The sequence below is a fragment of the Paenibacillus sp. CFBP13512 genome (genome assembly GCF_005233705.1).
Taxonomy (GTDB): Bacteria; Bacillota; Bacilli; order Paenibacillales; family Paenibacillaceae; genus Saccharibacillus; species Saccharibacillus nuruki.
The window spans coordinates 115,343-173,013 of record NZ_QGAD01000002.1; the positions used below are offsets into that span (position 1 = coordinate 115,343).

Here is a 57,671-nt window from a genome sequence, read left to right on the forward strand (position 1 = left end):
TAAGATCAGAATTCTTCTCAATATCTCGATGTATTTTTTGTTTCAATAAAGCAGCTACTTGAGCTTCAATTTGTTCAGTATTCATAATTGTCTACTCTCCTTTATTCTGATATAACTTTCCGATTTAAAAACAACTGAGATGCGTGCATAACCTCTCCTTTATCAATAATCAATTCAATTGGCATGTCTCTACTCAAAAATCCAATTAAACTCGCCGTTATCCCATAAGCTCCTACATTTGGAATATATACTTGATCTTCTAACTCTAAAGAGGGCACGCTTCCTTTTTTGTTAAAAAAATCAAGTGGCGTACAAAGAGGCCCTACAATTTGAACCGACATAGCGTTCACATTAGTTTTCTCTACTACAGGTAAGATGTCGTACTTAACGCGAGGAATACGACCAAGACCTGCCATTCCTCCCAAATGATTAATGCCACTATCAAGAATAATAAAATGATTTCCTTTGCTCTCTTTCATATCTATCACTGTACTCACTAAAGCTCCACTTGCAGCAGTCAGATACCTACCTGACTCAAAAGCCACTTCAGGTTCTCCATTTCTCCAGTTGGCAATATGTTCATCTAGAGCAGTTTCTAATATAGTCTTCAACTCTTTGAAATCTGGAGCACTGCCATTAATAGCATATGGATGTCCAAAACCTCCTCCTAAATCTATAAATTTAAGTGGAATACCCAGTTTCTTTGACAATTTTGCAATAACTTGAATAGAAGATAGAAATGACTTGGAGAGTACCCCAATATCGAGAGTATTAGTACCATTAAATATATGGAATCCTACAATTTGAACTTGATTAGTTTGTTGGAGTTCGTTTAACTCTCTTAAAATAATTTCTTCATCCATTCCAAACTGGGAAGAAGTTCCTGTCATAAATAATCCTGCATCTGTCAAACCTTCCTTTGGATTTATTCGTATAATTACTTGAATTGTTGGACTATCAGAGGTCAGGAGTGATTGTAACGTTCTCAATTCATTCAAAGATTCTATTGAGAACCATCTTACTCCTATTTCTATAGCCGTTTTCAATTCTGTAGAGTTCTTTCCAGGTCCTGTATATAAAACACCTTCTATATCTCCACCTGCTTCTAAAACAGAATTCAACTCACCAAGTGACGACACTTCTGCCCTACAACCCAGATCAATTAATTGCTTAACAACCAAAGGGTGCGGATTAGCCTTCAAAGAATAAAATAATATGGAAGATTCAGGTAACGACTGTTTTAAACGACGATACGACTGACGTAAAATCCCCAAATCATATATATATAGCGGACTACCATATTTTTTACGCAGTTCTTTAAGGTTCAAATTTCTCCCTCCTTTGTAATTTCCATTTGTAATTTATTTTTATCTATTTTTCCATTAATTGTAAAAGGTAGGTCATTTTTAATATATATATATTCAGGTATTTTATAATCTTCTAAACGTACTTTTAATTCTTCTCGTATATTTTCCGAATTAAGTATTGAACTTACTACTAGACTGGGTATCTTAGCAGTCCCTACTAGAATAAGCACTGCTTGTTCAACACCACTAATATCAATAGCAGCAAGCTCTATTTCTGTAGGACTTATTCGAAATCCATTTTGTTTATACATATCATCCTTTCTTGCATAAAAATATAGAAAACCCTCATTATCCATCCAAAAATAGTCGCCGGTACATAGACTACGTGTAGCAGTGTTCATATTTTGAAAAACTTGGTTTGTTCGCTTTTGATCGTTCCAATATCCCATCATCACATGAGGACCATGAACAATTAATTCTCCTACTTGATAAGGCGGTAACTCAATTCCTTTTTCATCGACGATAGTGCAGTGTGTACCCGGCAACGGCCTTCCGACTGAATGCGGTTTCACATCTAAATATTCAGGTTGAAGAATAGAAACTCGCTTACATTCTGTCAGTCCGTACATTAAATATAAATTTGCGTTTGGGAAAGAAATTTTAAATTTTTGTATATATATTTCTGGGAACGTAGCTCCAGTGTTGGTAATAAGACGCACTTTTGGTAATTGCAACTGCTGCCTATGCATTAATTTAATTAATGCTTCTCCTATACTCGGAACAATTGGCAATACTGTTACATTCCATTGCTTTAATTTACGAACCATAAACGGGCCTATATCTGTTCGCTGACCTAATGCTAAAGTTGCACTTTTATAAAAAGCTAAAAAAATCTGATACATTCCGTAATCAAAAGATAAAGGTAAGAAACTTCCAATCACATCATTTTTTTTGATTTCCAAGCATGTTTGAATACTTTTTAATACGAATATTATATTAGAATAATAAGATATAATTGCTTTTGGTCGTCCGGTACTGCCAGATGTATACAAAAGACATGCAATTTCAGCGACTGAATTATCTTGCTCTTGTGAAAAAACATTTTTCTCAGCATTCTTTATAAAATCTTCCAATATTACATAAAGTCCAAGATCAGATGACAAATTCATTTTTTTAAAAAAATTACTATTTGTTAATAAATAAGAAGCTTGTGAATCTTTGATAATATAGTCTAATTGATACTTAGTCATGCTTTCATGCAACAGAATAAAGGTGAGACCTAATTTGGATGCTGCAAAAATAGATGTGACAAGAAATTTACAATGAGGCAAAAGTAAAATAATACGATCACCTGCACGAGCACCACAAGTCTGCATATACGCCGCTATCTGGTCTCTTTCTTCAACTAATTGCTTATAAGTGAAATTGCCTTCGTTAGTAATTAATGCTGCTTTGTATGGATCTCTTTCTGCTGAATTTTCTAACAATGTACATAATCTTTTCAATTTAGACCCTCATTTCAAAAAGTCTTATTCAAGCTTAAATAGCTTTGTATGGTAAGATTATTTTTATACTAACCCATTAACTTTTATTTTTAAGCATAGTCAAAGATGAAACTATATTTTCTCTGCTGTTTTCAATTCAATTTTTTTTAATGTGGAAAAATTTTCATAAATAAGATCATCATCATCGAATGTAATTTTAAATTCTTCTTCTAAGGCAACAATTAACTTAATATATTTTATTGAGTTAAACCCAATGCTGTCTAATTTTTGATGATTAGAAATTTCTAATCTATATCCGAGGATACTTTGTATAATTTGAACAATTTTATTCGTAATCATTAGATTACAATTTTGATTCATTTGTTTATTTCTCCTCTTTCTTTATGTATAGTTCTCTTCGGAAGTCTCTTGGAGACACACCATAATACTTTTTATAATAATTAGAAAATTGAGAGTTTGAAATATATCCAACATGTCTAGAAATCTCATTAATCGTTAGAGTAGTTTCTACTAACAACTCTTGTCCCTTTCGCATTCGAACCTTTTGAAGGTGTTTAATGGGGGAACAGCCGAATACTTTTTTATAAGTATTACTTAAATAGACAGCGTTACAATTAATTCTAGTTGCCATATCTTCTAACGTAAGTGGATCAGAATATTGAGTTCTTATCATGCGATTAATAATAATTAATCTACTGTCAATTTTACTTTCAAGCTTCATTACGTTTTGCTCTAAACTTAAACGATGATTGAGAAAATTCGAAATTCGAAGCGATAATTGGTGAATTTTGTAATTTTCATAAAAAGGTTGATTAACTACTTTTTTCAAAAAATTCATAAATGTACTTATGCCTTCATCGTTTTCTAAAAATATTCTCGGAGAGATCATTCGAAAGTTATTAGAACACTCTAATATCAAGATATTTAACATGACAGGTGCTAACGAGCGATTTAATAAGCTAATATTGTTTCCTACAAACAGACTGTCAGATGAAAGTATATACTTTTTATCATAAAAAGATACTTCAAAATTATCTTTTGCGAACGCTATCAAAATTTTATTTGATTCACTACAAAACTCTTCACAGTATCCTGGAGCAATTAGCATATCAGAAATTATACTTTTTAAATTCCAATTCATTAAAACCTCACTCCAATTTAAAAATTGAATGATATTAAATGATAATGTATTAAATTATAGATAATCTTGAGTTAGGAATCAACAAAATTATACAAATATGTGAAATTAGATATAATATATACAATTTAACTTTTTGAAATCAAAACATAAAGTTCTTTAATAATTTTTCTATTCAGTTTTATTATTCATATATTTTCTCAGTACCACGATTCGTTTTGAAACGATTCTTCTGTTGACTTTCATAAGACATTTGCGTGACCGATCGATTATTTGTAAAGCGAGAGCTTGTTCGAGTTCCGTATCGATGACTTGAGCAAATCATATCCTTTGGAAAAAATTCTCATCTAAGGGCATGTTCATTAGAATTTCGCTATTAGGTGGAATATGGATCAATGAAATACAATTCTGCACCATCCAGACCTTCCACCGCTTTGTGACAAGCAAACGTACAAAGCCTTTGGATTTACTTAATTTGCTCAGGTGAATATATCTTTTCAAGATCAGACTAGATTTTCTAGGCCAGCTACGGATTCCACTTTCTATGCAGTTTAGAAGTTTAAGTTTTGGATATATGTATTTTGAGTCTTCAGCTTACTACTCTAACTGACTTTTATAACCTCTGTTCCATCTTCCAAATCCTTGCTTCTAGATTGCTCAAAAATTCTAGTTTACTATGTTCAATTATACTAAAATGGTGTGATTTATGGCGAGTTCCTATTGTAGGAGTAGTATAGCAACTGTCTCCTAAAGGAATATAGATATAGACTTCTTTTACATTCAGTTCGAGGTGTTGTACTTCATTGTAAAATTTGTTTTAGGTTAATTCTTTTATTCATGATATATGCTAAAAGAAATTTTTTCAGGGAGCTTGGAAGTAATCTTATAAAAAAGCTATTTAGTGGTAATATCCTCTTATATTTATTCTATTATCTATGTTGAATATACAGTTTAACATTTCTTCTATAGCTGCATATTAGATATGCCACTCATATGAGAGTTAATTTCATTCATTATCAAAAATAAAAAATTTTTCATGTGATTATTGATAACAATTCTAATGATAAAAATGTAGTTCATGTTTCTATTTTATTCAAAATTATTCATCCTTCTTAATAAGCACTGCTTTTGTGTTTTAAATTGAATTCATTTTTCAACATACTATGCGTTGTTACTCGTAATAATATTAATTTCATTGATATATATGTAAAAGCTGAACGATGTCATTCAATCCGATCGTTCGACTTTTTTGATTATTTTGTGCTATCGATAAAGCTTTTCAAATCATCTGCCATGACTTTGGATTGAGTGTAATGCAGATAATGAGTACCATCTAATAGAACGATTTTGCCATGTAGTGAATTTTTGATTTGTTCTTCGTGCTGAGTTGTCCAGTTTTTAATATCAGGATCATCTTTGACTAGAAAGAAAATCACAGGTAGATTTTTAGGGAATTGTAAGCCTTGTACAGCTTTGAAATTCGTCGGCAATAACTGTGCTTCACTCACAATATCTGGATTCATCATATTTTTGAGTGTAATCATTTTGATCTGTTCTTTGGTTGCCTCATCTACATCAGGTGTCATAATCTGACTCGGATTAAGCTTGACTAGCAAGCGGTAAAAGCCTGATTTTTTCAGGATGCTTATCGATTCGGTATCCATCACTTCTGTCGGCTGTGTAGGGAAGCTTGTATCTATACCTGCAAAAGCAGTCACTTCATTAGGATATTTATTCACATAATCTAATCCATAAATACCTGAGATCGAGTGACCCATCAGAATGTATTTATTGATCTTCAATTGTTGCAAAGCTTCATGAATCTCATTCGTAATATTGTCGACTGTACGAGGTTTATCGGTGACATCACTTAATCCATAACCAAATGGTTCAACAACAACGACTTTGTAATGCGGTGATAGTTGATCAATCAATGGTTTGAAATCTAGAGCTGGCGATGCTGTACCAAAACCGGGAATCAATACAATCGTTTCTTTACCTTCTCCTTGAATCATTACATTCATGTTTTTACCATCTACAGCAACCGATTGTCCGTATGGTTGTATTTTGCTTTGTTCAGACTTACTGGCGAAGACATTAACGGTATACACCGTTCCTAAAAAAATAACGATTAATACAACAACAACTGCAATAGCTTTGAGCATAAACTTGAGTAATCTTTTCATGAATTCATTCCTTTAATATTGACTTGATGAATAAGTAACTTCTTTCAATTATAAAGTATTTTATTTATATAAGCTAACTTCGTGTTATATGAATCCATTCCTATTCAAAAAAGGGATTACCTGTGTAGGTAACCCCTTTGATTCTTGCTATAGTCGTTGTTGCTATTTCACATCAATACTTACTTCTTCTGGACGATAGACGGTGCTAATTGCACCTTCTGTATCGGTAGCAAACATCACTGTACGTTCGGCATCCAATTGGAAGCTGTACATTTTGTGACTGATCGGGTCTTGTACTTGAATTTGAGCATTCGCTCCATACTCGGATACAAAGATATACAGATTACCTTGATCGAAAGACAATTTACGTCCATAGACACCGGATAATTCATCGCCTTGCAACCATTCCAGTTCAGAAGACACTTCTGCTTCTGCTAGCGCATATTCATACAGTGCAATTTGAGTTTCGGTACGATCGCTTAATTCTACAGGCAATGGGCTCCAGATGATTTTACCTTTACCTATCGCTACATTTTTCACCTGAGCAACACCGGTCAGTGGAGCTTGTTTGACCAGTTCAGCAATACGTTTGCCACTAAATGATACCGGTAACACTTCTTCGCCTAACTGTAATGCCTCTTCGCGGCGGACATTTGATAATGGAGCACTCTCTGTCACTTCGCTTAGACGATCTGTAGGCTGCCAGTATTCATCTAATGATAACGGCCCTGTAAATAATAAAGTACTGCCATGCTCTTCTACATAATCGACCAGTTGCTTGAGCGCTGCTGTCTGGAAATTATGAGGACTTGATACAATGATTAATTTCGGCGCATCACCTGTCGTTAATTCATGTAAATGATATTCCCCAAAAGCACGTGCATGTACATTCAGTTCATAGGATAAGGTACGAATCAATTTGGTTGTTGCATCATGTGCTAGTTTGCGATTCGACAAATCATTGGAATATGGGAAAACAACAGCTACTTCTTCCAATTGACGATTTTCAAATAAATCACGAGTTGCATTCATAAAGCGTCCAAAGTCATAAGATACGTCTGCTTCTGGCTTTTCTGTTCCATCTGCTCGTACAGCACCGATATGAGATTCATTGACATTGTGCATATAGAAATTGATATTCCAGATCCACTGCACCGCCCCTGCTCCACCTGTTGAAAAAGCATAGGCATATTTGCGCTCTAAAATATACTTCAATTCATTTTCTGTACGCTTGGCTTTGCCTTCTGGTGTCTCAATATACATAATCCCTGTTTCTTGGATAAGGTTCGGCTTCTGTGGTGTTTTGGTGAAAATACCATCCCACACGAGATCATCCATTTCCCACCAAGAGTGTACTGTCGTATAATCGACAGTCTCTGCATACAACAATGGAGATGGACGTTGCCCTGCTAATCCTTCATCTTGTCCAACCGTCACTAACTGCTTCGGTTGAATACTTTGGATCATACGAGTGAGGTCTGTCGCCCAGCGATTGTGCATATCCATCGTAAACAGATTATAGTCGAGCCAACGAGTTCCTTTTTTCGGATGAATCGAGGTTGGATTATAACTGATATCATCGACATGCACTGGATATACCGCATCAAAATTAGGCAACTCTTCAGGTGTCATATTCCAGCGTTCTTGTACTCGGGTAATATCGCTATCGTAACGCTTTTCTACCCATTCTTTGTAAGCCGCAATCTCAAATTCATCGTACACTGGTTGCGGACCTGAAAATGGACGGTCTGGATTGAACATAGACGGTTCATTGATCAGATCCCAATGAATATTGGATGTATGACGATGACGGGTTACAATCGCTGAGATAAAACGCTTTTGCGCTTCTACACTACGTGGATCAAGATACGGGTTAACCCCTTCCCAAGCTTCCGGTGTAAATGCAAAAAAGTTAAATGTTAGTTCATGCCCGTGCTTTTTACTTGTCAAAATAAACGCATCAATTGCACGCATTACTTCTTCATAGGGATGACCATCGACAAACATCACATGTCGCCAAGCACTCCATACACCTGTACGTAGATAGTTAATCCCTGCATGTTTCATCTGTGCCATATCTTTATCCCACACCGCTGTATTCGGTAAAAATAAGAATTTGCGTGCTACATCCGAAGTCATATACGTCATACCCACAATCGGTAATGGACGACCTTCTTTGCGGAAATAATCACGATCAGCTGTTAACATTTCGCCTTGTGCCAAAAAGTCTGCATCAAATCCCCAGAATCCTTGATGAATGCTACGTACTTCTCCAGATGGTGAAGTGATCGTTCCTTCCAAGCGATAATATCCAGCTTCGATTGTGATCTCAACAGGTAAGCGTACAATATCCAGTTCACGAGAAGCAGCAATCGTTAATTTTTTTGTCCACACGTCTGTAAATTGACCCGATAAATCCTGATTTTCTTTGGCTACTTGTAGATTGAATATCCACTCTCCGCTGATATCTGCACTGGTGGAATGACGTTGTAGCGATTGCAATTGAATCGTTAGAGTTGGACGCTCACCCGGTTCATAACTTGCATAGTTGGGCTTCACCCAGATTTCAGTAACCCCTTTGGCAGCAAATTCGCCCCATTTCGAAATAGCTTCGATTCCTTTTTCCCAGAAGGCTTCACCTGCTAATTGGTTAACAAATATCCATCGTCCACCAGCATAAGCCCCTTTTGTATTTTCAAGCAAAATAGCAGGAGCGGCTACTTCACGTCCGTCTTTGGAGATTCCTTTGAGCAGAGGATAAATATGTGCATCCATCGGTCCACTGGAACCGCCTTGTGCAGGATGGTCATTGGCTTTGGTCACATGAAGAGCAAATCCCCATGTGCTTTGACGCTCAAATAATGATTCTTGTCCTGCAAATAACGGAAAATCTTTGCTTGCTTCATAATGATCAATCGGTGTTACTTCTACCGGTAATACTTCGTTAATATTCAAAATTTGATGATAAGCGGTTTGTTCATTTTCTACTTTCCAGCCATCTAATGTTTCATTGACAGGCTTACGGAAAGGAATACCGCCCATATGTACAAATCCTTTACTCTCATTCAAATGATTATGGATCGCTGTCCATGCTTGTTTGGGAAAGTAACTGCCGTGCAGATGAATAAATAAATCCGCTTGCGTAAGCGCTTTAGAAAGTTCGTTAGCTGTAACCACTGTACCTTGCTTGTGCAGTTCAGTTAGCTGTTGTTCATTCGGTCGTTGTCCATCAAAAGGGAATGCAGGATCATAAAAAATTACCGTATGGAGCTTAGAAATTAATGTCATAATAATCTCCTTCATCATTGATATTGGATTAGGATAAAACTGGATTTGAAAGTTTCGGATAGTGAGATAGACCGCTATGGGAATATGATTGTTCTTATTGTCGCTGAAGTACCTTTCTTACGAAAGCTTGTAACTCTTTCAGAACAATCATATTCTCTTCGCTCTCTGCTCTTACATCCTCATTTCTAAATCGTTTTTTCGTAATGAGGGTGGGTAAAGGTTAACAAATTTAGAAATAACTTTAGTTGAATAATAATGCTTGATAAAGATTGGTTAGTTATCGTTTTGTTTTCTGGTGATGATGTTGTACTTTTGTTATTTTGTACTCTTTTACTATAACTGATTTTATTAAGTTACGCATTAAGTAATTTTTGAAATAATGAATTTCAACTTTATTCAACATTATGATGTGTTTTATGATGATGGCTTGGTAAGTAAACCTTTTTGTATCGCTTTATAGATTAACTGTGAAAATAAGCTGTTGGACCATGCAAACCATGGGCGGGTAAAGATTGTGGGATCGTCTGAATGGAATCCTTCGTGCATATAACCTGTATCTGCATCGGTAGTTTCTAATAAATGGATCATGTCTACTATTTCAGCATCATTATTGGCTGTTAATCCTTGCATCGATAATCCCATATGCCAGATATAACCTGCTGGTGTGTGAGGGCTACCCATGCCTTTGGCAGCTTTTCCTTCGAAATAGTATGGATTTTCGGTACTTAAAATAAACTTCCGTGTATTAAGATACATCGGATCGTTCACATCACAATAACCAAGATAAGGCATTGATAACAAGCTTGGTGTTCCTGCATCATCTACCAGACAATAATTGCCAAAACCATCAGTCTCATAAGCATAAATATTGCCATGTACAGGATGACGATAAATACCATATAGTTCGATACCATGCTGAATTTCTTCTTCCATTTCAGCCAATTCGGCGCAGAACGCTTCATCACGATAGACAGCTCGTACCATTTCTTGCATTTGGCGCAGAGAAACGACAGCGAACATATTGGAAGGAATACTGTAATGAAATTCGCAAGCATCATCACTAGGACGGAAAGCTGACCAGATCATTCCTGTGTAGTTAACAGGCATCCCGAGTCCCTTATTACGGATCGTATCAATTGCCGGACAATTGCGTCTGGTAAAACGATACGGTGATTCTTCCATATGACGTTGTTCTGTTCTCCATAATTGGAAAATAGTACGCAACCCTTGCTTAAAACCTGCGTCAAAAATATCGGTATTGCCACTTGTTTTCCAATAGTGATACGCCAAGCGAATTGTAAAACAAAGCGAATCCAGTTCAAACTTGCGTTCCCAGACCCACGGGCTCATCTCTGTCTCATCTGCCGGGTCCCAATGCCAATCATTCGCAGTTTCATTAAATGAATTGGCATATGGATCTATCTCTAGATAAAACATATGTCGTCTAATCAATCCACTGATTATTCGTTGTAGCTGTTTATCTTCTTTACACAATGGCACATAGTGCATTAACTGTTCGACCGAATCACGTAACCACATTGCCGGAATATCGCCTGTGATTACGAATGTAGAGCCATCGTCCATTAATTTGGTTGTAGTTTCTAATGTATTTGGAAAACAATTGCGAAAGAGTTCAGCTAACTTTGGACGATCTACTAACGCTTGCTCTGCTTCTGTTAGCACATCCTGAACGGCCTGTGGCAGTTCGAATGTGGACATTTGAACATGTTCTAATTTTTCTAGCATGATGATAGATCCCCCTTATTCCATTTCAATGTTTTGATCTCATAAGGTTTGAAATGTAGCTCTACAAGATGATCGGTGATAGTTAACGTGTCTAGATGATCTTCCAATATATTGACCAATGTCATTACATGATCGGTGGTATCTTCTGCTTGTGCAGGTAATTGAATATGCGCTTTACCTCGACTGCCTGAAGATTCATAGAGACGGATAATCGTTCCTTGACCATCTTCTGCTAGCTTCATCGTATCTAAAATAACATGCTCACTATCATACGAGAAAATAGAATAGGATAAATTATCCTGCAACTGACTTGGTTGTTGTACCTGTTCAGCTGTAGTCTGGAATTCAATGATTCGATGTGATGCTGGTTGATTAAGTTCTGCGGCGGCACGCACAATATGAGCTTCACGCCAATTGTCACCATGTGGTAATAGCGAATACGTAAACTCATGATGACCTATATCTGCACCTTGATCTGGCCATTTCGGTGCTCGTAGTAAAGACAGACGCATATTGCAGTCTTTAATATCGTAGCCATATTTACAATCATTAAGCAGACTAACTCCATAATTACCTTCTGAAATATCTGCCCAGCGATGTCCACAGACTTCATACTGTGCTTGATCCCAACTGGTATTCCTATTCATCGTACGTTCTAGAGCACCAAAAGGAATCTCATAGGTGGCTTGCTCTGCAACGAGATCTACAGGGAACGATACTTTTAGTAATTTGTGACTTTCATTCCACTCTACCTCTGTTTTGAAATCGATTCGGCGATGATCGGTATACAAGAACACTTTTTGCGAAATAATCGACTGCCCAATCTGCCAGCGGAAGTGTAAAATATCGCCTGTCTGTCCATGCATAATGACTTGTGAAGAGATCAATTGAGCTGTATCTGCAATCTGTTCTGCAAAATGTGGATCAATATCCCACGCATCCCACAGCAACGGGCGATCATGATAAAAGCCGAACACATTGCCATATTGATGTTCTTTCAACACTTCACGTTCATACTCTTTATCATACAAAGACGATATCTCACCTTGTTCACTAAACTGGATACGATAAAAAGGAGTTTCCCATACTGCTGGAACAGATTTTCCTATTCTATCTTCTACTTCTACCGTCGAATGAATATCTGCATATGCTGATACTGTATTCATTTCATCCTCTGCACGTAACCAGATCACTTGATAATCGAATGCTGGAATTGATGGTACATAGATACGTAGAGTGTATTTATTTTCCAATTGATCATTATTTTCTGTGGATAACTTTGTTGTTTCTTGAGTTGTAGCTGAATCTGTATTGGTGGTATGTCCGGGTAAAATAGGCTGAGCTGCTGTAAATAGAAGCTTCGGAACATCCGCATGAGTTGATTGTGTAGAAGGTATACTTGATGGTTCAAGAGTGCTTGGTGTCACTAGATCACTGCGCAGTAATTGCCCTGCTTGATCATAGACTTGCACATCTGCTAACTCTTCGCCACCTTCGATCTGTACCCATTCTCCACGTTCCCAACTTAGACTGTTAAATACGGCATAGGCTGTTCCATGATATTGATTAGAATATGCAAGCTGTTCTGCGATCATGGTTGTCCACGGAGTTAGGGCTTGATTCAGAGCACTTTCTCCAATACGTAAAATCTGAGCATATTCCACTTCTGAAGTATCATAGACTTCAGGAATTGCTGAACCTGGTACAATATCATGAAACTGATTGAGCATAATACCGAGCCATCCATTTTTAAATTGTTGCTTGGTAATCATGCCATCTTCTGATTGCTCAAACAGACTTGCATGTACTGACAATCCATCATCTGCATGTTGCTTAGACAACAGTTGTGACTTTTGAAATGAAGCCTCTTCTATGGATGATTCGACTACCGATGTCTCTGTTAGACTATGTTGATTAAAATAAATAGCTGTTAACCGTTCCCAAATCTCAGCTTCACGATAAAGGAGTTCTGCTTTGCGATTGTGGCGTTTATTCCATGCTTGTGTTGTATACGTTCCCCGGTGCAATTCCAAATACAGATCGCCACGCCATACCGGCAGATCATCGGCTGACTCTAACGTTTGTGCAAAAAAGTCTTTAGCTGTTCCAAATTCAGCTTGCGGTAACCCCACCATCAAGTCTGCATGTTCTACATATTCGATCATTTCATGAGTGACTCCCCCGCCACCATCGCCATGCCCGTACAATAACATTTGCTGAGGATGGACATCTTTTTGACGGAAATATTCCCAGTGCTCTCCAATATCTTTGGGAGTTGTCGATTCATTCACACCATGATTGAGATAAGACAATATTGGCGTTCCATCAATGCCTACCCAGTGAAATAGATCATACGGGAAGATATTGGTATCATTCCAATTGAGCTTGGTGGTCATAAAATAATCGATTCCCGCTTGACGCAACAATTGCGGTAAAGATGCGCAATATCCGAACGTATCCGGTAACCATTCAATCGTTGAAGTGATCCCGAACTCATCACGGTAAAAGTGTTGTCCATACAATAACTGACGTGCTAACGACTCCCCACTAGGAATATTCAGATCAGGTTCTACCCACATTCCGCCTACCAATTCCCAGCGACCTTCTGCGATCCGTTCTTTGACTTTGGTGTATAGCTCTGGATAATGATCTTTCACATAAGCAAACAGTTGTGGCTGACTTTGAGAGTAGATAAACTCAGGATACTGCTCCATTAATGTACACATCGTTGAAAATGTACGACTGGATTTACGTACCGTTTCACGCACAGGCCACAACCATGCGATATCAATATGTGATTGTCCGATCATATACATATAGCCATTGTCTTCTGCTGTTGGAGCAAAAGCTTGTACTTGTTCTCGTAATAACTGTTCCAGTTGTTGCCACGGTTCTTCCAGTTGCCATGATTCTTCTGGAAGATTATAAGCGGCATTCATCACTTGTTCTAACGCTTTCTGAATAGCGATTCGGCGTAATTCATTTTCAGGTAAACGGCGCATACTATGTAGCAATACACGTACACTGTACATTAGACTACGCAATCCACCATTGATGCTTACTAGACTGGCATTGTATCGGCTTAATGGAGCTACATATTCAGGTTGCCCATTAAGTGGATCGTGCGGTTCAGGAATAGGATCGTATAATTCAATATCTAGCTGAATATCTGTACCAGTATAAGATTCTCTTAAAGGAACAAACGTATGATTTTTATCCAGCCCATGATAGAACTCGCCATTGATTTTAAGTAATCCTTCTCCACCGCCTGCACTGAATACTAAGCCGACAGGATGTGCTGACCATGAAGCTGGAATCTGCTCTTGCGTGTGTAAAAAGTAAGTAATGCCATAGGTGGATCGTAAGCTCATATCACTGTTCTGACGTGGAACTGTGATCTCATAATGATCAGGTGTCACATAACGTGCTTCTTCTACAGTCCATTGATTCAGTTCTTTGGTCTCTAACCATTGCTTGATAGATAAATGTTTGATAAAACGTTCGATCCGGTACATATACTGCCTCCTCGAATAGTCATTGATTTAAGTATCATCTTATATCTATATTCATTTCATATCCCTTAGAGATTACCGAACCGTCAACGTCACGACCTGACCTTCAACCGAATTGCTACCAATTTGTAAATGGAACTCGCCGGGTTCGACAATACGATCCAATTGAGAAGTGACTAATTCCAAATGTTCTGGTGTGAGTGTGAATGTCACAGTCTGTGTCTCGCCAGGTTGTAAAAAGACTTTTTGGAATCCTTTCAGTTCTTTTTCTGGACGAGTGACAGAAGCGAATAGATCCGTCAAATACAATTGAGCCACTTCCCAACCTGCGACTTGCCCTGTATTGGTGATCTCTACACTCACTTGAGTATGTTCATCACGCACAATCTCAGCAGGACTCACTACAGGTAAACTGTATGCAAAAGTGGTATAGCTGAGTCCATATCCAAAAGCATAAGCTGGTTGCAAATCCATTTCCAAATAACGTTTCCCACGTGTCCGCTTACTGTTGTAATAAACAGGCAACTGTCCAACATGTCTAGGAACAGATATAGTCAGCCGACCGGAAGGATTCACTTCGCCATACAAAATCTCTGCTAAAGCATGACCGCCTTCTTGCCCTGGATACCATGCTTCAATAATCGCATCTGCATGTTCATCAATCCACGGTTCCGCTACAGGTCGTCCATTGATATAAATTACAATCAACTTTTTGCCAAGTGCATAGATCTGCTGACATAATTCGAGTTGCACTCCTGTCAGATTCAGATTGGAGCGGTCGATACCTTCTCCACATTCCATATCGCTTTCTTCTGAATCATGCACTAGTGATTGCCCTGTCCGTAAGTCTATCGTTCCTTCGCCAAAATCGCGTGCACTTGATCCACCTAATACCAGAATTACGGTCTCTGCTTGCTTGGCAGTCTCTAACGCAAGCTCGAATCCTTCCTGTGACTCGTCTTTGATCCGACACCCTGGAGCATATAGCAGTTGATCGCTGTCTACACCGAGCTTCTGGCGAATCCCTTCTAACACCGTAATCACTTTGCCTGCGGGTTGAGGTGAAGTGTAATCACCTAATTGGTTATATGGTTTATTGGCATTGGGTCCAATCACTGCAATTTTTCCAGTAGATGTTGGTTGTAAAGGTAATGCTTCATTTTTATTTTTGAGCAAAATAATCCCTTGTCTCGCCACTTCACGAGCCAGTTCAATATGTTCTGGACTGTGGATCACCCGGGCAGCACGTTCGGGATCGACATAAGGTTGATCAAATAGACCCAACTGAAACTTCACTTTGAGTAGACGGCTAACCGCTTGATCCAAATGGGCTTCTTGCGCAATGCCTTGCTCTAATGCGGATTTGAGATATTTACCAAACATATAACCTGACATTTCCAGATCAATTCCTGCTTGTAGCGATAAGGCAGTCGCTTTTTCTCCTGTCTCCGCGACATTATAGCCGTGCACTAGCATATTCATAGCGCTTGCATCTGTAATAATAAATCCATCAAATCCCCACTGCTTGCGCAGTACTTCATCTAATAAGTACTCACTGGATGTACAAGGTACCCCATCAATTTCGTTATATGCGGTCATGACCGATATTGCTCCTGCTTCAATCGCTTTGCGGAAAGGAACCAGATCGATCTCATGCAATTCTTTCATTCCCATATGTACAGGTGCGGCATTACGTCCACCTTCTGAAGCGCCATAACCGACAAAATGTTTTAACGTGGCGATTACGGTATCTGGTGAATCTAAGCCTTTTCCTTGTAGACCCATAACAGCGGCGGCGGCAAGTTCTCCTGCGAGATAAGGATCTTCGCCATATGTCTCCTCGGTTCTGCCCCAGCGTGGATCACGCACAATATCGAGTACAGGGGAATAGGTCGCTACTCCGCCCTGACTACGTGTCTCTATCGCTACCGCTTCACACATTTGTTGATACAAAGCAGGGTTCCATGTACTTGCGGCAAGCAGTGGAACTGGATATACCGTAGCCCCGATTGCCATATGTCCGTGTGAACATTCTTCGCCAAACATCAGTGGAATCCCTAATCGGGAATGTTCGATCACAAAGCGCTGGATATCATTGAGTGCGGCGGCTCCTTCTGCTGGAGACAGCCCTGTTTCCAGTGTCACTTCTGTCCACGGATCGGCACGTAATGTCGCATATAATGAACCAATTTTACCCTGGCGGATATCTTCTTTGAATTCTTCAGTAAGGGTAACGGTTCCATCTTCATTTTTGCTAAAAGTACGCCAGCCAAACAATTGGATCAGTTGCCCTACTTTTTCGTCTAATGTCATTTGAGCAAGCAAGTCTTGTACGCGTTCTTCGATTGAAAGTGCTGAATTTTTATAGTTGGTCATGTGTGATCATCCTTTCAATTGGAGTTGCAGGGTAGGAATAAAGTGGAAAGTTTCTGCACGTCTAGGTGTACACCGCTGCGGGGGAAGAGTGGCTATTGTCGTCGCTGGTGTAAAGAAATCCCCGAATGAACCGCTTAGCGGTCGGGATTTCTTTACAAAGGCGAGCGCTTCGCTCTTTCATAGCCTCTCTTCCCCCTCCGCTCTGTGCTAGGTGCGAATTTCTCACCTTTATTTCTAGCAACTTGGGTGGGTAGTGTAGGGCATGGTAAAGATGATAGTGATGTAAGATAGAAATATTTAGTTTTGCTTTTAGTATAGTGATTTGATTTAAACTTGGATTTAAATTTAGGTTTTTTAGGTTTGGTTTTGGTGAGAAGTTATTACTTTTTGGCTGTTAGTGTATTAATAAGTGATAGTCTGGTATTTTTTACTTTATTTATTTTGCTTTAGTTCCTTTTTATTTATTTGCATATGGTTTGAGCTCATGAGTTTGAGATAGATTATTTAGGATTATGAATAGCATCTTAGTTAAAAAAATATATAGATTTCGTGATCTTTGGTTTCTTTTAAAAAAATTGGCTATATTAACTACTTCTGTTCTTGAGGTGGGATACCTGTAAATTTTATTTATTATTTGATTTGTTTAAAAAGAAAAGGACGGAATGGGGGTTCCGTCCTTTGGTGTGGTATGGAATTGCTGGTGGTGCTTTTGGAAATTAGGAACCGGTTTGTTGGGATTTCCATGTGTCGTATTGAGTTTGCATTTCAGCAAGCATATTATCTACACCTGCGTCTTTTAACTTCTGGATAAATTTAGGCAGGTATTCATCTGGATTAACGGTTCCGGTGACCAGTGGTTTGTAATATTCACTGATCACATTATTAATCGCAGCGATCTCAGTCTGTACCGGTGTGGTGTCAAAGTTAAATCCTAATGCTGGTGCAGGGGTGTTATTGTCTTCGAACTTTTTGAATTGTTCTAACGTATCTTTAGGATACGATTGATCATAGTAGAACATATTCACATTTCCCCACATCCAACCATAACCGTAGTCATAATCTGGATTAGCGGCATCTACACCTTTTGCAGGCTTGATAAATTGATCATCGACTTTGGTATAATCTTGTCCTTCAATACCGTGTACAAATAAGTTCGCTAATGTTGGATCAGTGTATAGCAAGTTAAGGAACATCATGGCACGTTCTGGATTTTTCGATGAACGAGGGATCGCATAGGCGCCGCCTTGAACATCACTGGTTTCCACAACGCCTTTACCTAGATTTTGATAATCCAATTCATATCCTAATTGAGCACTGCGTTTGTAGACATAGTTGGGAGCATATAGTAGAGAACCGGCAAACACTTTGCCTGCTTTCCAATCGTTTTCGCTCTGGTAATCGACATCTTTAGGTGTATAGCCTGCTTGATTCCATTTGTAAGCTGTTTCCACGAACTCTTTAAATTCAGGTGTATCATATTGATTGAAAATTTTATCGTCGGAACGGGCATAATATGGTTTGTCGCCTACATTGATGATACCCGGTAAGTTCCAGTCACCTGACATATGTTGGACAGGGAAAGAGCGATACATTCCTTCTGTACCATCTAAAGCAAGAATACTTGGATCTTTTTCATGTAAAGTCTGTAAGATCGGCTCCATGTCTTTCCAGGATTGAATACCTGCTACATTTAATTTATATTTATCGACCAGGTCTTTACGGAATAAGACGCCTACTTGGTGACCGATTTCTTTGTAGATCGGTACAGCATATAATTCTTTGTTCACTGTCATCCCTTTCCACAGGGTATCAGGAATTGTTTTTTTCAAATCTTGTCCGTACTGATCCAGTAGTGGAGTTAAGGGTGTGAAAGCTTGCTTGGAGACGTTGGACAAATAGTTATTGGTCCATGAACTTGTAAATACGATATCCATAGGTTGACCCGATGCCAACATCACAGGTACTTTGGTTTCAAAGTCACTGCCTTCCATCGTTACTACTTTGATCGTAGCATTGATCTTCTGCTTCAGATATTCGTTCACTTTCTCCATCACTCGATCTTGACCTTTCATCGGCGTTGCATAATTGTAAAAGATCAATTCGACAGGAGCGAGCTTACCATCTGCTGTTGTTCCGTTACTTTCTTTGGAACCGCCACAGGCAGACAAGACAATAGATAACATCATAATCACGACTAGACTTAAAGACCATGCTTTTGATTTGCGTAACATAGACCCATCCCCTTTTTCGTTCTTTATCCATCTTCACTGCAAAATAATGTTATAAAACCGTTGTTTAAAGAATAATATGTACTTTTTTGTAATCGTAACGTACAGGGATTATTCTTTAGCCACTCCTTTAGAATTCTTCTTCTGGAATGGCTCAAACTTTGTATCTTTATTATCCTTCAGGCTGTCAGAAAGGTGTACCGTATTTTCTTTAGATTAGGTGGATATTTTTTTGGTAAGCGTTTTCTTACTTACTTTATACGGAATAGTGATGACAGATTTCATTACATTATCTGTATAATAAAAACGTAAACCGAACATATTATCTTCATAATGCAACTTAATTCGCTGATGAATATTGCTAATTCCGATTCCATCTGAGCTATGCAATACTTCTTGCTCTCGATCCAAATAATCATTTAACAATGCTGTATCGGTTCCTGGGCCATTATCTTCTACAATAATGCGTACCACGATACCGTCTGTATAAGCGCGTAATACAATCTTGCCTTGATCGGCAATTTGTTCTGTGCCATGTAGGATCGCATTTTCGATTAAGGGCTGAATAATAAATTTGGGCAATAAATAATCGTATAGTTCAGGTTCTATATCATAACTCACTTGAAAATTATCGCCATAACGAAGAGATTGAATATTGACGTAATTCTGCACATGCTCGATCTCTTGTCGTAATGGAACTTGTTCATTGGGTTGCTTAATACTGTATCTCAAAATATGAGCCAGTGAAGATACCATGGTGACAATATCATCTTCATTTTTACTAAGCGCCATCCAGTTAATCGAATCAAGTGTATTGTATATAAAATGAGGATTGATCTGAGCTTGCAAAGCTTTCATTTCGGCTTGTCGTTCTCGTTCGCCGCTTTCGATTACATCGTCTACTAATCCATTGATCCGTTTCATAAGATTATTGAACTGACGATATAACACACCCACTTCATCTTGCTCTGGTGGCTCAATAAATACATCCATTGTCGAGCCATCTTTGATATTTCTCATTACATTAGCTAATTTGATCACCGGACGTGCAATACTGTTGGACAAAAGTAGAGTAAAGCTTATTCCTGCTACAATAACAGCTACTGTAATTCCCACGATAATATCGAAAATAATCGACAACCGATCTGTAATATCACTATAAGGAATTAAGGCGATTAGATTCCAGCCCCATTTAAGCGGATACGTATCTGCAATATAGCGTGTCTGATTGTACTTAAGATCACTGGTTCCGCCGATATCCGTATACTGCAACACAGGTGCTAAGTCAGGTGTACGGCTAATATCCATTCCTTTTAAAGTAGGATTATTGCTATACAAGACTTGATTATTCTGATCTGCTAATAATAATTGTGTTCCCTGTGTCAGTCGTGAAGCTTCAATCTGCTTACCAAATTCAGACGTATCAATCGCAATCACAATAACACCCATTTCATTAGTGGTATTGAGAATTAAGGGATTACGTACTTGCTTGGCAAAATAAACACGGTCGCGATCGTCATTTGCATAAAAGATATTTAATGTACCACTTAATTCAACGGTACGCTTAAACCACTCTTCATTTTCCGCTTCATCTGAATTGAAAAAGCGATTAGAGCCTGTTCCACCGGGTAACTTACTCAACTGCTCTAACTGAATCGTAGGTAATTCTGCGGCAACAGGAAATGTATTTTTGACAAAAAAAGTAGCTGAATACGTACTGACCACATTACTCAACGGCACATCCAGATACTTGATAAATTGCTGATTGATTGTATTAAGATCCCGATAACTTTCGATATCATCAAATGTCGCTTTGTTAAGAATATCAGCTATCGTTTTGTCTGTTGAAAAGTAGTATGTCGCCTGATCGATGCTATTCTCTACATTTTGCACATTACTGCGACTTTGAAGCATAATATTCTGCTGATCTTCCAGCAGTTGTTCTCGCATAATGTTCATAAATACAAAGTACAGTATTCCATTAGACAACAGTGCAGATAAAGTAATCAGCACGATAAATAAAACCGCAATTTTGATTTTAATGCTCGCTTTGGGGATGAAAGACATCGACTTGTTTTTGAACACGATTATTTCACCTCAGCATCAGCACGTACACTATGGTTCAGATATAGATTTCGATATTCTGAAGGTGTAATACTTTCTACTTTTTTGAATACACGGGCAAAATAATGCGGATCTTGAAAGCCTAATTTTTCCGAAATACTATAGATCGGCAAAGACGGATCAAGTAACAACTGTCTGGCTTGATCGATGCGTTTCTGCGTAATATATACATTTAATTTCACACCGGTATTTTGACTAAATACTGCACTAAGATACGCAGGTGAACGCTCCATATGATAAGCAATATCAGCAAGTGATAGATTTACATTGTAGATATTGTCATGTACATACTGCTTCACATATTGCACTAATGAATGCTGACGATCTTCCTTCTTCTCGGTGGCTAGTTCATTGACCTGACGGAACAGATCATACGTAAACGATATCGCTTCATGACGGGTTTTGAGATTATAGAGATCATCAAAACGTGCGGATTTGGATTGTAATAACGTAGACGCTCGATCTCCGCCTACCCCTTGATAAAAATCAAATAAAATATTGAGTAGACGCATACATAATTCTTTGATCTCATTATGACTGGCTGTGGATAACGCTAATTCATGTTCAAATAGTTCTTTGAAAAAAAGCAGATTACTTGTTTTGAGTGCTTCATAACAGTTCAGTTCCAATTGACGATTAAAAAGGGAAGAATAATGATGTAGCTTTTCGTTTTTGCGACGGGAGACTTCTTGAATATAAGTGGTTAATTGGCTGATTTCTTTGCGTCCCATAGGCTTGACGATATACGTATCTACTCCGTATTGCATCGCCTGACGAGCATAATCAAATTCTTCATGAGCACTGAGTAACACGATTGCTGTATCCGTCATTAATTCACGAATACGACAACATAATTCCAGACCATCCATGATAGGCATTTTGATATCGGTAATAATCAGATCAGGATGCAGACGCAAAGCAATTTCTAAAGCATCTTTGCCATTACGAGCTTCTCCGATCACTTCTGCTCCTAATTCTTGCCATGGAATAATATTACGAAGTCCGCGGGATACTATGACATCATCATCAACAAGTAATACTTTCATCACCCAGCCACCTTCTGTCGAAAATTGTGAAATTGTGTCGTGATTGATTAATTACGCTTATCTTACCGTTATTCTTTAGTTCATGACAAGTCTTCTTACATCTAATTTCACTTGTTTTCGAACTAAATTTTTCGTTTTTTCAAAATGATAACGCTATCAAAAATCTGTATATTAAAAAAAGATAAAGAAAAAGGGCTTAGAAAGCCCAATTTCCTTGACGAAATACAGGTTCGATCGTTCCATCTGCTAATTCTCCGTCAATATCCAGTTGATCTGATCCTACCATAAAGTCTACGTGAGTTAAGCTTACATTTGCACCTTTGCTTTGTAATTCCTCTTTCGTCATTTGTGTACCCCCTTCAATATTGGTCGGGTACGCACTACCTAGCGCAAAGTGACAAGAAGCATTTTCATCAATACCGGTATTGTAAAAGACTCGTTTTAAATGTGAAATGGGTGAATCGTAAGGAACCAACGCAATTTCTCCTAGATAAGAAGCACCTTCATCTGTTTCCAAAAGAGAAGTTAAATGTTCACGTCCTGATGTCGCTTGATAATCAATCACTTTGCCGTCTTTAAAGGTAAGTTCGATCCCTTCAACCAGACGACCGTTCAAGTTAAGTGGTAATGTGCTTCTCACTGTTCCATTTACGCCTGTACGGTGAGGCATACTGTACACTTCTTCTGTAGGCATATTGGCAACAAAGTAAACGCCTTTTTCATTTTCGCCACCGCCACCACGCCATAGATGACCTTCTGGCAAGACAACATGTAGATCGGTGCCTGGTGCACGGTAATGTAAGCTTTTATAGCGTTTAGCATTGAGAATATCCTGACTTTTTTTCAAATGATCAATATGATCTCTCCAAGCGGCGACCGGATTATCTGAACCGACACGATTCATCTGGAATACTGCTTCCCACATCGCAGATACACGTTCTTCTTCTGGCAAATCTGCAAATACTTTATTCGCCCAGGCTTGTGTAGGGGCTTTGATCAATGACCAGCTAATTCGGCTATTCCGTGTATATCCCTGATAATTTTCACGAGCAATCGCTGCTGCTTTAACAGCTGTAGATACTTTCCATGAATCGATTCCTTTGAACAATTCAGGATCTGGCACTTTAATATGTAAAATCGCTCCGCCTTCTTCAGCGAATTTCTCCAACATATCAGCATGCCATTGAGGATAATAGCCAAATGACTCGTCTGTTGCTTTTTCATAACGAATACGAGTAATCTGTTCGTCATCCCAATCGACCTGTACATACTTCGCCCCTGCTTCATACGCTTTGCCAACAATCAGACGAGTTAAGTCGACTGTTTCTAAAGGTGCTTGTACGATCAGTACTTGTCCTGGCTGAATATTGACGCCGACTTTAACAACAAGTTCTGCATATTTTTCTAACATTAATTTGAATTCACTCATTTTCTTCGCCCCTTTATGATCTTTTGTAATCACGTTACGAACAAGTAATGCAAGAATCAATTATAGATGATTTATAACTTAACTACTTAGCAAGTATATTCTTTTCATCTTGAATCAATGCTATCTATTATACTCTTTATCATCTCAAACCACACTATTTTAAACCAATTGATCTTTGGATTATCTATCTTATCTGAATGAAGAGGAGCTACCTACCTATAATCCTATACACAAAAAGCACAATCTTATCCTCTGCAATAGAGCCATAAGATCGTGCTTTTTTCATAGCATATTTAACATTATCAGTGCATATTTGGCATGATGAGTAATAGCAATCTCTGCTCAAAAGTACTGATGTGATAAGGATTAGCTTGCCTGACGTGCTGTTTTGGTAACGTTATGGTCTAACCAGCTTGTCCGCCATTTGATCTGCATAATCACTAGCAAGCTAAGGCAACATAACACAATAATACTGAGCATAATAAATCCTAATGTATAGGAGCCTGTCGCTTTGTATAGATTGCCCAAAATAAGAGGTAATGCATATCCGCCTAATCCACCTGCCGCACCTACAATCCCTGTCATTAGACCAATCTCATTTCCAAATCGTTGAGGCACTAATTGGAACACAGATCCATTCCCTGCCCCCAGACACATCATACCGACAAAGAGTAAGCTGACAACTACCGGAAGTGGTGGTAAAAACGAAACACATGCTAACATGATGCCTGCACCTGAATATAGATACATCAACATCTTGGTTCCACCGATACGATCTGCCAGAAATCCACCTACCGGACGGAAAAAGCTCCCTGCTATCACACAAATAGTAGCAATATCTGCCGCTTGTACGGCTGTTAATCCATATTGAGTATTAAAGAAAATTGTTAAGTAATTGGCAAGCCCTACAAACCCACCAAAGGTCACACAGTAGAATGCACAGAATACCCATGCATCTCGTTGTTTAAGTACGGTAGCATATTGAGATAGCTTTTTAGGTTCAGGACGGTTAGGACTGTTTTTAGCAAAAATCGTAAAGAAAATAAAAACAAGTATAATCGGAATCATGGCAATTCCAAATACAATTTCCCAGCTTCCAAAATGTTGAGCCAGTCGATTAGCAAATAAAGTAGCAATAACGGTTCCGCTATTCCCTGCCCCGGCTATCCCCATCGCAAGCCCTTGATGTTCTTTAGGATACCATTGCCCTGCAAGTGGTAAAGCAGCGGCAAAAGATGCGCCTGCTATCCCTAGCAATATCGCTACAACATACAATTGCTCTAAAGATTGCACCCATTGCCAGCCTAATAATAGTGGAATCAATGTTAAGATCATTCCGATCTGTGCGGTTAATTTGGGACCAATATAATCAGACAAGAATCCTAAGACTAAGCGTAAAATCGAACCACCTAGAACCGGTAAAGCGACTAATTGTGCTTTTTGTACAGGATCCATCGGATAATCGAGCGCAATAATTACACTAAGCGGCCCAATCATCCCCCAGATCATAAAGCTGATATCAAAGTACAAAAAAGAACCTAATAATGTAGGCTTATGCCCGCTTTGCCAAAAACTTTTTTTGTCCATCATTGTGTATCATCCTCTCCACAGTGTGTTTATTTTTTCTATAGGTAATCATAAAAAAAGCCGCAATTTGCCCTTATATTGCTGAAGGACAAGTTGCGGCTTCATTGCCGTTGTTACATGGTACACGTCATTGTGTGCCATGAGATAAATAATATGAGTGGTGTGCGATTGGCTGTCATCACAAATGTGAATTTGATTCAAATTATATGAACGACTGACTAATATGTCAATATAATTAACTCAAATTCTAATTATTTTTATTTTATGTTAATTATATTGACATTAAAAGATTGATCTATTACTCTTATCTATAAGATTTCACACAATGGAGTGTGATGATGTAACGGCAACGATGCCCTTTTCCAGAATACGGAGAAGGGCTTTTTCTGTGTAAATAACGATGCACCTTTGAAATAGAGACAAAGGAGGAACTTGTTATGCGACAACAATTAGTAGTTATCGGCAATGGCATGGCAGGTGTACGCTGTGTCGAAGAGATTTTAAAGTTAGCCCCTGATGATTTTGAAATTACGATTTTTGGTACTGAACAACATCCCAATTATAATCGTATTTTGCTTTCCAAAATACTACAGGGTGAACATACATTTGAACATATTATTTTGCATGATTGGTCATGGTATCAACAACAACAGATCACTTTATATACTAACGAAACAGTCACCCACGTCGATCCCGATACTCGCACGCTGACCACTGCTTCAGGTCTACAACAGACTTATGATACCCTTATTTTTGCTACAGGTTCTATTCCGTTTATTCCGCCTATTCAAGGTTCTGATAAAAAAGGAGTTATTTCTTTCCGTACCGTTGAAGATTGCGAACAAATGAAAACTTATGCTCAGAAATATCGTCAAGCGGCTGTGATCGGTGGTGGGTTACTTGGTCTGGAAGCTGCGCGTGGTCTGCTTCATTTAGGGATGGAAGCTCATGTTATTCACAATGCTTCATACTTGATGAATCGACAACTGGATCAACTTTCTGCGCAATTGCTACAACAAGAACTGGAACAACAAGGGATGAAATTTCATCTGAACCAAAATACGACTCGAATTACCGGAACTACGCGTGCGCAAGGGTTACGTTTTGCCAGTGGAGATAAGTTAGCGGCTGATCTGGTTGTACTGGCTGTTGGTATACGTCCTCATATCCGCTTAGCCGAATATGCAGGGCTACATGTTAAGCGTGGCATTGTAGTCAATGATTATATGCAGACTAGTATTGAACATATTTATGCTGTAGGCGAATGTGCAGAACATCAAGGCATCACTTACGGCTTAGTCGCTCCACTCTATGAACAAGGTAAAGTGCTTGCCCAGCATATTTGTCAGCAACGTCCTTATCCTTATCAAGGGTCTATCCCTTATTCTCAGTTAAAAATATCCGGTGTATCTGTATTTTCTGTCGGTGATACGACTGCTCCTGATTGTGAACCTGTTATTCAGCAATATGATGGTGTACGCAAAACATACAAAAAAGTGAGTGCTGTTGCAGGTAAGATCACAGGGGCGATTTTATATGGAGATACCGCAGAAGGCATTGCATTATTAGAAATGGTCAAACAAGGTGCATCTGTGGAGTCCTATCTTCATCCATTGGAATCTACGGCTACATTAAGCGAACAACAATCACAAAGTCCCACCGATATAGCTACTGCCAAATTAGAACATACCGCTACAGTCTGTGCTTGCAATGCAGTAACTAAAGCGACGATCTTGCAATCGATACAGACTCATGGATTGCAGACAGCAGATGAAGTTCAGCAACATACCAAAGCATCTGGCTCATGCGGAGGTTGTCGTCCGATCGTCGAATCCCTTGTGCGTTATAGCTTGGCAGATAATCAGGCACAAGCAGACCCAACAACGGCTATAGATCCTCCTTTAATAACAGAGCTTCCAGAGCATCCTGATACCGTACCTATCTGTTTATCGACATCGTTAACTCATACTGCTCTTAAAGAACAGATCAAAGATAACATATGGAACAATAATCCAGAGATGATATCTCCATTCATATTGCACGATCATGATTGTAGCACTTGCCGTACAACGATTCATTATTATCAGCATCTGTATTCAGCGAATGCTGTAGCGCAGCTAGATACCTATCGCTTACCTTATGCACAGCTATTATTAGATCGGAACTTACTTTCTTCTGATGCTATTGGTCAACAGGTTACAGATTCTAATGATGTGATCCATCAGATCAGACAATGGCAATCCACTATAGAACAGATGCCCCTACCGCATACAGTCAATATAGCGATAGCCCTTGATATCTATTCCCCTGTTAGTGTACGAGTACAAGACATCGGCATATTATATTCACCAGCAGGTTGGGAAATAAGTATAGGAGGATGCGCTACAGATCCTATTCAAGCATCTTCATTATTAACCACAGTAGAACATATCTCAGATGTACTGTACGTAGTGAATATTGCTCTGGAATTGTATCGTTATGATGCACATTACAGCGAACCGTTATGGCATTGGGTGGAGCGTACAGGGATACTTCCACTGCGAGAACAGGTCTTATCTTTATTTTACAATGAAGCGATCACTCATTCGAATGACGACTGTGAAGGAGGCGGAACTTATGATGCACACGCAATGTCCTTTTTGCAGCGTACAATGTAAAATCACTCTTCATTCCTCCGAATCTACAACATTACATCCTACTCTGCCTCTGATGACTTATCAGGCAGAAGGTACACCCAATGCGGCTTCACAAGGTCGTCTATGTATTAAAGGCATGAATGCTCATCAACATGTATTCAACCGTGAGCGATTGAAATATCCACTTATTCGTCGTCAAGGAGAGCTTGTACGTGCTTCATGGCAAGAAGTGAACGATTATATAGCCAACCGTCTGCAACAGTCTATTCAACAATCCGGGCGAGATTCGATCGGTATCTATGGTGGAGGTTCGCTCACCAATGAGACTGCATATCTATTAGGCAAATTCGCCCGTGTTGCGATAGGTACCAAATATATTGATTATAATGGACGTTTTTGTATGTCTGCCGCCGCTTCGGCTGGAAGTAAAACATTCGGGATCGATCGTGGATTAACATGTCAATTATCTGATATTCCATTAGCTAAATGTATTATTCTGGCGGGTACCAATATTGCTGAATGTCAGCCTACCTTAATGCCTTATTTTAACCAAGCCAAAGAAAATGGAGCACAGATTATAGTTATAGATCCCAGAGTGACTGCAACGGCTACCATAGCAGATATTCATTTGCAAATTCGTCCCGGTACAGATGCATTGCTAGCTAACACCATGCTCAAAATCATGTTAGAAAAAGATTGGATCGATCATGAATTTATTAAAAAGCGTACTAATGGATATGAGGAGTTAGCCGAGCTTGTCCGCGATATTGATATAGAACAGACAGCTAGCATTTGTGATGTACCTGTGACGTTAATTTATCAAGCAGCCCAAGTCTATGCTCAGGCAAGTACAGGTATTATTTTTACAGCTCGTGGCGTCGAACAACAGACCGATGGGCATTTAGCTGTCCGTTATTTTCTAAATCTGGTATTAGCAACAGGTAAAATTGGTAAACCTGGTTGTGGATATGGAGCCGTTACCGGACAAGGCAACGGGCAAGGTGGACGAGAACACGGACAGAAAGCAGATCAATTACCCGGCTATCGTTCTATTGAAAATCCAGCAGATCGTGCTTATATCTCTTCTGTCTGGAATATTGACCCTGAAGATTTACCAGATAAAGGAGTATCTGCTTACGAGATGATGGAACTTATTGATCAACAACAGATCACTACTTTATTCGTAATGGGTTCCAATCCTATAGTATCTAATCCTAATATTCCACTGGTACGTGCTGGATTAGAAAAGTTAGACTTGTTGATTGTAGCTGACTTATTTCTATCAGAGACTGCGCAATTAGCAGATATCGTGTTGCCTGTTACTGCCTATTTAGAAAATACAGGTACATTAACCAATTTAGAAGGTCGGGTACTGTTACGAGAAGCAGCCCGCCCTATTCCATATGAAAGTAAACATGACTGGCAGATCCTATGTGAGTTAGCCCGAGTACTTGGTCAGCATACAGGTTTTGATTTTGCACAGGCGGAAGATGTCTTTAATGAATTACGGTTAGCCAGTCGTGGCGGTCTTGCTGATTATTACGGTATTACTTATGATCGTCTACGTAGAGAAGAAGGAATATACTGGCCTTGTCCTTCGCTAGATCATTCAGGTGTACCTACGATGTTTGCAGATTCGTTTGCTCATGCAGATGGTCGTGCTGTATTTACATCGATTGCTAATGTAGCAACCAAAGATACGATTTCTTCAGATTATCCTCTGCTGATGACTAATGGACGTGTGCTTGCGCATTATTTAACAGGGGTACAGACCCGACGCAGTGCTACATTAACAGCGCGCGAACCGGAGAATTTTATGGAGATTCATTCTCAGACTGCTAAGCGATATCATATTAAAGATAACGATTGGGTTGAAGTCTCTTCGGTTCGGGGTTCATTTACTATTCGTTGCCGGATCAAAAATCATATTCGTGAAGATACATTATTCGTCCCGATGCATTGGGGTGGTGCCCAAAATGTAAATCAAGCTACTGATCCTACACTGGATGCTTATTGTAAAATGCCAGGCTTCAAAGTATCTGCTGTATGTATTCGTCCGGCTTCATTACGTTATCTATAATATACAGACGATCATAATCTCTAAATCTGATATATTCAGGTTTGGAGATTTTTGTATTTATACAATATATCGCCCTTGTGAACCATCGTATTTGCTCTATAACTAATGTATGCTAGAACTATCTGTAAACGACTTATTCTTTCATTTATTCGGCTTACTTTTTTCTCTATTATTCTCACGAGGAGGGCAATATATGCAAATTAGACGTGTTCTTACACATGAACTGAAGCAAGCCGCTTTGTTAGCAGAAGATGTATTTTGCGCAGATGGAGACCGATATATGGAGTCCTCTTTCCCTGCTCTTTTTCAGACAGGTATAAGTCACTCTTATGGTGCATTTACACCGGAAGGTGTATTGGTTTCTTTTATGGGAATGGTTCCGGTACAGATTCAATCCGGTACATATACAGTATCCGCCTATTCGATCGGGGCCGTCTGCACTCACCCTGATTATCGCGGGCAAGGATTAGCTGGACAGCTATTAGAGTTGTGTAGACAACATGCACGTTCAGCTGGAGCTTCAGTGTTATTTATATCAGGAGATCGTTCATTATATACACGTGTAGGAAGCGTACCCTTTGGACAAATCAGTGTATTTGAATTATCTACAGCTTCCTTTAGCACATTACCAGATGCTAGTTTGCATTTAAGTTATCGTGATCTTTTACCACAGGATATTTTTGCTGTTGCTCATCATATTCAAGCACAATATGCTCATATTCGTTGGGGGCTTGGCGATTTACAGCAGTTTATTGCTGCTCACCCGATGGCTAATATTAACAAACAGCAACAACATATTCGAGTCGCAGAGACGGCTGATCATCAGGTCGCTGGTTTTGTGATTTTGTCTATTCCATATGAAGAAGATACTGCAACATCCCGAATCGGTAGTGTGATTGAATATGGTGGTGATCCTGAAGTGGTCTATCCATTATTTGCAGACGCGATCACTCATTATCAGCTCTCTTCTCTTACCGTTCGTATTCCGTGGCAAGACAAATCATTAATCGATCTATTTCTTAAAGCAAATATTCCTGTAAGTATTGAGAAAAATGGCGGTACCTTGCTGGTATTAGATCATGATCTTCTTTTAGAACAGACGGGTGTGCAAGACTTTTTGAATGCTCATGATATCAAAGTTCAATTAGACAATGGTTATGCACTACATACACCATCTGCTTCTTACCCTTTCAATAGTGCGCAAGAATGGTATGATCTGCTTTTTGATCCTGTTGCTACATTTACCGTTGAGATGAATTTGGCTTTTCCTACTGTCCCTTTACCTTATCTATATGGATTATATTTTATCTGAACTGTTTAACAATTAGAGTTCAAGGGTTGTAAAAAGATATACCGCTTAAGAAAGAAGGAACATATAAATATGAAAGATCGGAGTATTCTAACTGATTATGTCCAAAAGCATTGGCGATATTATCTACTCGCTGTCAGTCTGATCATTCTGTCTAATATCGGGCAAGCTGCAATTCCCCGTGTACTGGGGCAATTTACAGATGCTCTGCTGAATGGTGGAATACAGTATCAAATGATTATTGAATACAGTCTGATATTAGCTGGAATTGGGATTATGTATAATCTTTTTTTCGGTGCTGGACAATTCACAGTCATGCGCTTAGGACGCAAATTCGAATTTGAAATGCGTCAAAGTCTTTTTAGCAAGTTCTCTACACTAAGTGAATATTACTTTTCCAAACAAGGTACAGGTAAATTATTAAGCTCGATGACCAATGATGTGAACTCAGTACGTGAATCGATTTCGAATGGTGTGACCATGACCACCAATGCTATTTTTCTATTTTTATCATGTATTGTGATGATGTTACTTAGTCATATTCCACTGTATCTTATTCTGGTGAGCGTGGTTCCGATGGTGGGGATTCCTTTTCTAGTGATTTACTTTGGCCCACGCATTCGCAAACGCTCGCAAAATGTACAGGAATCGTTAGCTGTCATGACAGAATCGGCAGAAGAACAGTTAAGCGGGATTCGAGTGACGAAGACTTTTGCTATTGAACCTACGGCACGTCAGCGATTTGGCACAACAGTCAATCATATTCGTGATAATCAGTTGCATCTGGTACGAATGTCATCTCTATTTCAAGCGGCTGTCCCTTTTCTAGGTGCATTGTCGTTAGTTATTTCGTTACTATATGGAGGTTATCTAACGATTCAAGGTACGATTACAATCGGTAACTTTATTGCTTTGACTTTGTATTTACGCATTATGTCAGGCCCTTTGCAACAAATTGGTAACGTGATCAATATGATGCAACGTTCAGGCGCTTCTTTGGATCGAGTGAATCGTTTACTTGCCGAAAAGCCTGATATCGAAGATCATCCTGATGCGCAACCGCTCGCTTCTACCCCTGATCTCAAAATCGAACATTTATCATTTGCTTATCCGGGCAGTGATCGTTATGCCCTATCGGATATTAATCTGCACATCGAAGCTGGACAAACGGTAGGCATTGTCGGCAAAACAGGTTCTGGTAAAAGCACACTGGTGAAGCTATTATTGCGTCTTTACGATCCACCTGAAAATACGGTCTGGTTAGGTGGCACTGATATTCGGCAAATTTCACTACAAAGTCTACGTTCTCGCATCGCTTATGTACCTCAAGATGGATTTTTATTCAGCACGACGATTCGAGATAATATTGCGTTCAGTGATCGGAATACACCGCTTGAAAAAGTAGAAGATCATGCACGACAAGCGATGATCTATGAGCCAATCTCTAATTTCCCAGAAGGGTTCGATACCAAATTAGGTGAGCGTGGTATCACTTTATCCGGTGGGCAACGTCAACGTACCAGTCTTGCTCGTGGATTGGTCAAAAAAGGGCCGATTCTAATTCTGGATGATAGTATGAGTGCTGTTGATGCTGTAACCGAAACAGGAATACTGAACAACTTAATTCGTGAACGAGATCAATATACGAACTTGATTATTTCGCATCGAATCAGTGCTGTTAAACATGCTGATCTGATTATCGTGCTCGACGAAGGTACGATTGTACAACAAGGAACCCATCAACAATTGTTGCAACAACAAGGCATCTATTCATCCTTGTATCAATTACAGGAAGAAGGGTTGCGCGCATGAGCCAGACATCTTCTACGACCAAAGCCAGTACATCCACCAGCGCTCCGATCCGATATGAAGCACTGCGTGCCATTTTAGCGTATGCTCGTCCACATCGTTGGACATTTGTTGGTATCTTCTTTGCCACGATGCTGGCGATTGCGGCTGATCTGTTACAACCGTATCTGGTCAAAATTGTGATCGATGATCATATTGCTGCCGGACAAAATGGTTTGCCTTTTTTAACAGGGATGGCGGCTGTTTATCTTGGACTCGCAGTCGTTAGTTTTATCTTTTCTTATGTACAAAGTAATCTGTTGCAATATGTAGGACAACATATTGTAGCTAGTATTCGTAATGATCTATTCGCTCATATTACCAAATTACCGATGAGCTTCTTTGATCGCTCTAGTAGTGGTGGCTTGGTGACCAATGTATCGAGTGATACTGAGACGATCAGCCAATTTTTCACGCAAGTACTATTAAGTCTGATTCGTGATGGTATGATGCTTGTGTTTATTATTTACTTTATGTTCCGTCTGGATACAACACTTGCTTGGTATTCGATGATTACGTTACCTGTTATTGCCACACTAGCGATTTTGTTCCGGGGCAAATTACGACAGGTGTATCAATATACACGTAGTCGCTTATCCAAGTTGGTCGGATTTACAGCAGAAAACTTATCTGGTATGGGATTAATCCAGATTTTCCATCAAGAAAAAGAACAGAAAAAACGATTTAATGAATACAATGCTGATTACTGGCAAGCTAATGTGGAACAATTAAAATCTAATGTATTTTTTAACCGTACCTTTGATATTTTGGGCAATATTGCACTCGTGTTAATGGTCTGGCTTGGAGGTATGGCTGTATTTAATAAGCAGATTGAAGTCGGTGTTTTATACGCTTTTATCAGTTATATTCGCCAGTTTTTTCAACCGATTAACCAGATTACGATGCAATGGAATACATTTCAATCGACCACTGTCTCAATGGATCGAATCTGGCGCATTCTCAAACTTCAACCACAGATTCAAGATCCTGCACCTGAACAAGCAGTGACGGTCGATCTAAACAAAGTCAAAGGCAAGGTGGATTTCAATCATATTTCATTCGGATATGATCAAGATCAGACGGTGATTCCTCATCTAGATCTGCATATTCAAGCAGGCGAAATGATCGGGGTTGTTGGGACAACAGGTGCTGGTAAAAGTACATTGATTGCTCTACTCAACCGTTTCTACGATGTGAATAAAGGTTCTGTGACGATTGATGATATTGATCTACGGCATATGCCACAAGAAACCTTGCACCGAATAGTCGGATTGATTCAACAAGAACCGTTTTTATTTTCCGGTTCGATTATAGATAATGTACGAATGTTCCAACCACAGATTAGTGATGAACAAGTTATTGAAGCGTGTAAATTTGTAGGTGCGCATGAAATGATTACACGATTACCGCTAAAATATGATACCCGTCTATCCGAGCGTGGAAGTGGATTATCCGCAGGTGAGCGTCAATTGATTTCATTTGCCCGTATTGTAGTGTTCCGTCCGAAAGTATTGATTCTAGATGAAGCAACAGCCAATCTAGATTCACATACCGAACAGTTGGTTCAACAAGCGCTAGATACTGTATCCCATGGACGCACAACGATTGTAATTGCTCACCGTCTATCTACGATTATGCATGCCGATCGTATTCTGGTCATGGAACACGGCGAAATTATTGAGCAAGGAACTCATGCTCAGTTAGTCGCTCAGCATGGAACATATGCCAAATTATATCTTCATGCTAGACAATCGAATCAGCAAGTCATTCAAGCTTAAAACAAATAAATCCCTTTGCTGCATACTCCTACAAGATTAAGGTCTGTCTTGACCTGATCCCGTATGCACCAAAGGGATTTTACGTTGTTCTATCATAGACTACCCATTATTTCAAAAGTCCAAGTAGATTCTTAGTAGGTGTACTTGTTGTAGGAGCCGTTGTTGTGCTAGTCGATGTTGTTGTTGGGACAACAGTAGTCGATGGTTTTGGCGTTAACAATGGACTGGTTACCGATATCAACGGTGCTGTTGTTGATGTTGTCGGTGCAGATACTAAAGGAATAGATGTATTGACTGTAATCACATTAGGTACAGTGATTGGAATATTAACAGATGTTGAACTTGTTGTTGTATTATTGGTTGTCGTATTCGTTGTTGTGCTCACTGGTGTACTGATTGTATTGGTTGTTGGTGCAGTTGTCTGTACTGGCGTTGGTGTCGGTGTAGTCTGTACTGGTACTGGTGTCGGCGTTGTTGCTACTGGCTCCGGTGTCGGTGTTGTTACTACCGGCGTTGGTGTTGGTGTAGTCTGTACTGGTACTGGTGTCGGCGTTGTTGCTACTGGCTCTGGTGTCGGTGTTGTTACTACCGGCGTTGGTGTAGTCTGTACTGGTGCTGGTGTCGGCGTTGTTGCTACTGGCTCTGGTGTTGGTGTTGTTACTACCGGCGTTGGTGTTGGTGTAGTCTGCGCTGGCACTGGTGTTGGCGTCTGTCCTGTAACATTACCTACTGTGGTTAATACGGGCTTAACCATCGTTGCAGGCGGCGCATATATACCTGTTTTAATGATAGAAGGATCTGCTTTAGGTTTGGCACCTTGGTCTGCTACAGGATTCAATTGTCCGTAGACCGCTTCTACATATTTATCATATGCATTTTTGCTAATTTCCATTTTCATCTGATGCACTTTAGAAGTCAGCGTCATTTTATCTTCAGTGGAATCCACTTTGAATCCTTTGTTAAACAAATTCTTCATCGTTTCGTCCATATTTTCTTTAGTCAGTGCCATTCCATTTTGAGCACCTAATTGGTAAAAGCTATTATTGGATAGAGCTTCATGAACTTGTTTGTGTATTTCTTGTTTACGCTCTTGTTGGTTATCAAAAAGTTCATCCAATTCTTTATCTTTTGTTTCTTTTTGGTGTAATTCTTTTTTGTATTCTTTGTTACTTTCTATCTTTTGCTCTGCTGGCGTTTTATCCGGACGATTGTTATCTGTTGTTGTAGCAGAATTAGTAGTAACAGGGCTTTTCACAGTGCTAGCTGTAGCTCTAGTTGTAGAATCATTAGAGGACGAGGAGTAGTATGAATTCTGGCTAGCCGTCGAAGAGTAACTCGCATTAGATGTAATATTCATAAGGCAGTCTCCTTCACATATTGATATTTATGAACCAGGGAGCGGCGAGTATCTTCTTTCCATTCCAAAAACATAATAGTAATATTTATCCAAATTAGTATAGTAATAATTTACTGTTTAACGACTTAGTTAGCAAGGGTAATTTGAACTATAATTTTTAAAAAATTCCATAATTTGTAATCGAATTTTGTCGAATATTAACCGTTCTACAAAAAAAGATCTTATTCGACATGACTATTCGAATAAGATCTTTTACATTATTTTATTTCACTAATCCACCAGGCAAAATAGCTCCAATGGTATTTCCATTGTTAGTGGACGATGAAGGACCTGATGATGTTGTATGACTTCCAGACGATCCGTTTGCGGAAGTACTAGAATGACTGTTATTAGAACTGTTGGTGGTTCCCGTTGTAGAACTATTGTTGTTATTGGTTACAGGTGTTGGATCTGAGGAAGAAGCAGGATCTGGTGTAACTGTGCTGTTGGTAGTAGTTGATGAAGTGGATTGAGAAGTTGAGTGTTCGGTCTGTGTTGTCGGTGAAGGAGATGAATGACTTGGTTCGGATGGTGTTGATGTAGCTTTAGTTTCGGCTACCGAGTTCTCTGGATAGACAGGAGCAGGCGAATCTTCGATATCGGTATACGCTTCTGCTATTTCTTTGCCGTATACTGTTTTGACATATTGATTATACGATTCTTTGCTAATCTCGAGCTTGAGTTGATGGAGTTGAGAGCTAATCGTTAATTTTTGCTCATCGGTTTCTATTTGAAAACCTTTGGCAACAAGATGTTTGACCGTATCTTCATAATTGTCTTTATTCAATGCTAGCTGATTATCAATGCCGATCTGTGCAATCCCCTGATTGGCTAACATCTCATAAGCCATTTTGTTGATTTCTTCTTGTTTCTTTTGTTGCTTTTCAAAAAATTGATCAGCTTCCTGTTTTTTTAATTCTTTTTGCTGATCTTCTTTTTTGTATTGCTTGGTTTCTTCTAATTGCTGTTCTTGGAGACTTTTTTCGCTGGTTGGTAAGGCTGTAGTTTTGACATCATGATCTGTTTTGGGTAACGATCCAGAGGGCTTGTTAACCGAGTCTTGGCTAGCTGATGCGTTGTATCGGGATTGCTAGCTCCCGCATAGCCTGTAGATGAAGAAATGTTCATCATTCGTACTCCTTTTTTTAAAATAATTCTCTTTTTTCATCAAGTTAGTTAGCATTATTAATAGTTCAAATTTACTATTAATTACACTTTTCGACAAGGGTATTAAGACCCAAACGCAAAAAGATACCTTCCTTTTGGAAAGTATCTTTTTGGATTCTATTTATGTTGTAAAATAATCATTCTGTGTTTTGCCTAGCCAATGCTCGATACGAAGCAATACTTGTTGCATTTCCAGTGGCTTACTCATGTAATCTGAAGCTCCGGCTTGAATTGCTTTTTCACGATCTTCTTTCATTGCTTTGGCAGTGAGTACAATAATCGGCACCTGCGCATATCCATACAGATTACGAATCGTACGCATCGTCTCATACCCATCTAATTGTGGCATCATAATATCCATCAGAATGAGATCAATATCCTGTGTCATATGCAAAATTTCCAGAGCATCTCGACCATTTTGGGAAATCAGAATATTAACACTATGACGCTCTAACAGACTTGTTAAAGCATACACATTCCGAATATCATCATCAACGATTAGAATTTTCTTACCATCTAGACCTTCATATTGTTCTGTATTGAGATCAGTTGGAGTTAGGTTAATCGTATTTTCATTATCGTGCAAAGCTAAGCGGTCTGTTTCAGCATACGATGCAGCTAGACGTGCTGACTGAAGCGGTAGATTGAGATCCGAATCAGTATCCATAACATTCAGCGACTCTTTTTCAAAAAAGACGGTGTGACTGATCGGCTCTGCTACTGTAAACAATTCACTCTCATCATTAGGATCCGACTCCAAACAAGGAATATAGAACGTAAAGGTACTACCTTCACCCACCTGACTTTCCAATGTAATCTCTCCGCCTAACAAATGAGCCAATTGTGAGGAAATCGACAATCCTAATCCTGTACCACCATATTTGCGAGCGGTAGCTCCATCAGCTTGTCTAAAGGCTTCAAAGATTAAGCGGCTATTTTCAGGTGAAATGCCTATACCTGTATCACGAACAACAAAAGCAATCATTGGTTGATCCGATTGATATTCCTGCGTCTGTACACGATCTAACTTCTCAATCGTTAACGTGACACCGCCCACTTCAGTAAATTTGAAAGCATTGGATAATAAGTTACGAAGCACTTGCTGTAGACGCATATCATCGGAGTAGATCAGATCAGGCACATTATCTTTCACATCAATATCGAAGTAAAGATCACGCAATGCTGCACCTTCTTTGAAATAACGCTCCATTTGTTCAGGAATGGCTTGAGTGCTAACTGGATCGATCTCAATATGCATTTTACCGGCTTCCACTTTGGATAGATCAAGAATATCGTTGATCAGATTAAGCAAGTCTTTGCCTGAATGATGAATAATCGAAGCATATTCTTGCTCTTTCTCTGTTAACGTATTCGCACTATTTTCAGACAGAATTTGTGAAAGAATTAGCATACTATTAAGCGGTGTACGTAATTCATGGGACATATTTGCCAGAAATTCTGATTTGTACCGTGAGCTCACTTGTAGCTGTTGTGCATATTTATCCAGTTCAATCGCTGTACTTTCCGCAGCCATTTTACCTTGTTCCAAACGTTCATTCAGCATCTGCAACTCTTCAGTCTGCATATGCAGTTCATCTGCTTGGGTCTGAAGTTCTTCGGATTGGACTTGTAATTCTTCCGATTGAACTTGTAGTTCATAGTTCATATTCTGAGAATCATGATACATCTGCTCAATCTTTTTACGAATCAATAATGAATTCATCGTTACTGCAAAAATATTGAGTAAATGTTCAAATAAATCGGATTGTTCGATCGTCATTGGCTCGATAAAAGCAATTTCAACAACCGCTAGTACTTTACCTTCAAACATAATCGGAGCGGCTACTAAAGCTTTGGCTTCGGTACTACCCAGACCTGAATTGATCTGAACATAACCTTTAGGAAGCGGACTGTACGTTAACATTCTTTTTTCAACAATACATTGCCCTGCTAATCCTTCGCCTTCTGTAATATAAGCTGCACCTAATTCAATATCTGTATGATGTGCGGCAAATGAAGCTGTTTTGACCCAGCCTTCTTCTTCATTTTCGCTATCATAATAGACCACTCCATATGAAGCATCAAACCATTTATTCATTTTGGTTAGTAATGCAGAAGATAGCGATTCTATACGATCAGATTCTTGAAAACGAGTTGATGCAATCGCAATCTGGTCTTTGATCCAATTCTCATGCTGGACATGATCCAATAATTGATTGGTCGCTGTACCCAGTTCTGCAATCTCATCACGGGTACGAATAGTGATCCGTTTGTTCAGATCGCCACCTTCACCAATATCATGAATCGTATCGGTGACATCGCGTAATGTTCGTACAATCTGGCGAGCAATCACCCATGCTGTTATCAACGATACAATCGCAACTACAATCCACAAGGTCACCATCGCTACAAATAAACGTTGATTGCTAGCAGCAATACTTTCAATACGTGCATCTGTGAGTGCTTTTTCAGTTGTCCGAAAAGCTTCTAGCTCACTGCGTAATCGATCAATCTGTTGCTTACCCGGATCGACTTTGAAAAATTGCGTAATTCCAGCTTCATCGTTATTACGTCTCATCTGTAGAACAGGATCGCCGGCATCTTCAATCCATTTCTCTATACCTGACTTGATCGTTGTCAAATTGCTACGTTGCAATTCGTTATCTTCCACTAGAGTGACTAACTTGTTATAATCAGATTCCCATTGCAGAACCCCATTATTGTAGGGATCCAGATAACTATCATCACCAGTCAAAGCAAAGCCGCGCTGTCCTGTCTCCATATCAAGCACATGCTTTTCGATCAGATTGGTTAAGTTATGAACTTCCAGATCATGATCATTTATATATCTATTTTCCTGTTCTAATTGATTCACACGTCCAGACATCATCAATAACACAACGCCTACGCATAAAATAATCACAACATACCCAGAAATAATTTTGGTGCGAATACTCCAATTTGCACGCTTGGGCAACCGTAAAACCTCCAATACCTACTTCATATTCCGCAATCTAATCGGTTCTCGCCTCATTATTTTACTGCAAACTTTAATGAAAAGGAATCTATTTCTTGCATATGCAATTATTTTTTATTATCGGCTTTCTAAATTAGATCAATGAACGCAAATTCATCTTTGACCGATATTCTTGAGGGGTGATTCCTTCGAGCTCTCGGAATACTTTGGAGAAGTGTCGACTGCTCTCGAATCCGACCTGTTGACTGATTTCGTTTAATCGACAAGAGCTCTCGATCAGTAACAATTTTGCTTTGGCAATACGTACTTTTTTCAAATAAACGACAAAGCTTTCTCCGGTGTATGCTTTGAATGCTTCACTAAAATAAGAATAATTCAGCGACACATGGTTGCTTACAATCGCCATATTTAATGGACGATCATAATGCGCATGAATAAATTGGACAGCTTCTTTGAGATGTTGAGGTTGAGTATGGATTAAGCGTAATTGCCGGATATAATCATCCAGACAGATCAATACATTTTCCAGATCGTGAAAATAATCCTGAAAGTAACGATAATGATTCAGGTTGCCTACACGCCGATAAAGACGCAATACTTCAACTGAAGCTTCTCCATAGTGTCTGAAAATCTCATCTAAGACTTGCTCATTGATCTGCTGAGCCACTTGTTCAATATAAGCTAAAGGAAGATAGATAAGTTCATGAATCCGAAAAATCTGATACAGTCGTTGCTCAATCTCTGGATCACGATCACTCCCCAGCGTATTACCTAACAAACGGATCTCTTCTTCAGGAACACTCCATGTCGAAAAAGTCTGCTGAATCAATGAATAACGGATCAAATAAACACCGGGATGAAGAAATCCATAATTAAGTGCCTGACAGGCTTGATCATAATAATGAGGAATATGTTGCAATAGACTGCCTTGTTTACTTACACCGATCAATAATCCTTCCACTTCCCGTTGCGCGGCAAGTTCAGCCAATTGTTCTAACGCATGAACTTCACTGGTTGGAATCATCCAGACTAAGCGATCTTCACGATCATATAACTGCGCAACATACTGAATGGATGAACTGGAGCACAATCGACTGACCAGTACACCTAGCTCCTCTCGAGAAATAGAGGTACCTTCTTTATTTTTATACTGAAATACACATACAAGATAATGCTCTGGTAATACAAGACCTTCTGCTACTTCAGAAAGAAGAGTTAGATCATTCTCAGAGGTGTACAACAGACGTTGTAATCGTTCTTGATCTTTTTGCAAATGATACTGTTCCACTTCAGCCAGACGAAGAGACACTAGATCACGCTTCTCTAACTCTTCTTCCAGTCGGTGCAACGCATCAAATAAGTCTTCACGCCGAATCGGCTTCAGCAAATATTCGCTAACCTGATACCGAATAGCGGCTTTGGCATACTCAAAATCATCATATCCACTCAGTACAATAACATACGGTTGAGTCGCTACAATCGATCTATCCAGACCACGCATTTGTTCCAAAAATTGCACACCATCCATGACAGGCATCCGAATATCGGTAATCACAATATCAATAGACATTTGCATCACTTTATCCAATGCTTCTTGACCCTGACGGGCATGAATACACTCATAATGGTTAGGGAACTCCCGTTCAATCATCACTTGCAGTCCTTGTCTAATATTCCGTTCATCATCTACGATTAATAGCTGTATCATATTATGATTCTCCTCCTGTCAGCAGTACTTTGGGAAATCGTAAAGTGACTCTTGTCCCTTCCCCTACCGTACTTGTAATTTGTAATCCATAATCTTCTCCATAAAATAAAGCCAGTCGTCTCTGAACATTGCGAAGACCAATTCCGCCTTTGCGTAATTGCTGTTCTTTGGGCGCATTGGTTGGATAACTGTTGCTAATATGATGATGGTCCGGTTCGTCTGGAACATAGATCCATTGTTGCAACGCTTCTAATTGTGGAGCATCCATGCCACTACCATTATCTTGAACAATCACTGTAATGACTCGATCAGGTGTGGCAACGACTTCGATCAATAAGCAACGTTCGATATCCTCTTCTTCATTCCATGCATGTTTGAATGCATTTTCGACTAATGGTTGTAACGACATTTTTAAGATTTCCAGTTCTAATAAGGGTTCTGGAATATTTAATTTCAATCGTACCGGTTCTTCAAATCGTATATTCATCACTTCGATATAATTGCGAATATGCCGTACTTCTTCACTCAACTTCACATATTCACCTGACCATTTGAAGTTATAGCGCATCATACCGCCAAGAGAGGTTAACGCATCTGAGATTTGGCGTTGATCCTCAATTTCAGCTAACATTTTGATATTTTCAAGCGTATTGTACAAAAAATGAGCATCAATCTGACTGTACAATGTGCGTAACTCTGCTTCTTTCATTAAAGCTTGCTTACTGACAGCTTGCGCAATCAATTCATTGATTGTGAGAGTCATTCGATTGAAATGGTAGGCTAATTCGCCAATCTCTCCACCGCCATCCACTTCCACTCCATGATGCAATTCGCCACGACGTACCTTTTTCATCGCTGCTGTTAATAAACGCAGATTTTTGAGAATAAAGGTATTAGCTAGATACGTAATCAGAGATACCAGTAAAATAAATCCGATATTGAGTAGGACAATTCCGTTACGTGCACGTCTTGTGTCTTGCAATACTTTTTCTAACGATACAATATGCACCAACTGAGCACCCAAGCGATCAATGCTAGTTGATGTGGCTAAATAAGCGGTTCCTTGGTACGTATACCTTATCGAAGATAATTCCTGATCTTCTATAGCTGCCGCATCGGCTTGATAAGAACGAGTCTCATTCTGCTCTGTATGGTTAGCTGTTAACCATTGTTGTAAAGGAAAGGTATACTGCTGATCCTTACTCGAAGGAGGAATATACCCGCCACCTGCATCCAGTAATAACATTTGCGATTCATCTTCTTGTAATGCACCAAATGTACGTGGAGCAAAATTAGCTAACAACATATCAATCTGTACAATACCCGCATGATGACCTTTCGGGACTTGAATTTCTCGTAAAAGAGAGACTTTAGGTGGGTCCAGTTCAGGCACCATAAAGCGAGTCGAACGGGGTAACAAATTCTGGCGTTGTACATACCAACCTTCTCGATCTCCGAGTGTTCGAGCCAGCTTATACCACGGCTCATCCCAGACCCTTTTCTCTTTAAAAAAGATCGGCCACATTTCATACGTATGATCATTATCGCTATACAATCGCAGATGCAAAATAGACGGATTATTGATCCCAATCTGTGCTAGATTAGCATACGAACTGTTATTAAATTCGATCAATTCAGCGGTAGGTGTATCATGATTACTTGCCAGATATTGAATCACTTCCTGATCGGATAACGCTAATTGTGCTGCCCGTTCCATCGTCTCAATCTGTGTAAGCAATACTTGCTTTTCATTTTGCAATGCATCTATACTTTTGAGCCGTGTATCTTGAATATAGGTCTCATTCACTTGATTATAGAAATAAAGGGATACCGCTGTAGTCGGTAATAAAATGACAATAATATATGTGCCGATTAATCGACTTTGCAAAGAAAGATTATTGATCCAGCGCAAAAAAGGCTGTAGCATCTGACGAAACGTAAGCTATTCCTCCCTGTCCATTGAACTCCAAAAATATGTCTCTTCATCAAAAAATGTAAGCGGTTAAACTATGTATTCTATTGTACCCGAATTGACTGGAAAATTGTGTAGAAAAAGGGACTTTCACAGAAGATGCTCTGCTCAAGTCCCTTGGTTTATAATTCTATTCGCTGTTCATATTGGAAAGATAAGTTACTGCGCTTCTAGTTTGGCTTTATTTTTCTCATATTCGGTTTGTTGATACGCTTGAACTTTCGCTAATCCATCTGCTTCACGTTTGCTTAGATACTCATTAAACAACTGGTCAAATTCACTGTCTGAAGAAGCCAATAGTAATTTAGGTAATGTTTTACCCCACAGTTGCGAGATTTTGGTATTGATAATTCCTTCAGGTGAATTACCGGTTGGATTCAATTGATCGAACTCAGAGGAACTGACCGTTTTGCCTTTTGTCCAGTCTTCCATTTGTTTGAATGGAGCTACACTTTCCGGTTTCCATTGATCTGTAATATTCGTATTCATTTGCATCCAGTATTTATGAGAAGCACCATACTTGGTATCAAATTCCGAACGATCGGTATTTAGTGATTTCAGCACTTCAGGCTTAAATTGATCTTTGCCATCGACTGTATCGTATGTGACTCCTTTTTCACCTAAATACAAATCTTTCTGTCCTTCTTCACTGATCATGTATTCAAGGAAACGGATAGCACGGGCTTTATCTTTTACATTTTTGGAGATTAGGGTTACTGTCCATCCTGAGATAACAGGTCCTGATAAAATCGGTTGATCTAATTTGGAATCAGAAGGTCCATCGACTGCAATATAGACTGAATTTGGATCTTTGGCATATAACGCATTTTGCTGTGTATTGAAATCACTACGTTGATACAACATTGCAAAGTAACGCCCTTGCGCAATTTTTTCTTCCATTTGAGAACGTTTGTCGATAAAGATATCTTTGGATAGTAATCCATCTTGATTCGCTTGACGGAATGTTTTGAGCCAGCGTAAATATTCAGGATCGGTGGTACGATCATACAACTTGCCGTCTTTTTCCATAGGGATCGCTAAGAAATTCTGCAAATATCCTTCTAATGAGTAATTTCCATTTTCAGTAAACTCATGTAAGCCTAGTGGAATTAATGGCTGTCCATTCACTTCTGGGAACTTTTCTTTTGCCATATTGAGCGCTTTCAAAAAGCCTTCCGGTGTACGCATATCTGGCTTACCAAGTGCTTCATACATATCTTTACGTACGACAAACACTTGATTTGATAGATAGTTTTTGCCGTATTTCGCAAAATCCGCCGGAGAAGAAGACGCATTCGGATAACCATACACATTACCATCTGGCTGTGTATACCATGCTAATTTGGCTGGATCGGTTACTTTGTAGAAGTATGGATCATACTGGTCTGCTAACTCATTGAGTGGCAATACCAATTTACCTTCGATCATTTTTTTAACAGCATCTTCACCCCAACCCAATGTAATAAAGTCAGGCAATTTACCAGAAGCAATCATTGTATTCAGTTTTTCATTTTCATTACCCGCAGGCACAATAAATTTCAAGCTTACTCCTGTTTTCTTGGTTACATATTGGCTGGTAGGATCGGTTCCCCAGTCACTTCCTGTGTACCAGGAGAAGTTCATATACCAATCAAATGTTATTGGTGATGTATCCACTTTCCAGCCCGGTTCGTTGGCTGAAGCGGCTTTGACCGGTGTATTGCTTTGTTCCGATGCACTTTTACTTCCGCCACCAAAGTAAGAACAAGCTGTAGTGAACATCATCATGCTTGCTAGGGTTAACATTAGTGCCGGTTTGTACCATTTGCGATGATTTGTATTTTCTTTCATCCGAGATATACCCCTTTTCTTTTTTTAGAATGTACTATTTATGCTTCATACAGTGAATACAAGATATGGGATTGCAGATGGAGTTGTTTACTTGGTATACAAGTGAACTCAACCTTTGATCGAGCCAATCATCATTCCTTTAACAAAATATTTTTGTAAAAATGGATAAACGAATACGATTGGCATCGTTGTTACTACCATGGTCGCCAGCTTAATCGACTGTGAAGTGACTGAACGCGTAATCCCTCCCGGTACAGCCGCTAACATCTGGTTCGAACTGGATTCGGCTACCACACGGTACAGATACGTCTGAATGGGTTGCAGATTAGTATCATTCATATAGATCATCCCTGTGAAATAGTCATTCCATTGGAATACTCCATGAAACAAAGCGATTGTTGCAATAACAGGCATGGATACAGGTAACACAACCCGTAAAAAGATCGACCAATCGTTCGCACCATCGATCCGTGCAGCTTCTTCCAATCCTTCTGGAATTTCACGGAAAAAGGTCATAAAGATAATAAGATCGAAAAAGCTAAACATCGCTGGAATAATATAGACGAGAAAATTATCTAATAACTGTAGATCTTTCATTAACAAAAACGTAGGAATCAATCCACCGCTAAAAAATAAAGTAATCGTTCCGATCCAGATATAAATTTTGCCTCCAATCAATCCTTTTCGAGACAAAGCGTATGCCACCATTGCTGTGAAAAACACATGAATTGCTGTACCGATCAACGTTTTGGCGACGGTAATCCACATGGCTTGCATAATACCGGGACTTTGGAATACAGCTTTGAAACTTTCAAGACTAAAGATCCGTGGCCACCAGTAAATGCCACCACGCATGGCATCGGTTCCTTCATTCAATGCATTCACTAACACATACCAGATCGGATACAGCGTGACAAAACAAATCAACACCATCAACACTGTATTCAATGTATCAAAAACCGCTTCACCACGCGTTTTACGATCTGCTTTTAGACTAATCATCATCATTCTCCTTCATCATTAGAGTGAGGGGTCTTTCAGGCGCACTTTCTTTTAAAGAATTTTAGGGATTAGTGATTAGAGATTAAATACAAGAATTTAAAAGCAATAGATCAAATTCGGTAGTTCAAGAGATTATGCTTCTTGTAAGAGCTTGGTTGGGGAGTTAGCAGCTTAAAAGCTTTATAACTAAAGCATTGAAGGCAATTAAACTAACTAATCTTTCCTGCCTCTCACCCTTTTAAAAGAGTGAAGTGTTGTTTAATTTCTTCGTCACCTGATTGGCAATTACGAGCAGAATCAAGGCGATAATGGATTTGATAAGACCGATCGCTGTCGAGTAGGAGAAGCGTCCAGATAGTAGACCGGTTTGATAGACATAGATATCGATAACGTTACTAGCGCTTTCGTTGAGCGAGTTACGTAAGACGAGAATTTGGTCAAAGTTAGAGTTCAGTACACCACTGACGGCTAGTATGAATAGAATAGCAATCGTCGCTTGGATACCTGGCAAAGTAATGTACCACATTTTCTGGAAGCGTCCTGCGCCATCAATTGTAGCGGCTTCATACATTTCTGGAGATACACCTGCCATGGCTGCTAGGTAGATAATTGCTGACCAGCCCAGTTCTTTCCAAATATCTGAAGTGATCACGATTGTCCAGAAGTATTGCGGTTCGGCTAAGTAAGAGATCGGTTCTTTGATCAGATGAAGTGCCATTAGTACATTATTGATAATACCGACATCCGCTAACCATGTAGTCAAAATACCGCCAAGAATAACCCATGATAGAAAATGCGGTAGATAAGAGATGGTTTGAACTGCTTTTTTGAAACGTACTGAACGTAATTCATTAAGAAACAGAGCAAATATAATAGGCAGTGGGAAACCGATAAATAGCTTGATTAAGCTGATTCCGAGTGTATTTCGAATCACATCGGGTAGATTTTCATCATCCATAAATGCTTTGAAATGTTCCCATCCGACCCACGGTGCATCAGCAATACTTTCAACAATATTAAATTCTTTGAACGCGATAATGATGCCGTACATAGGGATATAGTTAAAAATCAACATCCATACTACACCAAGTAATGCCATCACCTGCAAGTGTCGCTGTGTATACAATCGGCGAAACCAGCGTTTGGTCGGTGAAGTGGTAATTTTATCTTTAGTTTTTCGAGTGGCTTTGGATTCTCTTTTGAGATCTGTGTCCATACATAAATCCTCCTTTGCGTTCTCTGTCGATGTCTGTATCGCTGTTGCGTCTTATCCTCCATTTGGTGAACAGCCTGTATCATTCTTTTTGCTTTTATGTAAGCGATTACATTTATTAAATTAATTATATCCTGCTGATGTCAGATCGGTAATGCTTCATATTTCGTATTAGGTGTCTCATTTTTCGGGTGAACACCAATAAAAACCGCCAGAACGTATTGTTCTGACGGTTTTTAGCATTATTATAGTATGAAAAATTCATTTTTTCTAAAGTAATCATCGTATTCAGATCTTATATTATCGAAAACATTTTCTTATACAGATGATGTACCTTTGTTTTTGTTGTAAATATCGAAAGCAACTGCAAGTAGTAATACTAGACCTTTGATGCCTTGTTGCCAGTCGATACCCAGTCCTACAAGAGACATACCGTTATTCAATACTCCCATAACTAGACCACCGATAATTGCTCCGAATACTGTTCCGATACCACCTGAAGCGGAAGCACCACCGATAAAACAAGCTGCAATGGCATCTAGCTCAAAGTTTGTTCCTGCTCTTGGTGTTGCTGCATTGAGGCGAGCTGCGAAGATCAAGCCAGATACAGCAGCCAATACGCCCATATTCACAAATACCCAGAATGTTACTTTTTTCGTTTTGACACCGGATAATCCAGCTGCTTTTTCATTACCACCGATTGCATATACATGACGACCCATAACCGTTTTGTTCATCACGAAGGAGTAAATAATAATAAGCAAGAATAACAATACAAGAATCGTTGGAATCCCTGCATAGCTTGCCAGTACAATCGTAAATGCGTTAATTACAGCGACCACTAGAATCATTTTGGTGAAAAAGAGGGCTTGTGATCCTGTATCAAAGTTATATCGACGCTGTGCTGCACGGTTACGTAGTTCTGTAATAATATACAGAATAGATAATGCAATCCCGGCAAGAACAGCTACAATATTAGTTGCCATATTAGAAAAGTCAGGGATAAAGCCTGAACTGATCTTCTGGAAACCATTCGGGAATGGCGAGATCGATTGACCTTCCAATACGATCATGGTTAATCCACGGAATAATAACATCCCTGCGAGGGTCACAATAAAGGCGGGTATTCGGACATAAGCCACCCAGAATCCTTGCCATGCTCCAATCAATCCACCGATTACGATAGATAGAATAACAGCTACGATTGGATTCATCTGCCATTGCACCATAAAGATTGCAGATACAGCACCCACAAATGCTGCGATCGATCCAACAGACAAGTCAATATGACCTGTAATAATAACAAGTACCATCCCGATCGCGAGTACCAGTATGTAACTATTTTGCAAAATCAGGTTAGTAATATTAATTGGTTTAAGTAGCAAACCTCCTGTTAAAACTTCAAACAACAGCATGATAAATAGTAATGCGATAATCATGCCGTACTGACGAATATTTCCTTTAAACATTTTGCCAAGTGTCGATTCTTTTTTTCCCTCTGGCTTGGTTAATGTAGACATACGTTATGCTAACCCCTTTCGTTTGTTAAATAGATTGAATGTAACGTTTTAGTGCAGAGCCGTACGATTAAGAAGAACTGCGTGTCATATACGTCATTAGCTTTTCCTGAGTGGCTTCTTCACGGCTCACTTCACCAGTAATCCGTCCTGCATTCATCACATAAATGCGATCACAGATTCCTAAAATCTCTGGCAATTCGGATGAAATCACCAATACTGTTTTGCCTTCATCTGCAAGGCGATTAATGATCGTATAGATTTCGTATTTAGCACCTACATCAATACCGCGTGTCGGTTCATCCAGAATCAAGATATCTGGACCAGAAAAAATCCATTTCCCCAGTACCACTTTCTGCTGATTCCCACCGCTAAGATTGCCTGTTTTCTGCAAAATATTTGGTGTTTTAATTTTCATTTGTCCACGCATATCTTCAGCAACCATGACTTCTTCTTGCTCATTGACCACTGTATTTTTGGTGATTTTACCAAGCCCTGTTAATGAAATATTGCGCTTGATATCGTCCATTAGGATTAGACCGTAGTTTTTGCGATCTTCGGTTACATAAGCAAATCCATTATCGATTGCTTGTGTCACGGTATTGTTGGTAATAGGTTTACCATTTTTAATCAATGTACCGGTGATTTTTTTGCCATACGATTTGCCGAAAATACTCATCACAAGCTCTGTACGACCTGAACCCATCAATCCAGCAATCCCTACTATCTCACCACGGCGTAGATTAAAGTTAGCGTTATGAATCATCTGACGATCGGCATGTTGCTGATGGAATACGTTCCAATCTTTCACTTCAAGCACGACTTCACCGATCTTCGATTCATGGTGTGGATAACGATTGGTCAGATCACGTCCTACCATTCCACTAATGATCCGATCTTCGGTAATCTCGTCTTTGTGCATATCGAGTGTCTCAATCGTCTGTCCATCTCGCAAAATAGTTACGGAGTCAGCCACTTTAGAGATTTCGTTGAGCTTATGAGAGATCAGAATACAGGAGATGCCTTGACGTTTAAATTCAAGCATTAATTGCAGCAAGTTTTCACTATCGTTCTCGTTGAGAGCTGCTGTCGGTTCGTCCAAAATTAGCAATTTTACTTCTTTGGATAAGGCTTTGGCGATCTCAACCAATTGCTGTTTACCGACTCCAATATTAGTGATTAATGTATTCGGTGATTCGTTTAAGCCTACTTTGGTCAGCAATTCTTGGGTGCGTTGAAGTGTCTCATTCCAGTCGATAATGCCGCCTTTTTTACGTTCATTACCGAGAAAGATATTTTCAGCAATCGACAGATAAGGAATTAAGGCGAGTTCTTGATGAATAATAACGATCCCTAGTTCTTCACTTTGCTTGATATCGCGAAATTCACAGGTTTTGCCTTGGAAAATAATATCGCCTTCGTAGGTTCCATATCCGTACACGCCACTGAGTACTTTCATTAGCGTTGATTTACCAGCGCCATTTTCACCGCACAGGGCATGGATTTCACCTTGTTTGACTTGTAGATTTACATTTTCCAATGCTTTTACACCGGGGAATGTTTTGGTGATATTTTTCATTTCTAAAATGATGTTGTTGGACATGGTGGTGCTCCTTTCATTAGATGGTGGGAGTGGAAAATACACTCTTGAGTTGGCGATGGTTTGCGTGTGCTGGGAGACGCTACGGGAGGGGAATCTTCTTGCAGTCGCGGTAAGGATAAATCCTTACAAGGCGACTTTCAGAATGATTCCTCTCCCTTCGCTCCGTTGGCACGTACGCTTTCCTTTTAAAGATTTAGAGATTTAGAGATTAAGAATTAGTGATTAAGGGCATGTTTTGTCCACTTTTGAGGTGAGTGGTGGCAGTTTTTTTAAGGACAACCATTGGTTTGTTTTAGAGATTGTTATGAATTGCCTTTCACTTCTGCTTCTGTATAGTATCCACTGTCGATGATGATTTTTTGGACGTTAGATTTGTCGACGGAGACTGGATCTAGCAGGTAGGCTGGAACGACCATGATGTTATTGTTATATGATTTGGTGTCGTTGACTTCGGCTTTTTTACCTTGCAAGATACTGTCTACCATGTCGGCTGTTTTTTCAGCAAGTTGGCGTGTGTCTTTGAAAATGGTTTGTGTTTGTTCACCAGCTACGATTGATTTGATCGATGCTAATTCGCCATCTTGTCCGGTGATAACAGGTAACGGTTTCTCTGCTGATCCGTAACCTACACCCTTTAATGATGAAATGATTCCGATACTGATACCATCGTACGGAGAAAGAACAGCATCTAGATTGGCATCAGCGTAATAAGCACTGACCAAGTTATCCATACGAGATTGGGCTAAAGCGCCATCCCAGCGTAGTGTGGAAATCTGTGCCATCGTTTTCTGATTGCTTCGAACAACTAATTTGCCTGAATCGATATACGGTTGCAAAACAGACATCGCTCCGTTAAAGAAGAAGTAGGCATTGTTATCATCCGGTGAACCACCGAATAGCTCGATATTGAAAGGACCTTTGCCTTTTTTCAGTCCCAATTTGTCTTCAATGTACGATGCTTGTAGCACCCCGACTTTGAAATTATCGAAAGTCGCGTAGTAACTTAAGTATCCTGTGTTCATAATCAGTCGATCATAAGCGATGACTTGAATGCCTTGTGCATGCGCTTTGCTGATCACATCGGTCAGTGTATTGCCATCTACCGAAGCGATAACAATGACATCGACTTGTTTGGTGATCATATTTTCAATCTGGGAAATTTGGTTTTCGACCACGTCTTCTGCATATTGCAGATCGGTTTTGTATCCTTTGGATTGGAACAGCTTCACCATATTGCTACCATCTGCTACCCAACGTGCAGACGATTTGGTAGGCATAGAAATGCCGATATATCCTTTTTCTTTACTTCCTGCACTGCTCTCTGCAAGATTACAGGCAGATAAGGTAAACATCATGAGGATGATCAAGGTTAATAACGATCCTCTTTTCATCAGTTATTCTCCTTTCGAGTAGGTGTTCAATGAACGTCTTTTATTTTTGGTAACGCTTTCTTTTATGTATAATAGCATGGTAAAGATTGGGAGTCTTTTTGATAAACCGACCTTTTTTATAAAAATCGGACATAATTATAGATTGGGGTGAAATGAGGGCATTCGCTACGGGAAGAGAATCTTCTTGCAGTCGCGGTAAGGATAAATCCTTACAAGGCGACTTTCAGAATGATTCTCTTCCCTCCGCTTGATGCACCTGCATTTCATTGGGTGGAGTAAGCAGGGAAAAGATTTATGGAATTGAAATCCTAATTAATTTTAGAAATTTATAACATAGTACTTATAGTTCATCTTAATGGACATTTTATATTCAAAAGCGTATCAAAAGTTTACGTTGTATTCAGCAGTTTTTATTTCAAATAGTATTAATGAAAGGAGGATCTTAGAAAGGATGTATTTTGATGAATATACAAGAAGCTTTTAATCAATTATTAGCAAATCGTATGGATTACATAGGAGAACATATTTTATCTGAAATGGATGATTTTCAGAGATTGAATGATGAATGCAGTGGGTTGTTCGCTATGCTGAATGCTGAGATGTCGGAAGAAATGAACCGGTTATGGTTAGAGTATGAAGATAAGGTGATATTAATTCAGGGGTTGGCTGAATCCACGATGTATGAGCAAGGGATCAAAGATGGTGTGGAGTTATCGAGGATTTTAAGCAAGTGATTTCAAGATGTATATTATAGTTCTTAACACTTTATGTAACTTCTCTTCTTATAAAAATTTTTACCGTTATTTGTTACCTCTATTGCGATAACAAATTCATTTTTACTTTTTATTAAACCATAAAGACTTTTGCTAATTATTTGGACTATTAATAATTGATTTAAAATACTAAAAAACCTTGTAGTCTCAATACAAGGCTCTTTAGTATTTATCTTTTAAGATCAACTGCGCTAGATACATCTTTGTAGTACACTTCACCTGTTTCAATATAATAAGCAACATACATGAAAACCTGATCCAATGAGCGAATATAACTGCTCTTTCGCTTACTTCGTTGCTCAGGATCGTAATGATGATGATGCGGTTCTGTAGTCACCTGTAAATGCTGAGGTGTCGTTTCTGGAGGGTGAGGATCATTTCCCCAAGAAGAAATATGACTAAATTGAATACCTTGAGTAGGAATAATTCGTTTCCAAGAGTACGAATATAATTCTACAGTTCCTGCATCGTTATATTTCTCGTACACATGTAGACCTGTAATCCCGTGCACAGGATGTTCTTTAAGAGGGAATAATACTTCAAGACGTTTATGAGTTCTTTTATAATCAGTAAAAATAGAATGACGCTCGCGCAAAGCAGGATACACTTTTAGCAAATGACCATAATCTTCTAAAATTTGATCAATATCTGTTGGTAGCAATAGAGTCACTGATCCTTTTTCCCTCCATGCCAACCTAGAATTTCTGTCATTTCTTCTTGTAAGTCTTTCCAACGATAGTAATCAGTAGGATCATCCATACTATCTCCGTTGTATTCACCAAACGTTTCTTGTACTGTTTGAGTTCCATATTTTAATTGAAGATCAGCCAATTCTTGAATTACTTCATGGTAACGATCTTCAGGTGTTTGTTGAAGAGGCTTTTTGGATTGAGCAATCTGTTGCATGCGAATACTATAAATAGGATCTTTCATAATTTCAATGGCGTATTTTGGAATGCGTTTGTGTGTTTGATTGTCTATATATTCCAAGCCCTGCTTCACATACTTATTCAATGTGACTTTGGATATACTCAGTGCATCAGCTGCCGCTTGTGGTGTTAACAAATAATCTTCTTGATAGACAAATTGAATACTTTCTCCACCCAATTCATAATACCAGTATTCAAAATCTATTTTCAGTTTGCCAAATTCTAGTTCTGAATGAAGATCATCTATATCTTCTAAACGTTGAAGCCATTTATTTAAATTCTTTTTGTGTTTATCTGAAAATAAATATTCTTTGGGTAAATTAAATGGCTTAGGGTCAACCTTGATACTAGAAACTTTATCTGAAAACAAAGTCAGAATACAAAAAAACAAATTTTTAAAAATGGTATCCGTCTCTTTTTCTAAAATGACATCACTTTTTTGGGCATAACCTGATTGAATACTCGAAGAAAATTGATCTAATACATTTTTTTGCATAATAGTTCTTCTCCTTTCTTTTCTTTATTATATTCTGTAGTTAACGAAAATCATATATCGAAAACATGCTATATTTAATTATTGCATTTAAAAATTCAACTAATATACAAGTGATCTAACTAAAAGTAAGAGAATGTCTAATGACAATCTCCTATTTAATCCATTATTATTTGAAGTTTAATGTTTGATAAGTTCTTTATTTGTATCTTTCTCTTCAGCATATATCGCCTGAAGATTTACTATTTCTAATACATGAAATACTTTATTTAATACCTCACTCGTTATATTACTATCTCCTGATTCAATCATTGATATTCGGGCTTGAGTGGTTTGAGCAAGTTTTGCTAATTTCGATTGTGAATAGCCCAGTTGTAATCGTCGGGATAGTACCAAGTGACCAATAGTTACGGAAAAACTATCTAAATAATCTTTAACTTCTGGAATCTCTCTAGCTGTATTCTTCAACTCTTCAAAACTCTGTCCTAATTTTTTACGAGGACTCATTAGTTCCAACCTCCTCTAGATGAATATATTTATGAGGATTCTCTAAGAAATTGGAGTACAATAATTCCGACTGCTGTACTATTTCTTCAAATTCTTGAGAATATGTAGATTTCTTTATGATAGATTTTGTAAAAATAAGAATTTGAGTATTAGAATAATAATATTCAAAAAATATGGCTCTAAATGCTCCTAAGCCTTTCCAATTCACTCTAAATTCTAATAATGGAACATGATTTCTTAATTCTTTAACGAGTTGTATAGTATAAGGTCTGCCATCTTCTCTCATATCCACAAAGTATTTTTGTGCAGCAATAGGTATTCCATGCTTCTCTAAAAATTCTAGTCCATTCATAATAAATTTAAACATTTGCATTTGATCTACGCTTTGTGAAGCCTCTTGTCTAACCTTATTAATGAGTTCATATACTTCTTGTTGTCCTGTTTCAGGATTCTCAATAAATTCAATTATAGTTTTCATTATATCGTATACGATATAAATTGTAAATTAAAATTAACCATTTATATACTCTCCTTTATCATTTTTAAATAAATAGTATCGTAAATAAGTATAAAATATACACGTTAAAATGCCACTATTTAAAAGCAAAAAAAGACTGACCTGATAATATCAGCGTCAGCCTATCTTACTTCTCTATTTACACCTCTCCTCTTACCTTCTCGATCAACTCCAAATACTGGCGATCACCAAGTCCGTAGCGTTGGAACAACTTCAGCATGGTTTGCATCACTTCTTCTTTGCTTTCTTTGGGATGGCTCGCAATGTAGCGGGTGAGTTCATTATCAGCTTGGTGCAAGTCCAGATACAAAGAAACTCCTTGGTACATCACAGGCATTAATGGACTGTCTGGCATCTTTTTCTCCAATACGACTTCACGATAAAATGACGTATATCCGCCTAATGTAATTTCAGTTTGTTGTACATCATAAGTCTGCTCTTGTACAGCATTAAAATAGACGATGCCATCGTACCCGGATTGCTCCAGATAAGACAGTATGGTGAGTAGATTGATCTGACAGAACATGTCTTCGCCAAACCAGAGGACGATACAGCGATACGAATGATTAAATAGAGGTTGCAAAGGTTCAATAACCACTTTCTCATAACCTGTTACTGAACTATGATGTCCTTCGGCACGTACTTGATTGAACGATGGGCTGAAAATGTCTCCTGTTGCCGCGTGTACACACATCGCTTCGTTAAAAGGAACATAATCGCTTTGCCCCATTAATTCCTGTGTACGGAATTGCTCATACATTACCTGTCCATTTAATACATTTAGAATGTCTTGATCGGCAAAAGCAGTTAATTGATTTTGTAATTCGGTAATGACTAATTTTTGGGAAATGTCTAACATCTTCATATCCTCTCCTTGTTCGATATTGAGTTTGAAATACGATTGCCACGGCTTCGGGTGCTTGCGAAAAACCATAGGCGTTACGCCAAATACCTCTTTGAATGCTCTAGCAAATGCTTCTTGAGAAGAATAACCATGCTCGATTGCAATATCGAGTATTCGTTCACGCGTCTCAGCAAGCGAGATGGATGCCAGAAATAATCGGCGAAGGGTACGATAGCTTTTGATACTTACTCCGGTATGATGCCGAAATTTAAACGAACAATAGTATGGAGAATAGCCCATCTTTTCGCTTAATCGAAGCAATGAAAAATCTTCAAAAAGATGGACTTCAATCCAATCGATCATCTCTTGAATCCAATCGTTCATGATCACTTCTCCTTTCTGATCTTATTATGTAAGAAAACTTGTATCGCTTTTTGATGCTGGTTGTGTTTTCAATCTACTAGCTAATGATCCTTCGTTATACAAATAAAAAAGCCTACAGCATAATGATACTGTAGGCTATATCGAAGTGAACTATATAACGCTAAAACAAATCCATACTCAAATACCTCTCTCCATTATCCGGTGCGATACATAATACTTTTTTGCCTGCACCGAGACGCTTAGCTTCCTGCAATGCAGTCCATACAGTTGCCGCAGATGAAGGCCCCACGAGAATCCCTTCATATCTCGCAAGATCACGCATCGT

The 57,671-nt window shown here is 38.9% G+C and carries 38 protein-coding genes (2 of these 38 running past the window's edge); 6 read left to right on the top strand and 32 right to left on the bottom strand.

The window, feature by feature from the left end; translation table 11 throughout:
* The 15 genes from PaeCFBP13512_RS02925 to PaeCFBP13512_RS02995 form a co-directional block, all read right to left on the bottom strand.
* Window positions 1-85: the 5' end (the start) of a phosphopantetheine-binding protein gene (locus tag PaeCFBP13512_RS02925; protein ID WP_137221031.1), read on the bottom strand. 164 nt of this gene lie to the left of the window's left edge; 85 of the gene's 249 nt are visible here — the first part of the coding sequence; the start codon lies at window positions 83-85; its stop codon lies off the left edge, out of view.
* A 16-nt stretch (window positions 86-101) separates the two neighbouring features.
* Window positions 102-1,328: a decarboxylase gene (locus PaeCFBP13512_RS02930; protein ID WP_137221033.1), complete on the bottom strand. Its 1,227-nt coding sequence runs from the start codon at window positions 1,326-1,328 to the stop codon at window positions 102-104.
* Window positions 1,325-2,812, bottom strand: coding sequence for a class I adenylate-forming enzyme family protein (locus PaeCFBP13512_RS02935; RefSeq protein WP_137221035.1), 1,488 nt, complete (start codon window positions 2,810-2,812; stop codon window positions 1,325-1,327). The genes PaeCFBP13512_RS02930 and PaeCFBP13512_RS02935 overlap by 4 nt, the downstream gene beginning before the upstream one ends.
* A 111-nt stretch (window positions 2,813-2,923) precedes the next feature.
* Window positions 2,924-3,172, bottom strand: a complete 249-nt coding sequence (locus PaeCFBP13512_RS02940) for an acyl carrier protein (protein ID WP_137221037.1) — start codon at window positions 3,170-3,172, stop codon at window positions 2,924-2,926.
* 4 nt (window positions 3,173-3,176) lie between these two features.
* Entirely contained in the window at window positions 3,177-3,953 is a 777-nt protein-coding gene (locus PaeCFBP13512_RS02945) for a helix-turn-helix domain-containing protein (RefSeq protein WP_137221039.1), read from the bottom strand.
* 1,250 nt (window positions 3,954-5,203) lie between these two features.
* Entirely contained in the window at window positions 5,204-6,136 is a 933-nt protein-coding gene (locus tag PaeCFBP13512_RS02950; RefSeq protein WP_137221041.1) for an alpha/beta hydrolase, read from the bottom strand.
* A gap of 162 nt (window positions 6,137-6,298) precedes the next feature.
* Complete coding sequence (locus PaeCFBP13512_RS02955) at window positions 6,299-9,424, bottom strand: beta-galactosidase (RefSeq protein WP_137221043.1); 3,126 nt, start codon at window positions 9,422-9,424, stop codon at window positions 6,299-6,301.
* A 414-nt stretch (window positions 9,425-9,838) separates the two neighbouring features.
* Window positions 9,839-11,170 (bottom strand): glycoside hydrolase family 125 protein, encoded by a 1,332-nt coding sequence (locus PaeCFBP13512_RS02960; protein ID WP_137221045.1) that lies wholly within the window; start codon window positions 11,168-11,170, stop codon window positions 9,839-9,841.
* Complete coding sequence (locus PaeCFBP13512_RS02965; protein ID WP_137221047.1) at window positions 11,164-14,685, bottom strand: alpha-mannosidase; 3,522 nt, start codon at window positions 14,683-14,685, stop codon at window positions 11,164-11,166. Before PaeCFBP13512_RS02965 ends, PaeCFBP13512_RS02960 begins: the two co-directional genes overlap by 7 nt.
* Before the next feature lie 72 nt (window positions 14,686-14,757).
* Window positions 14,758-17,058, bottom strand: coding sequence for a glycoside hydrolase family 3 N-terminal domain-containing protein (locus tag PaeCFBP13512_RS02970; RefSeq protein ID WP_137221049.1), 2,301 nt, complete (start codon window positions 17,056-17,058; stop codon window positions 14,758-14,760).
* A gap of 716 nt (window positions 17,059-17,774) precedes the next feature.
* Window positions 17,775-19,289: an ABC transporter substrate-binding protein gene (locus PaeCFBP13512_RS02975; RefSeq protein WP_137221051.1), complete on the bottom strand. Its 1,515-nt coding sequence runs from the start codon at window positions 19,287-19,289 to the stop codon at window positions 17,775-17,777.
* A gap of 213 nt (window positions 19,290-19,502) precedes the next feature.
* Entirely contained in the window at window positions 19,503-21,371 is a 1,869-nt protein-coding gene (locus PaeCFBP13512_RS02980) for a cache domain-containing sensor histidine kinase (protein WP_137221053.1), read from the bottom strand.
* Between the two features lie 2 nt (window positions 21,372-21,373).
* Window positions 21,374-22,456, bottom strand: coding sequence for a response regulator (locus PaeCFBP13512_RS02985; protein ID WP_069327840.1), 1,083 nt, complete (start codon window positions 22,454-22,456; stop codon window positions 21,374-21,376).
* 196 nt (window positions 22,457-22,652) lie between these two features.
* Entirely contained in the window at window positions 22,653-23,885 is a 1,233-nt protein-coding gene (locus tag PaeCFBP13512_RS02990) for an aminopeptidase (protein ID WP_069327839.1), read from the bottom strand.
* 366 nt (window positions 23,886-24,251) lie between these two features.
* On the bottom strand, window positions 24,252-25,472 hold the full coding sequence (locus tag PaeCFBP13512_RS02995; protein ID WP_137221429.1) for a nitrate/nitrite transporter: 1,221 nt from the start codon (window positions 25,470-25,472) through the stop codon (window positions 24,252-24,254).
* Between the two features lie 437 nt (window positions 25,473-25,909).
* On the opposite strand from PaeCFBP13512_RS02995, the gene PaeCFBP13512_RS03000 reads away from it, so the two are divergent.
* The 5 genes from PaeCFBP13512_RS03000 (at window position 25,910) to PaeCFBP13512_RS03020 (ending at window position 35,123) form a co-directional block, all read left to right on the top strand.
* A complete protein-coding gene (locus PaeCFBP13512_RS03000; protein ID WP_137221055.1) occupies window positions 25,910-28,129 on the top strand; it encodes an FAD-dependent oxidoreductase in 2,220 nt (739 codons plus the stop codon).
* Window positions 28,089-30,188 (top strand): assimilatory nitrate reductase catalytic subunit NasC, encoded by a 2,100-nt coding sequence (nasC, locus tag PaeCFBP13512_RS03005; RefSeq protein ID WP_137221057.1) that lies wholly within the window; start codon window positions 28,089-28,091, stop codon window positions 30,186-30,188. The genes PaeCFBP13512_RS03000 and nasC overlap by 41 nt, the downstream gene beginning before the upstream one ends.
* A gap of 193 nt (window positions 30,189-30,381) precedes the next feature.
* Window positions 30,382-31,500: a GNAT family N-acetyltransferase gene (locus PaeCFBP13512_RS03010; protein WP_161594195.1), complete on the top strand. Its 1,119-nt coding sequence runs from the start codon at window positions 30,382-30,384 to the stop codon at window positions 31,498-31,500.
* A gap of 69 nt (window positions 31,501-31,569) precedes the next feature.
* Complete coding sequence (locus tag PaeCFBP13512_RS03015) at window positions 31,570-33,309, top strand: ABC transporter ATP-binding protein (protein ID WP_137221061.1); 1,740 nt, start codon at window positions 31,570-31,572, stop codon at window positions 33,307-33,309.
* Window positions 33,306-35,123, top strand: coding sequence for an ABC transporter ATP-binding protein (locus tag PaeCFBP13512_RS03020; RefSeq protein WP_069327834.1), 1,818 nt, complete (start codon window positions 33,306-33,308; stop codon window positions 35,121-35,123). The genes PaeCFBP13512_RS03015 and PaeCFBP13512_RS03020 overlap by 4 nt, the downstream gene beginning before the upstream one ends.
* 106 nt (window positions 35,124-35,229) lie before the next feature.
* Here the strand turns inward: PaeCFBP13512_RS03020 and PaeCFBP13512_RS23345 are convergent, their stop codons facing one another.
* The 11 genes from PaeCFBP13512_RS23345 to chvE all read right to left on the bottom strand — a co-directional run bounded on the left by PaeCFBP13512_RS23345 (window position 35,230) and on the right by chvE (window position 52,899).
* Window positions 35,230-36,480 carry a hypothetical protein gene (locus PaeCFBP13512_RS23345; protein ID WP_193555931.1) on the bottom strand — a complete coding sequence of 417 codons (1,251 nt, stop codon included), beginning with the start codon at window positions 36,478-36,480 and terminating at the stop codon, window positions 35,230-35,232.
* A 262-nt stretch (window positions 36,481-36,742) separates the two neighbouring features.
* Window positions 36,743-37,357 carry a hypothetical protein gene (locus PaeCFBP13512_RS03030; RefSeq protein WP_161594196.1) on the bottom strand — a complete coding sequence of 205 codons (615 nt, stop codon included), beginning with the start codon at window positions 37,355-37,357 and terminating at the stop codon, window positions 36,743-36,745.
* 450 nt (window positions 37,358-37,807) lie between these two features.
* Window positions 37,808-40,663, bottom strand: a complete 2,856-nt coding sequence (locus tag PaeCFBP13512_RS03035; RefSeq protein ID WP_137221065.1) for a CHASE3 domain-containing protein — start codon at window positions 40,661-40,663, stop codon at window positions 37,808-37,810.
* A 133-nt stretch (window positions 40,664-40,796) separates the two neighbouring features.
* On the bottom strand, window positions 40,797-42,371 hold the full coding sequence (locus tag PaeCFBP13512_RS03040; protein WP_137221067.1) for a response regulator: 1,575 nt from the start codon (window positions 42,369-42,371) through the stop codon (window positions 40,797-40,799).
* 1 nt (window position 42,372) lies between these two features.
* Window positions 42,373-44,298, bottom strand: a complete 1,926-nt coding sequence (locus PaeCFBP13512_RS03045) for a sensor histidine kinase (RefSeq protein WP_137221069.1) — start codon at window positions 44,296-44,298, stop codon at window positions 42,373-42,375.
* Window positions 44,299-44,502: 204 nt separating this feature from the next.
* Window positions 44,503-46,173 (bottom strand): extracellular solute-binding protein, encoded by a 1,671-nt coding sequence (locus PaeCFBP13512_RS03050; protein ID WP_069326622.1) that lies wholly within the window; start codon window positions 46,171-46,173, stop codon window positions 44,503-44,505.
* Between the two features lie 108 nt (window positions 46,174-46,281).
* The gene (locus tag PaeCFBP13512_RS03055; RefSeq protein WP_137221071.1) at window positions 46,282-47,175 is read right to left on the bottom strand and encodes a carbohydrate ABC transporter permease; all 894 of its coding nucleotides are present in this window, start codon (window positions 47,173-47,175) and stop codon (window positions 46,282-46,284) included.
* A gap of 238 nt (window positions 47,176-47,413) precedes the next feature.
* Window positions 47,414-48,391: an ABC transporter permease gene (locus PaeCFBP13512_RS03060; protein WP_069326624.1), complete on the bottom strand. Its 978-nt coding sequence runs from the start codon at window positions 48,389-48,391 to the stop codon at window positions 47,414-47,416.
* Window positions 48,392-48,705: 314 nt separating this feature from the next.
* Window positions 48,706-49,908 carry a multiple monosaccharide ABC transporter permease gene (gene mmsB / locus PaeCFBP13512_RS03065; RefSeq protein WP_137221073.1) on the bottom strand — a complete coding sequence of 401 codons (1,203 nt, stop codon included), beginning with the start codon at window positions 49,906-49,908 and terminating at the stop codon, window positions 48,706-48,708.
* 67 nt (window positions 49,909-49,975) lie between these two features.
* Window positions 49,976-51,508: a multiple monosaccharide ABC transporter ATP-binding protein gene (mmsA, locus tag PaeCFBP13512_RS03070; RefSeq protein ID WP_137221075.1), complete on the bottom strand. Its 1,533-nt coding sequence runs from the start codon at window positions 51,506-51,508 to the stop codon at window positions 49,976-49,978.
* Window positions 51,509-51,810: 302 nt separating this feature from the next.
* A complete protein-coding gene (gene chvE / locus PaeCFBP13512_RS03075) occupies window positions 51,811-52,899 on the bottom strand; it encodes a multiple monosaccharide ABC transporter substrate-binding protein (RefSeq protein ID WP_069326628.1) in 1,089 nt (362 codons plus the stop codon).
* Window positions 52,900-53,360: 461 nt separating this feature from the next.
* On the opposite strand from chvE, the gene PaeCFBP13512_RS03080 reads away from it, so the two are divergent.
* Complete coding sequence (locus PaeCFBP13512_RS03080; RefSeq protein WP_137221077.1) at window positions 53,361-53,633, top strand: hypothetical protein; 273 nt, start codon at window positions 53,361-53,363, stop codon at window positions 53,631-53,633.
* A 208-nt stretch (window positions 53,634-53,841) separates the two neighbouring features.
* Here PaeCFBP13512_RS03080 and PaeCFBP13512_RS03085 read toward each other — a convergent pair whose 3' ends face one another.
* The 6 genes from PaeCFBP13512_RS03085 to cysK all read right to left on the bottom strand — a co-directional run.
* On the bottom strand, window positions 53,842-54,342 hold the full coding sequence (locus tag PaeCFBP13512_RS03085; protein ID WP_241669254.1) for a DUF6516 family protein: 501 nt from the start codon (window positions 54,340-54,342) through the stop codon (window positions 53,842-53,844).
* Complete coding sequence (locus tag PaeCFBP13512_RS03090; protein WP_137221081.1) at window positions 54,339-55,097, bottom strand: helix-turn-helix domain-containing protein; 759 nt, start codon at window positions 55,095-55,097, stop codon at window positions 54,339-54,341. The genes PaeCFBP13512_RS03085 and PaeCFBP13512_RS03090 overlap by 4 nt, the downstream gene beginning before the upstream one ends.
* A 177-nt stretch (window positions 55,098-55,274) precedes the next feature.
* Window positions 55,275-55,601 carry a helix-turn-helix domain-containing protein gene (locus PaeCFBP13512_RS03095; RefSeq protein WP_137221083.1) on the bottom strand — a complete coding sequence of 109 codons (327 nt, stop codon included), beginning with the start codon at window positions 55,599-55,601 and terminating at the stop codon, window positions 55,275-55,277.
* Window positions 55,588-56,079: a hypothetical protein gene (locus PaeCFBP13512_RS03100; protein WP_137221084.1), complete on the bottom strand. Its 492-nt coding sequence runs from the start codon at window positions 56,077-56,079 to the stop codon at window positions 55,588-55,590. Before PaeCFBP13512_RS03100 ends, PaeCFBP13512_RS03095 begins: the two co-directional genes overlap by 14 nt.
* Before the next feature lie 178 nt (window positions 56,080-56,257).
* On the bottom strand, window positions 56,258-57,346 hold the full coding sequence (locus tag PaeCFBP13512_RS03105) for a helix-turn-helix domain-containing protein (RefSeq protein WP_137221087.1): 1,089 nt from the start codon (window positions 57,344-57,346) through the stop codon (window positions 56,258-56,260).
* 160 nt (window positions 57,347-57,506) lie between these two features.
* Window positions 57,507-57,671, bottom strand: partial view of a cysteine synthase A gene (gene cysK, locus PaeCFBP13512_RS03110; protein ID WP_137221089.1) — the final stretch only. 756 nt of this gene lie beyond the right edge of the window; the window shows 165 of its 921 coding nt (coding positions 757-921); the start codon falls outside the window, past its right edge; its stop codon occupies window positions 57,507-57,509.

What these genes read in the sequence shown, in the direction of transcription:
- PaeCFBP13512_RS02940 (WP_137221037.1), bottom strand. Translation starts at nt 3,172, where the DNA reads ATGAATCAAAATTGTAATCTAATGATTACGAATAAAATTGTTCAAATT.
- PaeCFBP13512_RS03105 (WP_137221087.1), bottom strand. Translation starts at nt 57,346, where the DNA reads ATGAACGATTGGATTCAAGAGATGATCGATTGGATTGAAGTCCATCTT.
- PaeCFBP13512_RS03060 (WP_069326624.1), bottom strand. Translation starts at nt 48,391, where the DNA reads ATGGACACAGATCTCAAAAGAGAATCCAAAGCCACTCGAAAAACTAAA.
- PaeCFBP13512_RS03095 (WP_137221083.1), bottom strand. Translation starts at nt 55,601, where the DNA reads ATGAGTCCTCGTAAAAAATTAGGACAGAGTTTTGAAGAGTTGAAGAAT.
- PaeCFBP13512_RS02960 (WP_137221045.1), bottom strand. Translation starts at nt 11,170, where the DNA reads ATGCTAGAAAAATTAGAACATGTTCAAATGTCCACATTCGAACTGCCA.
- mmsB (WP_137221073.1), bottom strand. Translation starts at nt 49,908, where the DNA reads ATGTCTACATTAACCAAGCCAGAGGGAAAAAAAGAATCGACACTTGGC.
- PaeCFBP13512_RS23345 (WP_193555931.1), bottom strand. Translation starts at nt 36,480, where the DNA reads ATGAATATTACATCTAATGCGAGTTACTCTTCGACGGCTAGCCAGAAT.
- PaeCFBP13512_RS02950 (WP_137221041.1), bottom strand. Translation starts at nt 6,136, where the DNA reads ATGAAAAGATTACTCAAGTTTATGCTCAAAGCTATTGCAGTTGTTGTT.
- nasC (WP_137221057.1), top strand. Translation starts at nt 28,089, where the DNA reads ATGATGCACACGCAATGTCCTTTTTGCAGCGTACAATGTAAAATCACT.
- PaeCFBP13512_RS02965 (WP_137221047.1), bottom strand. Translation starts at nt 14,685, where the DNA reads ATGTACCGGATCGAACGTTTTATCAAACATTTATCTATCAAGCAATGG.
- PaeCFBP13512_RS03020 (WP_069327834.1), top strand. Translation starts at nt 33,306, where the DNA reads ATGAGCCAGACATCTTCTACGACCAAAGCCAGTACATCCACCAGCGCT.
- PaeCFBP13512_RS03040 (WP_137221067.1), bottom strand. Translation starts at nt 42,371, where the DNA reads ATGATACAGCTATTAATCGTAGATGATGAACGGAATATTAGACAAGGA.
- PaeCFBP13512_RS03000 (WP_137221055.1), top strand. Translation starts at nt 25,910, where the DNA reads ATGCGACAACAATTAGTAGTTATCGGCAATGGCATGGCAGGTGTACGC.
- PaeCFBP13512_RS02975 (WP_137221051.1), bottom strand. Translation starts at nt 19,289, where the DNA reads ATGTTACGCAAATCAAAAGCATGGTCTTTAAGTCTAGTCGTGATTATG.
- PaeCFBP13512_RS03090 (WP_137221081.1), bottom strand. Translation starts at nt 55,097, where the DNA reads ATGCAAAAAAATGTATTAGATCAATTTTCTTCGAGTATTCAATCAGGT.
- PaeCFBP13512_RS03080 (WP_137221077.1), top strand. Translation starts at nt 53,361, where the DNA reads ATGAATATACAAGAAGCTTTTAATCAATTATTAGCAAATCGTATGGAT.
- PaeCFBP13512_RS03055 (WP_137221071.1), bottom strand. Translation starts at nt 47,175, where the DNA reads ATGATTAGTCTAAAAGCAGATCGTAAAACGCGTGGTGAAGCGGTTTTT.
- mmsA (WP_137221075.1), bottom strand. Translation starts at nt 51,508, where the DNA reads ATGTCCAACAACATCATTTTAGAAATGAAAAATATCACCAAAACATTC.
- PaeCFBP13512_RS03050 (WP_069326622.1), bottom strand. Translation starts at nt 46,173, where the DNA reads ATGAAAGAAAATACAAATCATCGCAAATGGTACAAACCGGCACTAATG.
- PaeCFBP13512_RS02995 (WP_137221429.1), bottom strand. Translation starts at nt 25,472, where the DNA reads ATGGACAAAAAAAGTTTTTGGCAAAGCGGGCATAAGCCTACATTATTA.
- PaeCFBP13512_RS02955 (WP_137221043.1), bottom strand. Translation starts at nt 9,424, where the DNA reads ATGACATTAATTTCTAAGCTCCATACGGTAATTTTTTATGATCCTGCA.
- PaeCFBP13512_RS02945 (WP_137221039.1), bottom strand. Translation starts at nt 3,953, where the DNA reads ATGAATTGGAATTTAAAAAGTATAATTTCTGATATGCTAATTGCTCCA.
- PaeCFBP13512_RS03100 (WP_137221084.1), bottom strand. Translation starts at nt 56,079, where the DNA reads ATGAAAACTATAATTGAATTTATTGAGAATCCTGAAACAGGACAACAA.
- chvE (WP_069326628.1), bottom strand. Translation starts at nt 52,899, where the DNA reads ATGAAAAGAGGATCGTTATTAACCTTGATCATCCTCATGATGTTTACC.
- PaeCFBP13512_RS02985 (WP_069327840.1), bottom strand. Translation starts at nt 22,456, where the DNA reads ATGAAAGTATTACTTGTTGATGATGATGTCATAGTATCCCGCGGACTT.
- PaeCFBP13512_RS02990 (WP_069327839.1), bottom strand. Translation starts at nt 23,885, where the DNA reads ATGAGTGAATTCAAATTAATGTTAGAAAAATATGCAGAACTTGTTGTT.
- PaeCFBP13512_RS03015 (WP_137221061.1), top strand. Translation starts at nt 31,570, where the DNA reads ATGAAAGATCGGAGTATTCTAACTGATTATGTCCAAAAGCATTGGCGA.
- PaeCFBP13512_RS03030 (WP_161594196.1), bottom strand. Translation starts at nt 37,357, where the DNA reads ATGTTAGCCAATCAGGGGATTGCACAGATCGGCATTGATAATCAGCTA.
- PaeCFBP13512_RS03045 (WP_137221069.1), bottom strand. Translation starts at nt 44,298, where the DNA reads ATGCTACAGCCTTTTTTGCGCTGGATCAATAATCTTTCTTTGCAAAGT.
- PaeCFBP13512_RS02970 (WP_137221049.1), bottom strand. Translation starts at nt 17,058, where the DNA reads ATGACCAACTATAAAAATTCAGCACTTTCAATCGAAGAACGCGTACAA.
- PaeCFBP13512_RS03010 (WP_161594195.1), top strand. Translation starts at nt 30,382, where the DNA reads ATGCAAATTAGACGTGTTCTTACACATGAACTGAAGCAAGCCGCTTTG.